Source organism: Vibrio sinensis, from assembly GCF_003605645.1.
Lineage (GTDB): Bacteria > Pseudomonadota > Gammaproteobacteria > Enterobacterales > Vibrionaceae > Vibrio > Vibrio sinensis.
This window is the reverse complement of sequence record NZ_QVMU01000025.1, coordinates 1-57,671: the sequence shown is the minus strand read 5'-3', so window position 1 is coordinate 57,671 and position 57,671 is coordinate 1. Positions and strand designations below refer to the sequence as shown.

The following is a 57,671-nucleotide window of genomic DNA, read 5'->3' as shown; positions in this document are numbered from 1 at the left end:
GTTTGGCCTACAGCAAACCAACTGGCTATATGGTTTTACGGGAATTTGGATGGCGCAGGTACTCGCATTTGCACCAATGTCTTTCATGATCCTAGACGGCGCGATGAAGTCACTCCACCCATCACTAGAAGAGGCGTCCTACACATTACGAGCCAATCGCTATCAGACATTTTTTAAGATCGTCATGCCGCTGCTTAAGCCAGCGTTAGCCAACAGTTTCTTAATTATATTTGTTCAATCACTGGCTGATTTTAGTAACCCACTCGTCCTTGGTGGTAGCTTCGATGTTCTTGCTACACAGATCTATTTCTATATCGCTGGCGCACAGCTCGACTATGCATCAGCAAGTACACTAGGCGCGGTATTACTGCTGTTTTCTTTAGCAATATTTGTTGTGCAATACTTATGGATTGGCAAACGTTCCTATGTGACGATTTCTGGCAAATCTTATCGAGGTGATGTGCAACCGCTTCCAACCTCGCTTAAACATGGAGTTTCTGCTCTGTTGTATTTCTGGATGGCATTTAACATCCTACTTTATGGCAGCATTATCTACGGTAGCTTCACCGTCAACTGGGGCGTCGATTACAGCTTAACTTTCGCTAACTATCTGCACCTGTTTGGTAACGGTATGAGTGAAGGCGCGTGGCCATCGTTGATCACGACCATGATCTATGCTGGCGTTGCTGCACCACTGACCGCTTTCTTTGGTTTACTTATCGCCTACATCGTAGTGCGTCAGCAGTTCCAAGGAAAAAAAGTTATCGAGTTTTCAACCATGCTTTGTTTCGCCGTGCCGGGAACCGTTGCTGGTGTTTCTTACATCCTTGCTTTTAACGATGCTCCGATCTACTTAACCGGAACGGCAGCTATCGTGGTTATCTCGATGGTGATGCGTAATGTACCTGTCGGTATTCGTTCTGGTGTGGCTGGGTTAGGACAACTCGACAAGGCCCTTGATGAAGCATCTCTGAGCTTACGAGCGAATTCGTTCAAAACCATTACTCACATACTCTTACCATTACTAAGACCAGCAATATTGTCGACATTGATCTACAGCTTCGTTCGTGCGATGACCACTGTGAGTGCGATTATTTTCTTGGTCACTCCCGAAACTCGAGTGGCGACCTCTTACATTCTAAATCGTGTTGAAGATGGCGAATACGGTATTGCCATTGCGTATGGTTCTATTTTGATTGTGGTCATGCTCGCGATTATTTTGATTTTTGATTTCCTCGTCGGTGAAGCGCGCGTTTCGCGTTCCAAAGCCAATAACGAAGAGTAGCAACTGGAGATAGAACTCATGGCAAATGAAAATTTTGTAGTACTTAAAAACGTTTGCAAACGCTTTGGCGACAAGACCGTCATCGGTAATTTGGATTTAGAGATTAAAAAAGGCAGTTTGGTTACGCTATTGGGCCCCTCTGGTTGTGGCAAAACAACCGTACTACGCCTTGTTGCAGGTTTAGAAAAACCGAGCGGTGGTCAAATATTTATTGATGGCGAAGACGTCACCAATACCTCAATTCAACACCGTGATATCTGTATGGTATTTCAATCGTATGCGCTCTTTCCTCATATGTCTTTGCAAGAAAATGTGGGGTATGGATTGAAGATGTTGGGCCTAGAGAAGCAAGAGATCCACCAGCGAGTTAATGAGGCATTAAAACTTGTCGATCTAGAAGGGTTTGGCGAACGTTTCGTCGATCAGATTTCAGGAGGACAACAACAAAGGGTCGCTTTAGCACGTGCTTTGGTTTTAAAACCTAAGGTTCTGCTATTTGATGAACCTTTAAGTAACCTAGATGCCAACTTACGCCGTAACATGCGCGAGACCATTCGTGAGCTTCAACAGCGTTTTAATATCACTTCCTTGTACGTTACCCACGACCAAGCAGAAGCATTTGCTGTGTCTGATACTGTGATTGTAATGAAAGATGGCGATATTATGCAGCAAGGCTCTCCGACCGATTTATATAAACACCCAACTTCAATGTTCATGGCTAATTTCATGGGCGAAGCCAATATGTTTCGAGGTCACTTCGATGGCACCACGATTGATATTCATGGCTATGGCATGCCTGCCCAAGCTGAGAATGTACAAGGTATCGCACCGGGTGAGTATGATATTGGCGTAAGACCAGAGGCGATTTTATTGGCTGATGAGGGTCACCCTTGCCAACAGTGCCAAGTCACTAGCATTGCTTATATGGGGTCAATGTTTGAAGTCATGGTGCAATGGCAAGGACATGAATTGCTATTACAACTTAACTCTGCGCAGTTTAATACCGATTGCAGCGATCATGCTTATCTAACGATTAACCCAAGTGGTGTATTTATACTGCCCAATACATTGAATTAATTCGCATTATACTCGAATGAACTTGAAGTGCCTTGGCATCGCAATTTGTTAGTATAACAATCCGCTGGTATAGCAATCTGACTGAATAGCAATCTGGCGGTATAACAAGGCTTTGGTATAAAATTAAAATGGCCACGACCTATGATAGGAAGTGGCCTTTTGTTTTATCTCAATAACGTATCTCAGCAAAGTCTCTCAATAACGTGTTTCACACTATGTACTTTCGTATTTCAACAAAGAGCTTCTAAAAATTGACCAGTATCCACGCGAATGTCAGTGCGAATATAAATACCCGTTAAACACACGTTATCACTCAAAGTGAGCTAGATTCGAAATACATAATGAATCAAAGAAAATATGGCAATCGTCCGCATTAAAACTTAAGTTAAGTTCATCGCCACGATTGACATTAAAATCGCCAGAAACATGCACACGATAGTTACTAAAGCCGCCGACCTCGCCAAATAAGTAAGTGCTGTTTCCTAAGCGCTCGACATCTTGAGTCAAAAAGTGGAGCTTCTCTTTGCCTTTGTCATCTAATGAAATATGCTCCGGTCTAAGGCCAAATGTCACTTGATCCCCGATTTTAATATTGGAAGTCATTACTTTCGCCGTCACCGTTTGTAAATCAGGCAATAGAATAGTGATGTCATTCTCACCGACTTCTACAACGCTCGCAGGTAACATATTCATTTTTGGTGAACCGATAAACCCAGCCACAAATTCATTCGCAGGATGATTATAGAGCGCCAATGGCGACCCTACCTGTTCGACTCGACCATCACGTAACACCACAATCTTATCGGCTAGCGTCATTGCTTCGACCTGATCGTGGGTTACATATACCATGGTCGTTTCCAATTCTCGATGCAGATTCGCGATCTGAAGGCGCATTTCAACACGCAGCTCTGCATCCAAATTAGACAATGGTTCATCAAACAAAAAGACTTTCGGATTACGTACGATTGCACGACCTATCGCCACCCGTTGACGTTGGCCTCCGGACATATCTTTTGGCTTACGGTCCATCAGATGATCTAGTTGCAGTGCTTTTGCTGCGGCATCGACTCGCTGTTTAATTTCAGCTTTTGGGCGACCGTTCATCTTCATGCCAAAGCCCATATTTTCTGCCACAGTGAGATGTGGATAGAGGGCATAAGATTGAAACACCATCGCAATACCACGCTCTGCGGGGTCGATATGATTGACGACTTGATTATCAATTTCTAAAACGCCATCAGTAATTTCTTCAAGGCCAGCAATCAATCTCAGCAGTGTCGATTTACCACAACCTGACGGCCCAACGAAAACAACAAACTCACCCTGTTTAATCTCTAAATCGACGCCATGAATAACCGTCGCATCACCATAACTTTTAACGATATTGGAAAGCTTAATATCAGCCATGTCTTATCCTTTTAAATTCTCTTACCTTACTGACGGTTTAATGTCGTCCAAGGCATTCATAAGTAGGGCAATAGCTCACCCTACTTCATCGATAGATACCGCTATGCCGTCATACGTAAGGCAAGTTGATAGCGATACTGGGATTTAGTCAGCTTAAACTCATCGTGAACACTTGGTGTCCATGAATCATCACCACCCACTCCCATATGCTCTCCATCAATGCGAACAAATAACTTGCCACTATCCACTAATTCATTGGTATGTTTAGCGGCTTTCATTACGCTGGTCTCAAAACGACTCACTGATAACTGATAGTCACCCATAATGCTTAGCGCACCAATTTGGCTCTGTTTTACATCGGTTCTCAGTCCACAATCTGTTGGGAAAATATAAGGCGTATGCATTTCATCTATTGATGTTTGATAACAACCAATATGCGCGGCTAACTTGCGATCTGGGTAGTTTTCAAATGGCCCTCTTCCATACCAATTCACGCTTTCAATCGATGGGGATAACGCCAACTCCAATCCGACACGAGGCAATGGTGGTAATCCTTTAGCGGCATTAACCGTGACATCGAGTTTCACTTCTCCATCACCGTAGACTTGATAAATCCATAGCGTTTCAAACACCAATTGACCGTTATAAGTATGCTGATAACTCGATTCAACCTGATAACAATGCTGACGTGCAAAGTGTTCAAAGTGAACACACTCAACACTCAATTGAGAAAGACCCGCCTCATCCCAGCGAGATTGCCACGCATTCGGATCAATCGTATTCGCTTCACTGGTGCCAATATCATTATCTAATGGTGCTCGGTAGAAGTTATCTTTTGGCGCTTGTCGTAGTTGCTCTGTTTCCTCTATTTTCCATGAGGTCAAATAGCCACTGGTAGCATCAAAATAAATCGATTGCAGCCCTGCAGTTAAACGAACTTGATCACCCTCTAGTGTGACATTAGGAAAGCCTGAACTATTATAGGAATCAGCGGCCAACCCAAGTTGGCTCGGCAACGTCAGTTGCTCAATAGAAATTACATGCCCAACTTCTGACCAAGCGTTACTTTGGGTTTTAACTATTTCAATATTTAGATGATAGTCAGCGCCAATCTTGGTTCGTGGTAATGTGTCAGCAATGGAAATATCAAGATAGCTTTCAGGAACAATCGACAAAGGAAGCGTTCCCTGCTCAAGAGTGACGCCATTTTCTGTAATAGACCATCGAAGTTCTTCATCGTTCGGTGAAATAAAGAGGTATTCACTCTCAACTCGAATCACGATCGGTGCAGCAGAGCGCAATGTGATTTGATGGAATTGTTGTGCCTTTTTCGCTTCTAACAAAGTGGGATGTATCGTTCTGTCAGGAAAAACTAAACCGTTAATACAAAATTGGCGATCATTAATTACATCACCAAAGTCACCACCATAAGCCCAGTATTTAACGCCGTTCTCATCTGTTTTTGTGATGCCTTGATCAACCCAGTCCCAAATAAATCCGCCTTGAAGACGCGGGTACTCTCTAAATGCTTGCCAGTATTTATTAAAGTTACCTAAGCTGTTGCCCATGGCATGGGCATACTCACACAAAATCAGTGGGCGATCTTCACCAGGTAAACTCAACCATCGCTTAATCCCTATCTTAGGGGTAACTTCAGGCGCAGGGGCAAATCGCTGGTCGCGGTCAACACGAGCATACATAGGCACGATAATATCAGTCGCTTTGGTATCCGCACCACCACCCTCATATTGAACCGGTCTAGACGGGTCGCGCTGTTTAGTCCATTGATACATGGCGTGATGGGAATAACCAATTCCTGACTCATTGCCAAGCGACCAGATAATCACTGATGGATGATTTTTATCACGTTCAACCAGGCGAGTCATACGACGCATATACGCATTAAGCCAAGTCGTATCATCCGAAAGTCGAGACATTGGGAATTGACCATGACTTTCAATATTCGCCTCATCAACTAAGTACAAGCCATACTGGTCACACAATTCATACCACAACGGGTCATTCGGATAATGGGCGGTACGCACAGCGTTAAAGTTGTACTGTTTAAGCAACTTGATATCTTCAATCATCCCCTCCCTAGTCATGGTATGACCCATTTCAGGATGATGTTCGTGTCGGTTAACTCCGCGGAACAAAACCGCTTTGCCGTTAACTTTTAATTGTCCATCGGTGATAGCAACGCAACGAAAACCAACGTTATACGCTTCACAATCAACCAACTGACCGTCTTCATCAATCAAAGACACCACCAAACGGTACAAGTTAGGTGATTCTGCGCTCCACTTCTTAGGGTTTTCAATCAGAACTTGATGCTCTGAAACATCGTCTTTAGGCCCTTTTTCATCGATGAAACGCATCCCACACTTGGCAGGCTGCTTACCAAATACACTGTGACCTTGGTCGTCAAACAATTCAATCGCTATGGTAAATGGCGATTGTTTCACGCTAAGTGTTGTGACAACGTTTAACGTGGCATCGCGATAGCAAGCATCTAAATCGGTTTTAATCTCGACATCTGCAATCGCAACTAAAGGTTTAGAACGTAAGGTGACACCACGGAAAATACCGCTCAGCCACCACATATCTTGATCTTCTAAATACGAACCATCTGACCAGCGAAGTACCATCACAACCAGATGGTTTTCCCCACTTTTCAACGTGTCTGAGAGGTCAAATTCCGCAGGAAGACGACTATCTTGCGAATAACCAATCCAAGTGCCGTTACACCAAAGGTGGAACGCAGAATTGACGCCATCAAATGTAATTGTATTACGTCGTTGTAAATCAGACTCTTTGATATCAAAACATAAACGATATACGCCGGTTGGGTTATCTTGTGGCACATAAGGTGGTGTATCAGCAAATGGGTATTTCACATTAGTGTAAATCGGCTTATCAAAGCCTTGCAGCTGCCAGTTACTCGGAACCGAAATTGAATCCCAAGCACCATCATCGAATGTACTTTGAGTAAAACACTCTTCAACCAACTCTGGGCGAGCCAAGAGTTTAAATTTCCAATCACCATTAAGTGAACGAACGTGCTCTGATGGCTGATTTTGTTGAGCAGCCAACTCACTATGGAAAGCATTCAAAGGCGCATGTGCGTCAACAATATTGTGATGGGTAATATGTTGATTTTCCCATTCGCGAGCAGACAGTATTTGATTAAATGTTCTCATTTCATACATCTCATTATTTCACTGCGCCAGTCATACCGGCGACAAATTGCTTTTGCATCAAGAAAAATACGGCAAGCGTTGGGATGGTTGCCAATACCGTACCCACCATTACGATGCCAAAATCAGGTAAGTAAGCTGATGCCAAGGAAGAAAGCACTAAGTTGATTGTTTTCAGTTCGGTTGAGTGCAACACAATCAGAGGCCACAAAAAGGCATTCCATGAAGTCATAAAGACAATAATAAATGCGGCCGCATATGTGGTTTTCATCACCGGCATATAGAGGTAAAGGTAAATTTTCCAATCTTTGACTCCCTCAATCCTTGCTGCATCAATCAACTCTGACGGAAACGCTTTGGTACACTGGCGAAAATAAAAGACAATAAACACCGATGCGATGGTTGGAAGCATCACAGCAAGATGCGTATCGAGTAAGCCCGCTTTAGCCATTAAGGTAAACAGTGGGATCATTAATGCAGCAAACGGGATCATCATGGTTAATAACATTGCGCTATAGACTCTGTCCCGAGTTTTGCTCTTGTAAACTTCAAAGCCATAGCCAGCCATAGAAGAGACAAGTAAGGTAAACAGCGTACTAATAATGGCTATTTTTGAGGTGTTATAGAAAATCAGCCATAAATCCACTTGCTCATTCAAATTGATCAAATTTGTTAGCAGTTGATCACCGAATGTATATCTACCGATATTAATGTCCGTCGTTGTATTCGTACTGGAAACAATCATCCAATAAAATGGGAACAACGACACCAATGCTGAGATAGAAAGAAAAACATACATCAGCATACGCATGAATCTATTTTTATTACTCATTATTTATCCCTCGCCACTCTAAATTGCAGCATGGCAAATATGGCAGCAAAAAATACAATCACATAAGAGACCGTTGCGGCATAACCAAAATTAGGCACAAATTTAAACGACAAATCATAGATGTACATTGATAGAGTCAGTGTCTCAATACCCGGTCCACCAGCCGTAATATTCATCACTTCATCAAACAATTGCAGCGTACCAATCGTCGACATCACTGACGTAAACAAAATGATTGGCTTCAATAACGGCACGGTTATAAAAAAGAATTGTTTTATCGGACTGACACCATCAATTCTTGCAGCTTCGTAAATCGATTTATCGATATTTTGCATCGCAGAAAGGAAAAAAATCATGTTGTAACCCGTCCATCGCCATGTGATAGCGATGATAATGGTCACTTTAGCCCAGAAAGGATCCGACAACCATGGGATAGGATCGGAGATGATACCGACCCAGATTAAGAATGAATTCATGATGCCATCATAGGAAAACATACTTTTAAATAGGATCGAATAGGCAACAAGCGACGTCACACAAGGGAGAAATATCGCCAATCTAAAAAAACCGACAAATTTTAGATTAGGTGAATTTAAACAAGAAGATAGTGCTAAAGATAGCAGCACCATCATTGGCACTTGGACAATCAAAAAGATGAAGGTATTGGATAACGCTTTAATAAAAACAGGATCATTAAAAAGGCGAATGACGTTATCGAAACCAACAAAGTTTACGATCACGCCACGCCCTGAATGCATAGACATCCAAAGAGAGTTAATGATCGGGTAGATCATAAATAGAGAAACTAAAACAACGGCCGGTAATACAAAAAACCAACCATTCTTATTGTAGAGTCTCTGAAAGCTATTTTTATTCGCTTTTTTATCTAACGTAATTTTACTAACAATTTCACTCATACATCACACCAAATAGAATATACCTGTCCCACTGGAAGTTGCGGTAACTGACACTCACAACCTCATCACATCGTTCATCTATGCTCAGAGGCCTTGTTCGATTATCGTCTGACTACATCTTCAAGTTGTTTTGTATAGATAAAGTACCTTTACCGAAAAATCCGGCAAAGGTACTGGAATGGTTATTGGATTTACTATTGGATTTGATATTTAAGTTGCTGCTCTACGCGTTCAAGCGCTTCTTCAATTGGCAACCCTTGCATGATGGATGGCATTTGCCCTGAAAGTGCAGCGTCAACTTCATAAGTGTACATTCCGTAATCAACTGATGGAATTTCAGCCACCCACTTGTTAAAGTCAGAATATATTTTTTGTCCTTTGAAGAACGCTTCTTCCGTTTGATAAGCGTCTGTATTACCCGCTGGTAGATAAGCCGCTACCGCCCCCTGCTTTTTAAGAATGGCGTTATAAAACTCTTTGTCATTAGCAAAAGTGGTGTTGAGGAAATCAATCGCTGTCGATTTCTCTTTAGATGCGTTAAGCACAAACCAACTTGAGCCTCCAAGGTTTGAGACATTTTCCGCCCCATCAAGATTCAATCTCGGTGTTGGAGCAAGAGCCCATTTACCTTCCTGCCCCTTACCCGCTTTTACCGATGGAGTAATCCAGACGCCACTAGTAACGGTTGCTACATCACCGTTGTTGATAGCACCTACCCACTCAGACCAACCTAGCGCAGGGCGAACGACGCCAGCCAAGTTCAAATCTCGGAAAACTCGAACACTTTCTTTTACGACTTCATTATTCTTGATGTTAAATGAACCATCTTCGTTGAAGTACCAAGTACCGCCACTGTGCACCATTAAGCGAATTAAGCGAAAATCATTCGATGGATTGGTCGCCAACAAAGAAACGCCAGTTTTCTCTTTAACTTGCTTACCTATTTCAATAAAGCGATCCCAAGTAATATTGTTCAGATCATCGTGTCCAAAACCCGCTTGAGCAAGAATATCCGTTCGGTAAAACAACCCTGTGACACCTGTATCAAATGGTAAACCGTAGATTTCCTCTCCGACAGTCACAATTCGGCGCTTATACGGTGCAAATTGAGAGTAATCAATTTTATCCGTCATCGCTGCAAACGAACCAGGGTATGATTGTAGGTATTTTTGCGCGTTATAATCTTCTATTAGAACGACATCTGGCAGCGCCGATGTAACACCAGAAGCAAGCATGGTATGCAGCTTTTGTTCTACATCGTTTTTAGAAAATTCGACAATCTCGATATTTACATCAGGGTTCTTCGCTTCATAGATATCAGCCGCTTGCTGCATGATTGCTACGTTGAAGTTTGGATCCCACGCCCATACCGTAATGTCTTTCGCTAAGGCAGACTGACTAAAACAGGCAAGGCCCACTAATGATGCTACAAGTCCTTTAACCATTGGTTTCTTCATAATTCAGATTCTCTTCCTATACGGGAACATGCCCCGTTACACCATTCCTATCAAACCACCAAGCGTGGAAACGTTTACATAAAGAGATTAACATTTCGCCTTAACTATTAATGAGAACGGCGTTCGCATTCGGTAATGTATTGATAAAAAAGAGGAAAAGTGGGCGATAGATCACTGATGCGAATAAGCAACTTAAGGAATAAGCAACTTGGAGAGTACTGAGACGTGAAATACAGCGAGAAAGAGAAAGAGAAAGAGAAAGAGAAATGAATAAAATAGCCACTTGGCTAAATAGCAAGCAACTTCCAGCGAGAAAAGTACACTTCTTACTTAGTCGAAAAGAGCACTAGTAATTGCAACTTATAAAATCATGCGTATAATGCGCCCCCCTGACGCGAGAGCGCTATATTGGTACAGATTAGCTCCATGAACACGACATATCTTAAATTGGGCGATTTTTACTGGAAAAAAGAATCTCGCACTCTATTTCAACAAGATTTAAGCAAAGAAGATGCTTATAATGAAGTCGGAATTCTGACAAATAAGCAATACACATTATTATGTTGTTTACTTGACGCTCATCCTATGACATTAAATAGAGATGAGATTATTGAAAAAGTCTGGCAAACCAAACATATTTCCGCGGAAAGCTTACCTCAATTAATTATTCGAACTCGACAAGTTTTCAATGACAAAAACAAACACATCATCGTCAATGAACCAGGGATCGGATATAAACTCAATTTTAGCGTTACAGAACCCATTTTGGAACACGTAACTAATGAGCTAGATACTTCAATCAATGATAGTGTGAACAATGCTAAAGACCGAAATGATGACGAAATAAAAAGTAGAAGAAACAAATTTGATTCAATTAAAAAACATATAACAAAAAAGAACGCATTATTGTTTTTAAATTTATCACTCACTCTTTTTATAGTATTGCAAATAGGTATTCTATTGTCCGCTGTATACTACAAGAATGTTTATAAAAATATTGGTGTATCTGAACCTTATCCATACACTAAAAAAATAAATGGCCAAACCATCCTAAAAATCGGAAATTATGACTGTATTTTCATCAAAGAACATCAACTACTTAACTGCAAATAGTGGCCTACTATCAATCAGTTTATTCAGCCTTAATGCTATCTTATTCTTCGCTGTTAACAGCCAAAAAACAGAATGGATGGGAACAATTGAAACGCCACAGAATCACTGGTCAATATTCAATACACAATTCTTAAATACAATAAATTCAAGTGCGACTTATTATGAACCAGGGGGAAATAGTGCTAATGAATTGAATGCATTCTTTCCACTGACGTTTAGAAATATTACTGATAATACATATCTATTATATAACGATAGAGCTAACATTGATTTGTCCGACAATGAAGAAAACATTAATATTTATCGTCGTCGTAGTTATGCATTAGATGAAACATGTCGTTTAACCTTTAGAGGTCGAACCAATATGAATTTATATCAAGCGACTATGATATGTTTGTTGTAAATCATTTACCCCGTTGTGCTAAAGCCCTACAGGGTAATGATTGAAATAAAGTCTATTTTGATAACTTCTGAATGACATCCAGTGTGACGCTCAGATTTTTATCTGCATATCAATCTCGTTTGAATGCGTACCTTACCAACACAATCGCAACGCTGAGCATTCCTCCTAGCAATGTAGCTAGAATGCAAATTAACGCTCGTTTTGGCCCCGCTTTTTCTTCAGGGATAACCGCTGGATCGATCGTTTTAAAAGCGAATTCATTTTTGACTTCGGCAAGCATCAAACCTTTGGTTTGTTCTTGAATGAGTTGGTAAAATACGTTTTTCATATCAACAACATTGGTTCGCTCTAATTGGTCTTCAAGATATGCGATATTTTTACGCGTATCGTGTAATGACTCTTGTTTCATCCATTGGTTCAAATCTTGAATCAAAAGCTCAACCCATTGCTTTGCAATAATTGGTGAGAAATGGGTAATTTTCAACGTCACCATTCCCGTTTCTTTGGCCTCAGATACCGATATTGCTTTAGAGAACACTTTATATGCCTCCCAGGCTGTCGGTTTCAATGATTCCTCTGTCTCTGGGTCCACCAACCATACTTGCTCGCCTGCATCATAAAGTTCGTCGTTATAAGTAATTTGGCCGCTCTTTGCGTTCCAAGATTCTACCGCCATTAAATCAGGTAGCAGCCCATGCTTATCTACAAACGCATTTACAAATTGTCGAGACTTCAATACTGCCAACGAAAGATCTTTTGTATTCGTTCCTCCACCACCTAAATTGATACCAGCAAGGGAAGCCAAGCCGCCGAATTGCCCCGCCATTGAAGCAAGGCCGCCCCCTTTTTCTTCCCCAATCGCAACCAAGGTTGCAGAGGCTTGGTATGTGTTCGGCTGTGAGAGTGCAAATGCAACACCACCAATAGCAAATAGCGTCGTTACTAATACAATTAACCACTTACCTCGCCATAATTCAGCAAATAGTTCTCGAAGATCTATTTCATCATCATTTGAAGAGAAATTTTGTAATTGCGTATATTCAATACTTGCTTGAGATAAATTTTGTTGATTCATAGTCAATTCAATAGAGCTTCTTACGAAGCTCATACTTTGTGAATGGAAAGTTCTAGTTTTTAACTGCGCTCCAAGCGACACCGATTTGGTACAAGATCTGTGTTGCTGAGGTCAAGGTACTTAAACCATCAAGGTAATCGACATCAATAGGTACGATAATCGTATCACCTGGTTCAAGCTCACCTGAACTACGGCTAAACCAAAATGAGTTATTTGGCATCATCACTGAACCATCGGCTCTAACAACATAAATTCTGCCTGTATCCGCCTGCTTTTTAGTACCACCAGCGACTTCAAGATAATCGTCAATTGAAAAGTCCGGTGTATAGGTATGATTAGAAGCAAATTGAACCTCACCCATAATACTGACAACAGGCTGCATATTAGGGATATAAAGCTTATCCCCGTTTTCTAGCATGATATTAGCGGTTGGATCGCCGTTTATCGCTTTCGGCAAATCAATCACTAGGCGTCCCATCGCTTCCATCTTAGCCAATTCGTCCGCTACAACCATCGCATCTTGTGGCGTTGTCGTATAGGTTGCACTGGTGTTTTGACGACGAAGTGCCAAGTTACCAATTTCCTGTTTTAACTGGAGGTTGAGCAGTTTCAGACGCTCTTGCTCTTGTCTTTTCAAACTTTCACGGCTAAAAACTGCGCCATTAGGGTAAGCAAATCGAGTCATACCGCCCGCACGTTCAAGCAGATCAACAATGGTGTCACCACGCTTAAAGGTATAAGTACCCGGGAAAACCACTTCCCCTTGTAGTTCAACGGTTAAGTCTCGTTGCCACTCTGGCTGCATCTTTATCATGATGCTGTCTTGCGCTTGCAGAATTAGTGGCTGTTGGCCAGCGCCAACTTCTCTTGGTGAAAAGACCAACTGGTCAATAGTGAATTTATCACCTTGCTTATATTCACGAGTCAATTCCGCTTCAAATAGATAAGCTTGCTCTGAATAACCACCAGCGGCCTCAATTACACGATTAAAATCTGCATTAATTGCTAATGGGTAAACGCCTGGATATTTAACTGCACCCGAAACTGAGATTAATGGCGCGGCATTGTTTAACGTTGCCTGAGCTTTCAAACGCTCTACTATAGGTTTTAACAAATTATCTCTGCTGGCGTGTCGAACAAAATCAGCTTGAGCCACTTCTTCAATGTTTCCACCGGCCACCTTTGCAGACTGATCAACTGTTACGAGCGCACCCGTTTCTTGATCTAACCTTTCTACGACTCTATCACCGGTATTTTTAGCTTTTGCCGTACTATTGGTTTTCTTCCGATACCAATAATCAAGGTTTAACCCGTTATCAAAAACGAATATCTGATCACTTTCTAGAAGCTTAATATCATATTTCGATCTTGGTTGAGTCAGTAACTTACCCAAATCAATTTGAATGACTTCAATTTGTTTATTCAGTCCTTTTTCTCGAACAACCAATGAATAAGAAAGATCTGCTGTTTCCAATAGGGTTTCTTTTGATACCACGTCACTCAACCACGGGTTACCTTTCAACTGATAAGCACCTTGTCGAGCAACTGCACCTCTCAACGCAAAAGCGCCACTCAATGTCGCTCCGGCTTGCTGTAGCGATATTTCATCACCATTATGCAAAGCAAAACTTCGATTAGCAGAATGCGAAAGATCTAACGTGTATTGCTTTGGTCCCTTATTAGTATAACGAGTGACATTTACCGCCGACAGGTAAGCGTTGGGCTTTGCTCCTCCTGCCATTGAGATAAGGTTATCAACCGTTGTACCTTGAATAAGTTCATAATAAGCAGGCTTAAGCACCTGCCCAGTAATTTTCACGGATGCTTTCTTGACTGGGACAAATAAGGTATCTCCCGCCATAAGGCGAACATCACCGCTCGAATCACCATGTATAAGCATATCGTAGGCGTCAAAGTGCGCGACAATACGCCCCTCGCGCTTTAATTGGATGTTACGTAGCGATCCTGTTTCATTAATACCACCGGCAGCGGTCAGCACTTGGGAAATGGTTGTTAATGCATTAACGTTATAAGCACCTGGCTGTACAACTTCCCCAACAAGGAAGATCTGCATCGCGCGCATTGAACTTAAAGATACGAGCGCTTCAACGCCAATCGCTTTTCTTTTAACAAATGAAGTAATACTGTCTTTTAGTTCGCCTAAGGTCTGTCCTGCAACATACTCAGAGCCATACTCTGGCAGTACCACTTTACCCTCGCGATCTACTTTCAGTTTTAGATCTTGATAAGTATTACCAAAAAGTTGAATTCGAATAACATCTCCGGCACCAATCTCATAGTTCAATGGTACTGGCATATCTTGAATAGCGGCATGACTAAGTGGTTGGCCCGAAAAAACATCATAACCAAAATGTTTCAAATGGCTCCCTGATTGCTTAGCCACCTGTTTGGTCTGATTCGACGATGATATTACCGTTGATCGTTGAATACTTGGTGCTACCTCGACGACAGCCTCAGCACCTTTTCCCTGTAGCGTCGATATATCAACGCCCATCTGCTTAGCCAACATTTGTTGCTGACTTGGAGATAACGACTTAAATTGTGCTATTTGTGCCGGCGATGGTTGCATAGCATGCACAACCCCGCTGAACAAGAATACAATTAAATAAACACCCAACTTACGCATATTAGTATTTCTATTATAATTTATTAATTTTAAGGGAAATCTAAGCATGATTCGGGTTAAAACCTAAATTCATATCTAGACCAAGCATTTGTATTATGACCTTGGCTTGAAAACTGGCGCTCAATATCAACCGTCAACTTTCCTGCTAACCAAGGGATTGTGTAAGACATCATGTACGTTTCATCACGATCGTTATGTGTCTGCTCATTAACATAACTAACCGTAAACTGGTGGTCGTTTGAAAGCTGAACATAACTATTTACCGACGTACTCTGTGTAAAGCAGCGAGATGTTTCATCGATTGCACTTGTACAACGTGACTCCGATGGCGCAGAGATCGCTTCTAAAGAAAGGCGTATAGAGTTCGAACTAAATGATTTAAGACCACTCCAACCATATAAATAAGCACCCAATTCTTGTGCATCGTATGTTGAAACGACTTCGGCATAAAATGCATGACTAACGCCAAAAGCGCTCGGCATACTTACACGCAGATCGACACCGAATTGTTCATCATCGCTAGTTAAGCTGCTTTCGTTCGTTGAAAACCAATGATGGGCTACGACACCATATTCAAACCAAGCTAGAGGTTTGTTTGAGATACGAAGAGAAGCTCGAGAATCGAAAGGGTCATCGTCTAAATAAGAAAATAAGCTCATCACACTCCAATTACCGATATAGCTCGATTCCCCCATCCAACTCAAATTTAAGTCGATATCATTGCCTTTGGTGTTCAAAATTAACGTATTGTTCCAACCTTGGCCCCACCAACGTGGAAGCGAACTAACATCGGCTAGAAAGTCACCATGATTAAAAGCTATATAGCTATTTTTAAACGACACGTCACCATCAGGTTGGTTATATTGACTGTCCAATCGAAAGGCATAATCGTTGCGTAGCAATTCATAGCTTGACCCAAATAAGAACTCTTCTTGCTGGTAACTACCAAAACGGGTTGGTGTCGATACGGCGGAACCACCAGAGATGTAAACCCTTTTGTTACCACGACTTAATTTTGCAGACTGGCGTTGATATTTAAAATGAGCCATTTCGTATGAGAGGGCTGTCCCAGAATTAACTTGATGGACAGATGACCAACGTAAAGGATAACTATTCGTTAATCCCTCGAGTGCCCCATCATCCGACAACGCAACTAAACTCGAACGTAAGTAAACATCATCATTTTCTATCCAAGGGGAACTGGTAGCAGTAAAACTAACCAATGCAAGAGCTAACCAATAAAACAAAACGACAGACCTGAAAAATAGTTTCTTAATGCCGTCTCAACTTATGATTATGACGACTTAAATTAATCTGGCGGTATGTTATCTTTCCGGACTTTATAAATACCAGTTACAATCATTTTAAATCAATTGTAATTACCTTATTGAACCGATTTCGCACTAACATATAAGGTGGCGTAGTTTTACTACGTCATTTTTTAATATAGTTTTTAAGGATTCAACAATGAAAAAAACTGCTTTGGCTATGATCATTGCATTGACGGCGTCAACGTCAGTATTTGCTGCTGCAGAAGCGACTGGCGCTGCAGCTAGCGCGTCTACTGGCGGTGCAGCGGGTGCAGCAACTGCAACTGCAGCAGCAACTGGCGTTGCAACGACTGCAGCAGTTGCTGTTGGTGTTGCAGCGGTTGCAGCTGTTGCTGTTGTAGCGACATCTGACAATGATGGTACTAGCCCAGACGGCACAACTAACTAAGTACCATAAATAGATAAAACAAAGCGCTCCAATGCTTATAAGGAGCGCTTTTATATTTTTATAACTAGGATGTAATTGATGCGCAATTGCACAAAACTGAGCGTTATGTTATTCGCTCTATTACTTATCAGTGGATGCAGTCAGAAATTTAACGATTTAAATGCGACGTTGAAAGAAGCCGCTTTCGGTTTTGATGACGTCGAGATGACCAAAGAGCAAGTAAGTAACTTGCCGTACGCAAGTATACAAGCACGAATCAACCAAGGGCCTTTGATTTTCATGGTATTGGCATTTGCCGAGTTAAACCCAGCGACTGGTCACATGCAGCTCAAATGGGTCTCTTCCGATCACGCTATGATTGTGACTGAAAACGGACGAATCGTAAAAACCATCAATCTTCCTTCTGCAAATTTAGCATCGGTCACTTTAGCTCAAACAATGGCTAATTCAGGTTCATTCCAAGCTCTTTACGATTGGACCCCAGACTATTCCTACAGCCAACCTGTCATCATTACATCAAAGGAAATTGGCAAGGAAGACCTTTCATCATTAATTTGGCAACAAAAGACGACTCTCGTTCAAGAAAATCTCGCTTTTTCCAAAACGAACTCGAATTACACCAATCAATATTGGCAAAATTCTGATGATCACACTCTAAAAAGCTCACAATGGCTGATCCCAAATAAACTCCATATTGAATATGAAGTATTGAAGCCTTACCATAAATAGCGACCTCTTTATGAAAAATCTGACTAAATATTTCATACTTATTTGGGCTGTAACGATGATCCCAAATCTATATGCGGAAGAAAATAAGGTTAGGGTTGAATTGCCAATCCAAAATCAAACTTTCGTTTACAAACAAAACATCCGTCTTGATCAATTGATTTCAACCGTTTGGACAAACTCTCCATCAAATGCCCCTCTCATTTTGCCATTGGGTTTCCAATTGTTTGATAAGAACAAAAATGCAGAGGCTCTCGAGCTTAAGCAAAAAGTAATAGAGCGCTTACAATACGTACAAAAATCTGATGATACGTTGGCTCAATCAGCTCAATTACTTCAGCAACAAATTCAGCATTGGGACGTCGGTTATCGACTAAATATCTCATTAGACTATGATTTAGTAAGACTTTTCACCAAAAACAATCCAGTTATGGATGGCGACTTTGAGCTTATAACTCCCATTCGAAAAGAAAGCGTGTTTATCGAGGGATTACTCTTTAAACCCCACTCCGCACCTTTATCATCGACCAAGCCCCTTCATGATTACCTGTCTGATGCGTACCTTCTTTCTAGTGCACATCAAAGCTACGTATGGGTCATTTATCCAGATGGCAAGTATAAACGTGTTGGCTACGCCGCTTGGAACGAAGAGTCGATTAACTTAACGCCAAATACATCGATTTTTATTGGCATGGACTCTGATACTCCCGCTTGGAGTGAGCTTGAAGAAGATATCGTAAAACTAATCACAATGAGAAAAGCGCAGTAATGAATATTAATCGTATTACTCTAATGTTTGCTTGCTTGGGCTTGGTCTCAACAAATTATGCGTTAGCTGAAGTGGACGCTACTTGGAAAGTATCCCAATCAGATTTTGGCGGTACTGGCTTAATGCAAACACCAACTGCACGTATGGCTGAAGAGGGTGAGTTTAACGTTGGGATGACGGTCAATGAAGATTATCATCACTACATGGTTTCTCTGCAATTAATGAGTTGGCTAGAAACAACTATTCGCTATACCCGTGTACCCGACGTGCTATTTAATTCAGATGCTAATTATAGCGGTGATAACATCTACACAGATAAAGGCATTGATTTTAAAATTCGACTGCTCGAAGAGAGTTATTGGGTACCTGAGACTTCGATTGGCGTACGCGATTTTGGTGGGACTGGACTTTTTGATGCCGAATATCTTGCTGCAACCAAACGATTTGGCGCATTCGATTTTACTCTCGGACTTGGCTGGGGTTATTTAGGTCAAAGCGGTAATATCAGCAATCCATTTTGCGAGATCAGTGACAAGTACTGCCAGAGACCGAATGATTACAACGGCTCTGGTGGTAGTGTTGACTATCAACGATGGTTTAAAGGTCCGGCTTCACTCTTTGGAGGCGTTGAGTACCAAACTCCATACGAACCACTACGAATCAAAATTGAATACGATGGCAACGATTATTCAGATGACTTCCCAGTTCAACATAGCAATAAGAAAATGCCACAACATACACCTTGGAACGTTGGGGTAAACTATCGTGTGAGCGATTGGGGTGATATCAAATTAAGTTATCAACGTGGTGACACATTGACTGCTGGTTTTAATATTTATACTAACTTCAATGATCTACGATCCATTTGGCGTGATGAACCTATTGCTAAAACGACACAGTTACGCCCATCTGAGGTCAATTGGGATCAAGTATCAAACGCGATAGAATCCAACGCTGGGTATGTCGCCAACGATATTCATGTCACTTCAAATAGCATCACGGTAACTGGTGAGCAGACCAAATATCGCAATCGTAATGAAGCGTTAGAACGAACTGCCGCTATCTTAAACAATAGTGCGGATGAAAACATTTCGACATTCCGAGTTATTGAAGAAACGAACGGAATAAGCCTAACTGAGACGCTAATTGACAGAGAGAAATACATCGAAGCAAGCCAAAACTTACGTGTCGGTGTAAGCGTTAACGATGCCTTTACGACAAAGCAACCTACATCTTATGTTGAATACAAAGTCGCCTCCTCTCGTGAACGTTGGGATTACGGTATTAACCCCGTACTAACACAAAGTATCGGTGCTCCTGAAGCTTTCTATCTCTTTGCGCTTGGGATCAACACCGATGCGAATCTATGGCTCACGGATAACATCGAACTAGGCGGATCCATTTATTTTAATATTGTCGACAACTACGACAAATTTAACTACGTTGAAAATTCTCCACACGTTCGCAACTACTCGACACCTAGAGTTCGTACAATGTTCCGAGCTTATGTGCATGATAACCCTGCACGACTCAACCACCTTCAGTTAACTTGGTTTGAGCAACCTACGAGTAATTTATATACACAGGTATATGCAGGTTATTTAGAGATGATGTTTGCTGGCGTAGGTAGCGAAGTGCTCTATCGACCGCTTAACTCAAATTGGGCCGTTGGAGTGGATGCTAATATTGTCAGTCAACGAGACCCTGACTCATGGTTTGGTGTTTATCAAGATGACTACTTTTTCTATGATGAGCAAACATGCAACAAAGCAACGCCAGAGTGTCAAGGTTACGTACTAAGCAAAGGGACAACCGGTCACTTAACTGGCTATTACATGCCACAATGGCAGTGGTTTGAAGATACCCTGTTCAAAGTGAGTGCAGGTAAATTCCTCGGTGGCGATGTTGGAGCTCGCGTAGATTTCTCAAAACAATTCGATTCGGGTGTCATCGTGGGGGCTTACGCCACTATTACTGATCTAACCGCTGAAGAATATGGTGAGGGTAGCTACAACAAAGGCTTTTACGTCTCTATACCTATGGATATTATGACGATTAAACCAAGTACAAGCAGAGCAAACATCTCTTGGGAGCCTATCACTCGAGATGGTGGACAAATGTTAAGAAAACAATATCAATTGTTTGATATGACAGATGCCCGCAAACAATGGTACCAAAGACCAATTAGCAATTAGCAATTAACCTCCATTAGTTAGCACAATAACCACCGCACTAATAAGCGGTGGTTGAGAATTACCAATGACTCAAAAGACCTAACTTCATTAGGTCTTTTGCTTTTCAGCCTCTCCCATCCTCCGTTAACTATCCGCCAGAAAAATTACATTATTTACTCATCCCAATTACATTTATTGTAATTCATCATATTATCAATAGTTTAAAGATGACCTATATCTACCTGTTATTGAACTTTAGCATTGACTATCAAAGCCGAATCCTCGATATTACACAAAAATAATTCTGTTATCGCTTGTCGAAAAACAAACTAATATAACTACAATGTCAGAACTCGCTACGATGAATACTCATTTAGATACTATCGCGCTAGGCGATTACCAATGGAAAATAAATACTAGAACTCTTTATTACAAGGGAATAAAAAACGGCTCGAAAAAAGATACGATTTCTCTAACCCAAAAACAGTTCGATCTACTTTCTTGTTTACTTGAGGCGAGTCCCTCAACGATTGACAAAGAAGGTATCATCGAAAAAGTATGGGGTACTAAACATATTTCATCAGAAAGCTTACCTCAGTTAATCAATCGAACTAGGCAGGTACTTGGTGATGATGACAAGACTATCGTAGCTAATAAGCCCGGGATTGGTTATCTGTTAAATTTCTCTCTCGATATTCCTTTAGAAGCAGATAACTTAAATCCAGTAAATGACATAAGTAATGTCAATGATGTAATTCCCATTCAACCAATCGTCACGTTGAACAAAAAACTAAAAACTCAATCAAATCTTAATCGCGCATGGTCGGTTTTACTACTGAGCTTATTGATTCTCACCTGTATCAACGCATTTCATGCGGGTTCTTCGATTTACTATAAGTACTCATTTAAATCCGTTATGCAGTCGACCCCATACCCACTTTTTTCTCAGTCACAAGACGGGAATGTGGTCCATGTACAAATTGGGAAAAACGAATGCTCTTTTACTAAAGGAACCAACACCTTAGATTGTTCTTAACTTAGTTAAATGACATCTAGATATCGTTCATTTAGCAACCAATACGATAACCATTTAAGTTAACTCCCGATTGGCCATTTTCTCCAATCATGCATCACTGGGTACAATATTATGTTCGCAAAAAAATACGGCGAAGCTCTGTTTAAATATAAATTGCATATTGCCGCCTCACTCATTCTATTAAACACAATCCTTATCGGGTTAGCCTACTCTCAAACGACTGAGTGGTATGGCGTAATCGAAACAAAAAACTCTCACCAAATCAGTTTCTCCACACAATATAAAAACCAATTAAAAACCAGTAAAACGTTTACGAATACCGTTGATGATGATGTTAGGCATGAAAATGAAAGTGATTTTTATGTCTACAATTTACAAAAAACGGGAAATAATAGCTTTCTTGCTCTTAACCCAGAAATGAAAGTCAAAGTTCTTGATCAAAATGTCTATGCATTAGATGAACGTTGCAGTCTAATTTTTCGAGGCTCTTCCAAAATGACCATCTCTAATGTCGGGTTTGAGTGCTTAAACTAATATTTTATAAAACCTCAGTATAAGTTCATCTCTAAGTCAGCCTAAAGAGACTCGGATCAGAACAGGAACGAGGACGTTTTACATGTGGAGTTGTTGGTTAAACGACAATTCCATATGTTTAGCACAGCTAAATCGATTTGTTATTAAGGAGGGATAATGGCAAACATATATTTGTTTGACTGGGGCAATACTCTCATGGTCGATTTCCCTGTTCAAAACGGGAAAATGTGCGAATGGCGCGACGTCCAAGCCGTCGATGGTGCATCAGAGTTGTTAGCTAAATTAGTTAAACACAGTGATATTTATATCGCAACAAACGCTGCTGATTCATCGAGCAATGAAATCAAAGCCGCGTTCGATCGAGTTGACTTAGCGCAGTACATCGATGGGTATTTTTGTAAGGCTAACTTAGGCATAGGTAAAGGAACGCCGGAATTTTTTCATCGAATCCTAAAAGAGTTAAATGTCTGCGCGAGTTCTGTGACCATGATTGGCGATTCGTTCGACGATGATATTGCCCCTGCTCTCTCCGTTGGTATTCAAGCAATTTGGCTCAATACAAATTCAATCAACCTCCCCCTCAGTGACAGCATTGTTCAGGTGAAACGCTTAAAAGATATTTGTTTTTACGTAGAGTTATCTCATGCCAAATTATAACGAATCAACCATGCTATTTGCTCGGTGATGCTTTTGTTTAAGATAAAATTGTAAGCCCACTTCTGTTAATTGAACTGACTCACCGTTGAACTCAACATATGCATGCTCATGACAAAACATTAGCAACCATTTAATGTCATGACAGAAAATGCTAGATCGTAGCTTTCGAAACTCAGTTAGCTTTATCAAGCCACTAGGCACATACATAAGTTCATGTAACACTATAAAGATATCACTGTTAATCGATAACTGCTTTTTCAAGAAAAAATTTAGAACCATGCTCAATCTCGTATAGACAAATAGAATGGAAAAAAGAGACTACTTAGTAGTCTCTTACCTCAGGAGCAGTCGATAAGGGGGAACTGCTTATTTAGAGTTTTCCGTCACTACGGCACATCAGAATCTTCTGTTTAACGACTTGGGCCATCGCTTCTTTTGGTGCTTTGTTATAAACCCGAGGATCATTAACTAAAGGTTGTTCTTTCATGACCTGTTTTAACGCATCGGAATATGCAATCTTTAATTCTGTTGCCACATTAACTTTTGCGATACCTAGGTCAATACAACGTTGTACATCCGCACTAGGCACACCCGATGCACCATGAAGTACTAGTGGTATATCTACCAAAGATGCAATTTTTTCTAAACGTTCAAAGTCCAACTTAGGTTCTTCTTTGTACATCCCATGAGCCGTGCCAATCGCGATAGCAAGCGAATCGATTCCGGTTTGCTCAACTAATATCTTCGCATCTTCTGGATTTGTATATGGATCATTAATTGATTCCACAACCAAATCATCCTCCTGTCCAACAAGTTGACCTATCTCTGCCTCTACCGAACAGCCGTAAGCATGACAAAGTTGGACCGCTTCACGAGTCAAAGCAATATTCTCAGATAACGGCAGTGCACTACCATCTATCATCGCAGATCGAATGCCAAGGCGTACTTTCGTACGAATATCATTTAAATCATGATGATGATCGAGATGGACAACAACTTGCATGTCCCTTTCACGAGCAGCTGCATCAACCATATTAAGTAATTCTCGAGAACCTCCATAACCATATGTTCCAGGCGTTCCTGCTAGGATAACCGGAGACTCTAATAATCTTGCTGTATCAAGTATGACTTGAACTGTTTCCAAGTTATGAAAATTAAATGCAGGAATAGCATATTTTTCGCGTCGTGCTTTTATCAACCAATAATTACTGTTAATAATATTATTCATCAGCTTGCCCCCAGCTTAATAGTATTTTACCCGTCATTACTTGTTTCGGAATATTTTCAACTCTTGCGATGTAATCTTCAGGTAGGTAAATACCGTCAAGTAGTAGACTCGTGTCGACTTTACTCTCTGAAAATAAATTGCAAGCAATATCCCATTCTTCGCCCGGGTAAGGAAACGAGTAGTTCATCCAACTACCAACTAGGGATAATTCTTTGCGTAAGATTTTTTCGTATTCTTTATACGCAATAGCAAAATCTTTATGTATGGTTCCCACCAGATATACATCAGCTTTGGGCCCTGCTAAGTCCAAACTCAGTTTCAGTGTTTCAGGTACCCCTGCGAGTTCGATGATAAGTTGATTGGGAGTTAACTCAGATTCAATCTTGTAGGCAGCAAGCTGTTCTTCATCTAGTGAGTTAACCGTACGATCAGCACCTAAAGATCGAGCTGAAACCAATTTTTTATCACAAATATCTATCGTTGTAACAGATGCCGCTCCCATAGCTTTAGCCGCTTGCTGTGTAAGTAACCCAATAGTACCAGCACCAATAATCACCACATGCTTATTCTGACAGCCTCCGCTCATAATGAGAGGGTGAAGACCAACGGTAATCGGTTCAAAAAAGGCCCCCTCAACAAGCGAAACGGTTTCAGGGAGCTTAAAACAACATTTTTGAGGAATAGAGACAAATTGGGCATTGCCGCCTTGGCGGCGAGATCCAACAAAAGAGTAATTTTTACAAAGTGAGTACAACCCTTTATTACATACATCGCACTCTTGACAAGGTACTAATGGAGCACAGCAAACTCTATCACCTACAGAGAATTTACTCGCATCCTTTCCAACTGCGATAATTTTACCAGAAAACTCATGGCCTAGAGTAATTGGATAGAAATGAGCACCATTTTTAAAAATTCTTGGTACATCAGAACCACACAAACCTGAAAAATAAACTTCTATAAGAACTTCATCAGTGTTGAACTCTGGCATATCATATGATTTTAACTGCAGTTTCCCATTTTCTAAAATTTCGACATGATTATTCATATTCATAGTTTCACTCACGACGACACACGTATAAAGATATACGGTTTATTAAAATCCCTGAAAATGACTGRCTAGAATAAGCCAGTCATTTTTAATTAAACTTCTACCGCTGTTTTTTCTTCAAATATAATTTTTTGTTGTTTTTTTGCGCGTGCCCAAGTCATTACAACTGCAATTCCATACACACCACCAATAACCAGCAAGCCACCTAAATTTTCTAATCGAAACATTTCAATTAGAATATAAGTTATAGGTGCACCACCTTGATCCATTGAACCAATCAAATTATTACCTGTTACATGCCCAGTTGTTTGGCCAAGCTTAGTCAGAAATGGAATTGTTTGTGTCGCAATCCATAAGGTACTTGCCATTACGATAGAACCAGAAATAATGGTTCTAAACAAATTGCCGTTATGTACGGCAACCCCCATTGCAACAAAGAAACCAATCGTTGCTAAATCGCCAAAAGGCAAAATAGAGTTACCAGGAAGAAGCACAGCAATAAAAATTGATAACGGGATAAATAGTAAACTTGCTGATACAACGTTTGTTTGACCAAGTAGTAATGCTGGGTCTAACCCAATTAAGTAGTCTTCTCCTCCAAATTTACTTTGAAGACGAGTTCTTGCATGTTTAGCAATCGGATTTAGACCATCCATGATTGGCTTAATTACGCGTGGCATCAATAACATCACCGCAGCTGTTTTAACTGCTAATTGCAAGATGTTTTGTAAGTCATATCCGGCTAATAAGCCAATTGCCAATCCCATGATGAATCCAACGACAACAGGTTCACCTAATGCGCCAAATTTCTTTTGAATGCCATCCGTTGAAAAATGAATATTGCGAACACCCGGAATTTTTTCGATTATAGCATCCACCATTACTGCGATAGGGCCACAATATGCAGAGGTTCCGTGAGGTACCGCAATACCATCTAAACCAAAATACTTCCTCGTGTCATTAGCAAACCAGTCCCCCAATTTATACGCAAAAGCCGCATGAATAACTACCCCAAGAATTCCGAGCATATAGTTATCTGTTGCCATATGTACCATTGCTCCGGTGAAAGTCATATGCCAAATATTCCAGATGTCTACGTTAACGACACGAGTCATCTTAGTAACCAACATCAAAATGTTAACAGCAATTGCTATCGGGATAGCTATCAAAGCCATTTCACTTGCCCACGCAATAGGTGCTGTACCCGGCCACCCTAAATCAACAACACTTAATTCAATACCGAAATTCTTTGTCATTTCTTGCGCTGCTGGCCCTATAGAATCCAGCATTAAACCAATGACTAAACCTATACCTACAAACCCAATACCGATATGTAGGCCTGATTTGAACGCGTTACCCAATTTCATTCCAAAAGCCAAAGAAAATATCATAATGACAATTGGCAACATTACCGTTGGCCCTAGATCGAGCACATATCTAATTATATCATTCAACATTGCAGTAAATTCCTTTTGTTAATACATACTGAATTGAATTAAAGATTAAATTTTCTACATAATTACAGCGAGCATTTTATCTTTTAATTCGTCAGTTCCGACCCCTGAAATAAATGGCATTCCATGGAATAACGGTATTTCTCCAAATGTTCTATCAACCCTAGCTGTTGTACAAATAAATGAAACGTCATCACTAATATAGGTTTCAATTTCGTTAACACGACATTGAATTATTTCAACTTCAACGTTATGTTCTTCACATAAGTCTTTAATTTCTTCTGCTGCCATGGTCGATGTTGCTACAGCACCACCACATGCTACTATTACTTTAATCATATTATTTCCTCAGCTATGTATAAAATTTTTGAATTGAATATTTCAATCATAGATTCAATCGTTGTTGAATTTTTTAAATCGTTAAAAAAAACTTCATCTTGTAGCGAGCTAAATAAACTCCTTAATAGTTTCATTTGTTCTGCTGGGTTTGTAACCACTAATGCCATAATAATGGCTGCTTTAACTTCACCATCATCGTCAGCACGCTCAAATACAATTGGTTTCACGGGGCGGATCAGATAGACACAAGGTTTAATTGCATGAGCTGCATCACAGTGAGGGATAGCTACAGCACCGAACCCCAAGTCAATACCAGTAGGATACATAGCCTCTCTTTCGCGAATCGCCATATCATAGCTCGGCTTAACGTACGCATTTTCAATCAAGAACTCACTGATATGATTCAATGCATCTTCACTTGTTGCCAATTCAACGTTCATGTTTACCAGAAGTTGAGTATTCATTTCGTTCCAACCATTTCGTTTAGTTTCGTTTACACATTAGGCCAAACTTACGAATCCGTAAAGAGATCAAAATCACAATTACGAAATATGGAAAGCAAACGAAATAATACGAAGACAAACGAAATTACCGATGTTATATTTTATCTTACAGTTAATTGATTTTTCACCGAAGTACTTAAAGGTAAATCGTTTAAAGAGGTCTATGAGATGAAAGATATTGTAAAGCAGCATAAGAGCAATAGCAGTATTGGCGTATATTCAGTATGTTCTGCCCACCCTTTTGTTATTGAAGCTACTTTTGCTTATGAGTTAGAAAATGAAACACAAGTAATCATTGAAGCTACATCTAACCAGGTTAACCAATTTGGTGGTTATACAGGAATGACACCAATAGATTTCGTAAATTATGTCTACGAGATTGCTGACAAGACTCGTTTTCCGAAAGATAGAATCATTCTAGGAGGAGATCATCTTGGACCGAATTGTTGGCAGAATGAAACAGCAGGAGAGGCAATGGAAAAATCTCGAGAACTTATTAAACAATATGTGGAAGCGGGCTTCACTAAAATTCATCTTGATGCTTCTATGTCTTGCGCAGATGATACTATGCCGCTAGATCCATCTATCGTTGCTCATCGAGCTGCCGAACTATGTACTATTGCAGAAAAATATGTCAGTAACGAAAATCGCGATAAAATTACATACATCATTGGTACTGAAGTTCCTGTCCCTGGGGGGGAAGCTTGCGAAATTGATGCTGTCCATGTGACTAAGTTAAAAGATGTTAGAGCAACCGTCGATACTCACATTACTGCCTTTGAGGCTTTCGGTATAGGCGATGCTATTAATAAAGTGATTGGTGTTGTGGTCCAGCCCGGAGTAGAATTTGACCACAGTAATGTTATCCGCTATGACAAACTAAAAGCTGACGAAATTTCGCAGTATATCGAAAGTACTGCATGGGTTTACGAAGCACACTCAACCGATTACCAAACAGCAACACACCTAAAAGAACTGGTTCAAACACATTTTTCAATTTTGAAAGTCGGCCCCGCCCTTACATTTGCGTTACGAGAAGCATTGTTTTCATTAGCAGAAATTGAAAACCGTTTGGTAAAAACGGAACAGAATAGTCAATTTAAGCAAGTTGTTGATTCCGTATTATTGGATAAGCCAAAATATTGGAAGTCATATTATGGAGAGAAGCACTCTGACATCATTAATAATCTTCATTTTAGTTTCTCAGACAGAATTCGGTATTATTGGACAGATGACCGAATTCAAGCCTCTCAACAACGCTTGATCAATAACTTAAATGACATCGATATTCCTTTAACGATATTGAGTCAATTCATGCCAAATCAATATATCAAAGTAAGCTCTGGGATTATCACTTCGAGCCCAAAAATGTTGATCATAGACAAAATACAAGAAATTATTGCACAATATTCTCTCGCTTGTAAGTAGACAAGGGTAATTAACGAAATATTAACTATCTGTATTTCGTTAATTTATTTTATCTGGACAGAAAATTATGAATATAAGATCAAGACGGGATAAAATTATCCAATTACTTTCTGAGCAAGGCTCTGTTGAAGTAAAAGACCTCGCGAGCCGACTAGCAACCTCTCTAGTGACTGTGAGAAGTGACCTATCAAGCTTAGAAAAAGAAGGCAAGTTACAGCGATTTTTCGGAGGGGCAAAACTCCCTGATACCACACACACTTTGAAAGATAAAAACCAGAAATTTGATTTCGAACTTGATGTAAGTCAACGATATAAAATCAATGATACTGCCAAAACGAGAATTGCACGAAAAGCTGCTGAAATGGTTCCTAGCAATGCTACAGTGATTATTGATAGTGGCAGTACAACACACCTCCTCGCTCGTGAACTGGCTAAGAAAGGAAACTTAACAGTAATTACCAACAACCTCGCTGCTGCAAGTTCATTAGTCTGTGTCAATTCCATAACGCTAGCTCTCAGCGGTGGTATTTATCGCTCTGTCTCGCAATCAATTCATGGGCAAAAAGCGGAGCAGTTTTTTGATGGGATTTACGCAGATATTGCTTTCATAGGTGCTGATGGTTTAGACCCTGAAAGAGGCATCACTACATTTAATGAGGGATACAATGTTACACAAGTAATGGCTCAATGTGCAAAATTAATTTTCATTCTAGCTGACTCATCTAAGCTTTCTCGTTCAGGATTCAATGAGGTTTTAGCACCCGAACAGCTTCAGACTATTATAACTGACTCCGAGATACCTCAGAGCGTAATAGACCGTTTTGAAGAAAAAGGAATAAGCGTAATTGTTGTATAATGAGGTATTAAAATCACATTGAATCTTTGAGAATGTATTAATTTGTTCTTATGAAACATAGTTACTATCTGCAATGAAAATAGAATATACTACACTCCAAACTCTAACAGTATATGACCAGCAACAGTAAGAAGCAGAATCCAAAATTATCCAGTTCCGATACCTAGAGAAATTGAGAACACTCCCCGTCAATGCATTATTTTGGAAGATGCGATTGCCGGGGCAACATCACAAAAAATTATAGTGATTGCAGTAATAGAGATAGTTGATCTGATTACATGACCTAAGCAATTAATACCTCTACACCACTTGCTTCAAAACGTACTTTTTCTTCCGGGGATATACCATCATCAATAATTAAGGTGTCAATTTGTGAGGTATCAAGTACTTTGTTAAAGCCGATACGACCTAGTTTAGTGGAATCAACAACTGCAACAACGCGTTTAACACATTTTGCCATCACATCTGTTATCGCATAACCTTCATTAAAAGTTGTAATCCCTTTTTCAACATCTAGACCGTCTGCGCCCACAAATAATACATCAGCTTGGACCCCATCTAAGCATTGCTCTGCTCGAAAACCGTGAAGCGATTTAGTTTTATTTCGATAAGTACCACCAATAACCACCAACGTTGTTTCTTCTGAGTCCATCAAAGCAACGCATGCCGCAAGGTTATTAGTTATTACCGTATTACCTCTAATTAGTGCAAGTTTTTCGGCAACCAAATGTGTAGTACTTCCACTATCCAAAATAATGGTATCTGATGGTAAAATCAAAGAGACTGCTTTCGTCGCGATTCTCTGTTTCGCTTCGGCATTGATTTCATAACGTCTCTCAATTTGAACTTCCACATCAGAATTTGAGAAAGTAAGGCTCTGAATTCTCTGTGCTCCTCCAAAAAATCGTTTCAACTTACCATCTTCTTCTAATGCTCTTAGATCAGCACGGAGCGTCACCTCTGATGTTTTGAGATTCACCGCTAATTCTTTTACCAACACTTGGCCATTTTCATGGAGTGATTTAAGTATATTTTCTCTACGTTCTAGCTGATTCATAAATATGCGTTCCACTAGTTACAATTGCTTTCGAATATTTTCACACTTGATGATATAACGAAGTTAACTCTTTTGTATATATCTATACACCAATGCCTGCAATTGAACGGTCAAATCGAACCGACATAGAGTTCAAACAAAACAAAATTTACATTCCATCTTCTACTCAGCTCCATATTCAAAATCGATAAAAAATATGCCTTAACTAGTTCAAATACACAATCAAACTCTTACCTTGACTCGATTATATAAGGTGTTTATATTGTCGCCGCCTAACGGGCACACCCTAAAATGCACACTCGCTATCCTGCCATCATTGGTGCATTTCTATTGGTGTATTAGAACTTCCATGCAAACCACTACACGTCCTTTTACACGCTTTACTCGTGAATCGGGTGCATTAATGCATCTTTCGGTTCCTATTATTTTAACTCAAATAGCAACTCAAGCTATGGGCTTTGTTGATACAACAATGGCCGGTCAAGTTAGTCCTGCCGATCTCGCTGCAATTGCACTAGGTGCCAGTCTTTGGATACCCGTATTGCTGCTGCTTCGTGGCGTTATTATGGCGCTAACACCTGTGGTGGCATTTCACCGCGGCGCACAAGATTTTGAGAGTATATCCGTTGAGTTCTTCCAAATGGTGTGGCTGGCGTTAATCTCCAGCGTGTTACTGATTATTTATCTCGTCAGTGCTAAGCCAATATTGGAATGGATCGGGGTGGCCTCAGAAATTATCCCGATTGCGAGCGATTATGCGTTTGCTTTAGCTTTTGGTGTACCCGGAATCGCCCTTTTCTACACCTTAAATGGTTTTTGCGAGGGTATGAACAATACCAAAGTCGCAATGATCATTTCGGTGATTGGTTTACTTGTAAATATTCCCGTTAACTACGTCCTAATTTACGGTAAATTCGGATTTCCAGAACTAGGCGCAGTGGGTTGTGGTTGGGCGACCAGCTTGGTTTATTGGATGATGTCAGGGTTGCTTTATTCCTATATCAAAGGACATCACCACTATAAGACCATTATTCGTTTTTCCGATGCCAAACCACGCGCAAAAGAGATGGTTCACTTACTCAAGCTAGGTTTGCCTATCGGTATGAACATTGCGGTATGCGGCAGTATCTTTGCAGTGATCGCGCTTTTGATTGGTCGTATTGGCGCGGAAAATGTCGCAGCCGCACAGATTGCGCTGAATATTTCTAGCATGACTTATGTGATACCAATGAGCATCTCATTTGGCATTACCATTCGCGTTGGACATGCGCTTGGCGCAAAAGATGAATTAGGTGCGATAGAACGCAGTAAAATAGGTATTCTTATCGCAGCGCTGATTTCACTTGTTTCAGTTGCGATATTCCTCTTATTCCCTGAATGGATTATCCGACTTTACACGACAGACCCAGCAATCAGTGCAACGGCTGCAACGCTACTGGCACTGACGGCGATGTATCAGTTCAGCGATGCGCTGCAAACGTCTGCCAATGGTGCACTACGTGGTTATAAAGACACCAAAATTCCGATGTTCCTTGCTATTGCTTCTTATTGGGGATTAGCACTTCCATTGGGTGTGGTGTTGGGATTAACCGATCACCTTGTTCCAGCTATGGGTGAAAAAGGCTTTTGGGTCGGAATTCTAACTGGCTTAACCGTCGCCGCATTGCTGATGTTGATGAGATTGCGTTACGTGGTCAAGCGTCGTACATCGTTCGTCCTGAATAGCGTAACGGAAAATTAATCAACAAACTGACATCATATCAATCACTTGGTGATCGATTAATTAAAAAAGAATGCGTGTTACGGCCACCAGCCATAACGCGCTTTTTTTATGAACTCAGAAACTTTTTGTTTGCACAGAAGCTTTTTGTTCATGCTGATAAACTAGCATAACTAGGTTCTACACTTTCCTCGAAGACAAAAGACGACTCCTTGAGGAAAAGTGGTACAATGCTATAAAGACCTCAGCCACGCTTTATCTTTGAATACGATTAGTTGAATTAACCTTAACCAAGTTAATGGGTTGCAATAATCAGTTCTAAGCCCCATTTGGGCTTCATATCAAAGAATTGGCTAAAATAGATGAATTTAAGGTAATAAAAACAGATGGTTAACAACTCAATACAATGGTTTCCTGGGCACATGCATAAAGCGCAAAAAGAGATTGCAGAAGCAATTCCTCAGATTGACGTGATTATTGAAGTACTCGATGCCCGAATTCCGTTTAGTAGTGAAAACCCAATGATTTCTGAGCTACGTGGCGATAAACCCGTAGTAAAAGTGCTTAATAAGCGCGATCTTGCTGATCCAGAAATGACTCAACTGTGGATCGACCACCTAGAAAAAGAAAACAACGTAAAAGCAATGGCGATCACGACTTCTCAACCACAAGAAGTCCATAAGATTCTCGAGCTTTGCCGTAAACTTGCACCACACCGTGAAGAGATCGGTAAGAATATTCGTACCATGATTATGGGTATTCCAAACGTTGGTAAATCAACAATCATCAACACACTTGCTGGCCGTACTATCGCAGTCACCGGTAACCAACCAGCAGTTACCCGTCGTCAACAACGTATTAATCTACAAAATGGTATTGTGCTATCTGATACTCCGGGAATTTTGTGGCCAAAAGTAGAAAACCCACACAGTGGTTTCCGTTTAGCGGCAACTGGTGCTGTAAAAGACACAGCGATGGAATATGATGAAGTAGCATTTTATACCGTTGAATACTTAGCTAATGCTTACCCTGAAAAGCTAAAAGAACGCTACCAGATCGAAGATTTACCAGAATCAGATCTCGAGATTATGGAAGAGATTGGTCGTCGCCGTGGTGCTTTGCGCGCTGGTGGACGTGTTGACTTACATAAAGCATCTGAAATTTTACTGCATGAACTTCGAAACGGCACCCTAGGTCAATTAACGCTAGAAAAGCCAGAGATGATTACGAAAGAATTGATCGAAGTTGAGATCGAAACTGCACGTAAGATCGAAGAAAAAATCAAGAAAAAAGAAGAACGTCGTAAACGCTACCTACGTAATAAACGTTAACAACTAGCGATAAATTAGTATGATACCCAGCCACTTTAAGATTCCTGGCTTGGGTATCATTTGATATTGGGTCTTTGATTAGCGCGAAATACCAGCTAATTCGAGCAAAATAGTTTCCAGTTGATCCCATGGCAACAGCTGCGAATCAATCACTTCAAGGCGAGATTCAAACCCCTCCAAACTCATTTGATGCACTGACACCACACCATTGGCCACGTTAAATGCGTAGCAACCCTGTGTGGTATTCATCACCGCTTTAACTCGTTCAGCCGTCAATGCAGATAGTATTGAAAACAGCTGATCAAAATCAAACAAATACTCAGCGCCAAACAACCAGCCACAGCTAAAATAACCTTGACCTTTATTTTCTTTACGTAAGAAAGGTTGACCCGGTGACAGTTCAAATTGCGGCTCTAAATCAGCATGCTGATGATGATGTGCTTCGATGTGCGTAGACGCACCACCTTGTACACGTTCAATGTCTAACACTTCAAATGGCATTTCACCTTGGTTAACCAATTGGCTAAATACTTTTGCCGGTGATTGCTGTGATACCCAATCATTGAACTGCTGGACATCATGGTCGCTACACAAGTCGAGTTTATTACCCATGATGACATCAGCACTGTTTAACTGGTCGTTAAAGTTCTGGTTCGACGTATATTTTTCTATGCTTAGATTTCGAGGATCAACCAAAGCAATAGTTGCTTTTAAATCAACGTAATTTTCGTACTGCGCTGATGTTAATGTCGCTATCACTTGCTTTGGATGCCCTAACCCTGTTGGTTCAATGATAAGTCGGTCGGGTTTATGTCTTAACAAAGCATTGATACCTACTGACATTGGCACACCAGCTGTACAACACATGCAACCGCCCGGCACTTCTTTAATTAGCGCCCCTTGATCGGTCATCATGGCACCATCAATGCCTATTTCCCCAAACTCGTTGACTAAAACAGCCCAATTCTCATCGCTGGGTTTATTTTTGAGTAAATTTAAAATCGAGGTGGTTTTACCCACACCAAGAAAGCCTGTAATTATGTTGGTCGGCACTCTACGTGTCATGGAGTTGCTCCGAAATATCATTAATAGCGAGATTATACCTGACAGAATAAGCGGAAAAAATCGAATTACTAACCCGAAATAACAAAACTTCCAAACGACAAAAGGCGCACTACTTGAGCGCGCCTTAATCCCTCGTTACTCAATCGTGAGTGTGCGAATTAGGAAGTCTGTGGATGCTTCCCGATCTAATACGAGGATTACGAAATGATATATGTTGAATCCATCCAAATTGTAGGTAAGACCTTGTTTCCTCCATGCGAATTGGTTCGAATGATCTTACGATTTAACTATGGTTCAATTTTGAGAAAGTTCAAGTTTTCGACGAAAAAAATTGGAAAAAAAACGTATTATATTTTGATTGTCATGGTTGCCATATTCTTTACCTTTAAAAACAATTGCTTTCGCTCTTTTGTAAAACATCCGCGGTTTAGACTCCACCAAAAACAAACCAAAAAGTGTGGAATTCAGAGGTCTGCTCTTGCTCTTAATTGCCAAATTTGGAAATCAATATTGCATTCTTGTCGCTATAGTTAACCAATGACGAGCGTATAATTTATATATTCGATTGATTCCTCATGAAAAGGTACCCACTCTAATGTCCAGAACAGAGAAAATAATGCATTCTTTCACCGCCCGAGTTCCTAAAGATGCTATCAACCAATTTCTCTCAAAGGACAAAACCCCGATTTCAGTGATGCTGATGGCACTTGTTGTCGGTGTTTTAGCTGGCTTAATCGGTACCTATTTTGAGCATGCTGTTCATTTTGTTTCAGAGACTCGAACAGTTTGGTTAAAAAGTGAAATTGGTAGTGTGCTACCGCTTTGGCTTGCTGCATTCTTAAGCAGCGCAATTCTTGCGTTTATCGGTTATTACTTAGTTCATCGATTCGCACCTGAAGCAGCCGGTTCTGGTATTCCTGAAATCGAGGGGGCAATGGATGGTATTCGCCCTGTTCGTTGGTGGCGCGTTATCCCAGTTAAATTCTTTGGTGGTTTAGGTACTCTTGGTGCCGGTATGGTGCTCGGCCGCGAGGGCCCTACAGTACAAATGGGTGGCGCTATCGGTCGTATGATTACAGATATTTTTCGCGTCAAAAATGATGACACCCGTCATTCACTATTAGCGTCGGGTGCCGCAGCTGGTCTTGCCGCTGCTTTTAACGCCCCTCTCGCTGGTATCATGTTTGTCGTCGAGGAGATGCGTCCTCAATTTCGCTATTCTCTGATTTCTATACGCGCAGTTATCATTGCAGCGGTCGCTTCAAATATTGTATTTCGAATGATCAATGGTCAGAGCGCTGTCATTACGATGCCGCAATATCAATCGCCACCTCTTGAATCTCTATGGATGTTTTTACTATTAGGGATCTTATTTGGCGTTTTTGGTGTGATTTTCAACCGTTTGGTGACTATTGCTCAAGATTTCTTCGCTCGAGTACATCGAAATGACCGTAAGCGTTATCTATTAACTGGCTCTATGATTGGTGGTTGCTTTGGTTTGATGTTGCTTTATATGCCTGAAATTACTGGTGGTGGTATTGCACTAATTCCCAATATCACTAATGGTGGTTATGGGGCTGGCCTCTTACTATTGCTTTTCTTAGCTCGTATTGCCACAACCTTAATCTGTTTTGGCTCGGGTGCACCTGGTGGTATTTTTGCTCCAATGCTTGCCCTTGGTACCCTATTTGGTTACGCCTTTGGCCTTATCGCTCAAGGATTTTTTCCTGAAGTAGGCATTGATCCAGGTATGTTTGCAATAGCCGGTATGGGGGCACTTTTTGCTGCGACAGTAAGAGCCCCTATTACCGGTATTCTACTGGTCATTGAGATGACAAATAACTACTACCTTATTTTGCCATTAATCATTACTAGCTTAGGTGCTGTGATCTTTGCACAAATTTTTGGCGGTCAGCCAATTTATAGCCAGTTACTTCATAGAACCTTAAAAAATGAGAAACTTCGACAAGAAGACCTACCGTTGGAGGGGAAATGACCATTGCCACTCATGCATTTGAGTTGTTATGATTCGCGCCTCATATTGATTACTATTTTTAGAGTTAAAACTCTATTAGCCCGAGTAATCTGTCGTTGCAGGTATGAGGCAAGCGAATGAATCTCCATGAGCCTAAATAGAATCGGTGATTGGCGTCAATAACCGCGCCCTACATAACTTCAACTGTAAGTAGTCGGGATAACCATAAGATGGAGCGGTTCGTGAACTGGCGGCGGTTAATACAATTTCAAGGTGTTCCACCATCCCAAGCAGCACTGGCATTGGGTATTATTGGATTGGGACACGCTTGGGCACTCTACATTCCTGAAATCGGAATTGCCATCCGTCCATATTTGGCCGCTCTTGGCGCTGCACTACTGCTGCCTGTCTTAATCAAGTACTTCACGAATGTTGATACTTTTTTAAATGATATTCGCCATCCTTTAAGCGGTAGCCTTATGGCTCCAATGAGTATGGCTCTGCTCATTTTATGTGATTACCTTGCGGTTATATCACCGCTAATTGCCTACCCACTTTGGTTCGCATCACTTGGTTTACACCTAACAATGATGACGCTGTTTTTCATTTTCCAATTGAAGAACTTTAAGATGTCGCACATTGTACCGAGCTGGTTCTTATATCCGGTAGGGCTAATTAGCAGCTCATTGGCTGGAACTCAATTTGGCCATACTGTCTTTTCTGAAACCTTGGTTAATGTGTGTGTCACTATCTATTTTTTCATGTTGCCACTGGTGCTCTATCGCTTGGTCTTTTTTGGATCTTTACCACGTAGAGCAAGGCCGACTCTTGCGATCATGGCTGCACCAATCAACCTAACACTTGCGACCTATTTGGTGAACTTTTCACAACCAGATCCTATTTTGACTGGTGCATTGGCGGGAATTGCGATCACTATGACGTTATTTATTTACCTATGCTATTTCCGTCTTATGCGCCTTAAGTTTCAGCCATCAATTGCGGCTGTTACCTTTCCATCGGTTATCAGCGCCATTGCGATGCATCGACTGACCTCTTTTTTTGAACAATACCACCCACACTGGCATTGGTTACATCGATTTGGGCTTTTCGAACTTTCTATCGCGACGATTCTCGTTGCATGGGTATCTATAGGTTATTTACGCATGTATTTCCCACAGTTTTTTAATCGAAAGCAAACACCTATCGTTTAGTGCTCAATTTAATACTGCTGGCTTAGTTCGACGAAATTAGATTTCAAAGACACTATACCCAAGTAACCTCAAGGTGCTTGGTTCAGCGAAATCGTTAACGAAGTGTGCGAGCCAAGGCAACTCGCCTTTCGGGAGCGTGTCAGTGCTTCAGCTTTCTTATTCCAATAAATAGCAGCGTCAAACGACTTGGAAATAGTTCAATGACAACGCTCTGAATCCTGAATTTTGAATTTTGAAGTCACTTGGGTATATAAATGGTCACCTTGGGAATGATTAACCTTTTGGTGACCACATAGCGTGCACAAAACTTCTACTTACCCATATCCCGCTCAACTAGCAACATATCACTATTTCACTTCGATCCATTGGGAGATTTTTTCAAATAACTTATCTACATCAGCCGGCTTGATCAGATGATCGTTCATACCGCTGCCTAGGATTGCTTTAGCTTGATCAGCGCTTGAATCAGCGGTGTAGCCCAGTATCGGTACTTTTGAATTAATACCCTCATTGGCTCGCAGTGTTAACGCAACGTCGATACCCGTTTTGATTGGCATTTCGACGTCAAGGATGACCAAATCAACTCTTTCCTCATTCAATAATTCTAGAGCCTGTCCACCATTTTCAGCTTGGAGCACTTCTAAACCATGTTGCTCAAGGATCAGTGCGGTATAAACACGGAACGAATGATTGTCGTCCGCTAAGAGTACGCGTTTTTCATTATGCGATTTATTACGCTGACACGCTTTTGTACTATGTAAAGGAAGATCAAAAAACAATTCATCAATAACTTTACTGGTATCTTCAAGCAGACGTTGATTTGTCACTAAATATACGCACAATTGGATATCTGAACGCGTATCATAACTTTGCTTTTCATTGTAAACGAAAACTAGGCGGGCTTTTACTCGGCTAAGTTTCTGCTCTAAAACTCTTAAGCCATCAATAGAGCTCATAGCCGCATTATAATCGATCAAAATCAGACTGAATTCGAAGTCATGTTCATCACGGTGCGCTAGTTCATTAAGCCCTATATTGCTCAATCGAAAACCTTGATAGAACGAAGATTCTATTAAGGATCTCAATACTGATCGTTCTGCTCCAACGTAGAGGACACTTTTCGACTTCATCATATCTTGTTTGATATTAGCGACCGACTTCGAACCATATTTTGGGAAAGTCAAAGTAAACTCAGTCCAATTTCCCCACTCAGAATCACAAGTGATACTCCCCCCCAGAGCCAGCATTACCTTTTGACAGAATGGTAGCCCTAAACCGTGGCCGCCATTTCTTTTTGAAGAATAGAAATCATCAAAAATACGCTCTTTAATCTTAGGTTCGATGCCTGCACCATTATCGAGTAAAATCAATTGATTATGAGTTTCACCATTTTTTAACTGGATATGTATCGAGAAAGAATCTCCTTTTCGATAGTAAAATGCATTCTTTAATAAATTATATAAGGTGTATCTAAGTAAGGTATTGCTACCGAAAAAGTCAAAATTCTCGTCAAAATCGATATGAACATCTAATCTATCTTGTGGATGTGTATACGGAAAACTCGTCAATGCTTTTTCGACAACTGTACGCATTGAATGTCGCTTATAAGTCGCATTTGTCATGCGATTTTCATCGATTGATGTCAATAACAGATCTATCGTATCTGTCCCGCTACGAATAACATCATTGGCATCATTCAAGACTTCACGAACTAAATGGAGGTTGTGTTGACTTAGTTGGTAGCCACTCACTTCCGAGTGGCGCTGTGGTAATAATGAATCAATCGCATCTATCGATGCCTTAAGAGCGCTGAGCGGATTTCGCATTTCATGAGCAATTCCTGCGCCGAACGATTTAGCAATCGAGACTTGTCCCTCGTGTTCAACGTGGCTTCGAAAGAAAAACAGGTTGCCAAATACATAAGTAAACAAAAAGATAGATAAGTAAGGCCACACAACCTGAGTTACCCCTAACGCAAGGTCGTCATTATACGCAATGAAAAATGCGTACGTTACACCGACAGCTGATTGAAGCAACATTAAATAGGTTCGATAGCAGAGTAAAACGTGAAGAAAAATCGATGCTAAAAACGACATTACCCATGTCGTCGACCAATCGTTTTTAAACATCATAAATGCAAAGAAAAACGGTAAGCAGAAGCTCAAGGTTGCGCAATAGTAGAGAGGCATATGTCGCTGAATCCCACTTGGCAATACATGACGAAAAACAAGGCAACCAAACAATAAAGCACACAGAACTCTTAAACCTAGGTTCTCATAGGGCTGAGGAAAGATAACATGCCACACATAATAATATGTTGGGTAACCCAGTAATCCCATCCATCCCACGAGTGAAAGATTTGGTTCTGCATATTGATAAACTTTGCGTATTGCGTCCATGACTCAGCTCAATGACAAAGCCCTGCATTATGCAGGGCTTGAAGTATTTATAGTTTAATCAATTAAATAGGTTGGAGGCAATTTCAATCCACTCATTTAATGATTGAGGGCACGTTTATACCCGTTCTATTGAAGTTATTTGGATATAGGTGATTGATTTTAAGTGTATTGGTTAAAATCGAGGCATCAACATCCGATTACGGGCAAATGACCCGAATTTTACTACCATTACGGCTCGCCTCAACGTCGAGACGTAACGACATCTGCTCTTTCAGTTCACTCACATGGGAGATCAAGCCAATGGTTCGCCCGCCTTGCTGCAAATCAATTAGAGTTTGAATTGCTAAATCTAATGATTCAGGATCAAGGCTACCAAACCCCTCGTCAATAAATAGCGTATCTAAACGAATACCACCACTGTATGACTGCACCACATCAGAAACGCCTAACGCTAAAGCTAAAGCAGCCATAAATGACTCGCCGCCAGATAATGTCGCCACGTCGCGAAGTTTGCCAGAATAGCCATCTTCAACCATCAAATCTAGACCAGATCCCGCATTACCTTTTGCACGATCCTCTTTACGGCGCAATTCATAACGGCCTTTGCTCATTACTCGCAAACGTTGCGATGCCTGAATCAGTACGTCATCAAGCAGCACACCTAGTACGAAGCGGTGCAAGCTCACTTTAACGCCAGTACGTCCATTAGCAATATCACTCAAGGTTCCAATCACTTGATATTCTTGTTCTAGCTTTTCATTGCGCTTATAGAGATCGTTCAGTCTTTGCTGCACTTTAAACAAATTATCGACTTGTGATTGTAACTGGGTCAGCTCTGATAGCGCATTCTGATACCCTTGTGTTTGAGTCGTCACCGCAAGCTGTAACTCATCGGTGTTTAATACTGCTAACCCTCTCAGCTCTTCATTGAGAGCTTCCAATACACCATTCAAGCTCGATGTGCGTTCATTGAACTGATTTATCGCCTGTTCCCACTCTAAGAGCTGTTCCCGTGTTGTTTTAGCAGCAAGAAATGCTAAATCATCTTCAAATGCACTTTCAGATCGAGCTTGTTCCCACTGAATATGGCTCTTTAAGGTTCGTTGATGGGTCACTTCGCCTCGTTCATGTGCGTTGGCAACACTCGATTCCGCCATCGTATAGTTTGATTTAGCCTGATCAAGTGCACCTATAGCTTGTTGTTCTGCTTGCTGTAATTGAGCTATACGCTGCTCGAGTAACTGCTTTTCAGCTTTTACTTGGCTAATTTGTTGATACTGAGGCGGAATATTCGAAAGCAGACTATTTAATGCCCCTGACATATTTGCAGCACTTTGCTGAGCTTGAGAAAGCTGAGCTTCTAAACTGACTTGCTGAGGCTTTAATCGCTCGAACTCTTGCTGACGTGCTTGCAGCTGTTGGTGCAAGTGTTCTGGTTTAAGCGCGTTTAACTGCGTGATCTCTGTTTGTAATGTGGTGAGCTCACTCTGAAGCTCGACTAACGATCGAGTGTCATCTCCCAGTTGCGCTTGCCAGCCTAACAAGGCTTGTTCGACTTTTACCACATCGGTTTGTGCTTTTTGCCACTGAGCTTGAACGTAATCTTGCTTTGTCACACATTGCTGTTGCTGTTGTCGTGCGTGATCAACCTGTTCTTTACTGACCTCTTGACCATTAAATAGCGCCGGAGCTGGATGATCGTGACTACCGCACACTGGGCACGCTTCACCATGCTGTAGCGTTTTTGCCAATAACGCAGCTTGCGAACTATGCCAATGAAATTCTAATTCGTCAGCGTGATGCTTTGCCGTAACCACTTTGTCTTTGGCTAACTGCATATCACGCTCAGCGTCTTGTTCTATCAACTTAAATTGCTGAGCCGCTGTTTGTGTCTGATCAATTTCATGATGAATACGAATTTTTTGTTCTAGCTGGGTGACCCATTGTTGTTTAAGAGGAAGCTCTAAACAGCGTTCATTTGCCGACTGAAATTCATTGTGCTTATTTTCTATCTCCAGCGATAACGTTTGTTGTTGCTCAACCAGCCCACTAATCGCTTGTTGAATTTGCGTAACTTGCAACATCGCTGCATTAAGTTGTGTTTGATGTTCATCTCTTGCATGCAAATGCTTTTCAACTTCCACGAGCTGAAATACCGATTGTGTCATGGTCGGTATTTCTCGAGCGGCTTGTGTTGCTTGGTTAGTTAGCTTTTGCTGAGTATCTAGATTCTGCTTTGCCTGCTCACGCTTACTCTGCTGTTCAACTAACGTTTGCTGAGCTTGCTTTTCATCACTGCACGCTTGCTGCCATTCTCTGTATGGTAGATTAAGAGAATCCGCTCTTTGTCCCAATGCGCGTTGCTGTTTTAAATGCTCAATTTCTTCTTGAGTCGATAAATGTTGGTTCAATTGACCTTGTAACGCATTGCGGCGGTCAAACTTAATATTTAGTTCATTCGCCGTTTTCAGTGCTGTTTGTGCAATTTCTAGCGCATTTTGCGCACTCTTCTGAACATCACTGGCAACATTAAGTTGTGGCGCAAGAACCTGTAACTGTTCGTTAAGCGCCTCTTCTGATGCCACATTTGCTACATCCAAAGCACCTTTAATCTGATTATCAAACTCATCTTTGGATTTACGGATACCCGCAGCTTGTTCAAACAGTGCCCGCTCAATGGCAACGTAAATATGCGTCTGGAACAGCTGACCAAAAATTTGCTCACGCTCTTTTGAATTCGCAATCAACAGTTCACGAAATTTTCCTTGTGGTAACACCATCACTTGACGAAATTGTTTTACGTCTAAACCAATCAGATTCACAACTTCTTTAGCAACCGAAGTCGGTTTATTAGCCAGTAAGGCTTCTTGTTCGCCTTGAAGTTGATACAACACTGCCGAATGGTTTTTTTTAGTTGTGCCATCGCCACGCTTCTTCGGCACTTGTTGGTCCGGCGAGCGTACAACCTTGTAATGCTTATCCCCTAATGAGAACTCAAAGCTAACTTCCGTTAAACAATCTGCTTGAGCATGATCGCAGCGCATCTGATCGCCGGTTCTCTCGCTGCCCGTGGTTTCGCCGTACAATGCAAAGCAGATCGCATCAAGTATCGAGCTTTTTCCTGATCCAGTCGGACCATTAATCAAAAATAACGGCGCTGTGCCTAACTTTGTAAAATCAATCTCTTGGTAGCCAGAAAATGGCCCAAATGCTTGTACTGTCAGTTTTATAGGTTTCATGCGTCCGCCTCATCACGATGGGTCAGTTGATTTATGATGCGGCTCATCGCCTCTTCTTGTTCTGTGGTCAAAGGCTCTTGCTTTGCTTCCAAGAAAAAGTCTTTGAACATATCCAACTCCCCTCGCGCTAGACGCGCTTTACCCATTTCTTGATCCACGCCGATCAGCATCCCTGGTTTTTCAAGATGAAGCACATTGGGGTAAGCATGGCGAAGTTTTTCCATCGGGTCTAAGATAGCGTGTTTATCCAATAAACGTACCAGTACGTAATCGTGGTTATTTGGATCCACTTTTCCATTAGCAATCACATCTTCTAATAGGCCCTCCACAATTCGCATTTCATGGGGAGCTTTTAAATCAATATGGGTGGCACTGCAAAAACCTTGTTGATCCAGTTCCACCAACGTCATACCTTTCTTTTGATGCTGCTCTGAGAAGCTGTATTTCATCAAAGAACCTGAATATCGGATGTATTCTTGCCCTTTTTTCTGCGGCTGATGCAAGTGACCCAACGCCACATAATCAAAACCTGCAAAGTGTTCGTGATTAACTCGATCTGATCCTCCAATCGATAGAGGACGTTCTGAGTCAGACTCCATCGCCCCATCCACAAAGCAGTGACTGATTAATACGTTGTTTCTATTTGAATCAAAAGTTTGTTCGATTTGCTCAGCCAAATATTGGTGAGCCTCATCATGAGAGGAAACCGCAACCTGATAGTGATGGCGGACTTGTTCTGGGTCGTTATAAGGCATTCCATAAAATGCAACTTCACCGATATCACTCTGAATTATGACAGGGCTTAGCATGGCGTTAAAACTCGTCAAGATATGCAGCCCTGACGGTTTCATCTGCTCTGAACCAAATCCTAGCCGCTGGGCACCATCATGATTGCCAGAAATTAAAATAATAGGGACATGGAGTTCACCGCAAACACGGCTAACAAATTCGTTCATCAAATCAATCGCGGCTGTTGGTGGTACCGAACGATCATAAATGTCTCCAGCGATCACTAATGCGTCGATGGTATTTTCTTGAAGATAAGCAATGATCTGTTCTAAAACAGCGCGTTGATCTTCAAGTAACGAAACATTGTGAAACTGACGGCCAAGGTGCCAATCTGAGGTGTGGAGGAACTTCATTAACGCCCTACATATAATGATGAATATAGGGCGCTATCATAACATTCTCTGTTATCGCTCACTACTGGCGTAATAGCGAATACTCTGTGCTAAATCAGCTTGATGAAACGATTTTCAACGGTTACTGCTCTGCATTTACTCGTGACTGACAATGCTCAATCGCATATTGCAATAACTGCAAAGCGGATTGGTCGTTTGCTGGTAGCGCAGCATCCGACGTCGCTATCGGGGTGACGCGCTCACCCCAACGAATATGGCCAGCACCCCAAGTTAATCCTGCGCCAAATGCCGCGAGTAACACGTTATCACCCGGCTTGATAAATCCTTGCTCTAGTGCTTCACAAAGCGCGATAGGTACCGTAGCGGCTGATGTATTACCGTATTGATGAATATTCACAAATGCTTTCTCTTGGCTAATACCAGAAAGATCACATAACGTTTGGATAATGCGAATGTTAGCTTGATGCGGAATCACCACATCAATGTCATCCGTTGATAATCCGCTGCGGGATAATACATTCTGCGCGGCTGCGCCCATGCCTTTAACTGCGCGCTTAAAGATCTCTTTGCCTACAAAGTTAAAATCCCAGTACCCATTGTCCACAGCAAAGCGATCCATCGAGGTACCAAACTTAGGAACAGCCAAAATATCACGCCCAGCAGAGTCACACCCCAATTGGGCTTTTTGCAGTCCAACCGCTTTATCAGTGCGGCTCACTACAACAGCCCCTGCTCCATCGCCAAATAACACAGCTGTGTCGCGTTTTGTCCAATCAATGAAAAATGACAAACGTTCCGCACCCACCACAATCGCATTACGATAGTTACCAGCTTGAATTAGACGAGTGGCGGTTTCCAAACCATAAACAAAACCAGTGCAAGCCGCATTTAAATCAAATGCCGCCGCTGATTTAATGCCAAGGTTTTGTGATACTTTTGATGAAATATTAGGGATGAGTGAATCAGGAGAACACGTCGCTACGATGATGATATCCACTTCATCAGCCGTGATACCAGCACAAGCTAATGCATGTTGTGCGGCAACTGTTGCCATATCAGAGGTATTTACGTGGCTAATACGACGGTTTTCGATACCCGTTCGACTTTTAATCCATTCATCCGATGTTTCAATAAACGTGCTTAAATCATTATTGGAAAGGATTGCTGGTGGTAAACATTTACCCCAACCGGTTATTTCAGCGTAGTAGTGTTCCATTTCGCACCTTATTTTCTATTCCCTCAGTGTTGCGGAAGCGAACCATTCGATAGTTTTAAATCAACAGGTTGGTGTTTAACTCACGAGGGTATTGTTTGTCTTATTCTCCAAGAGTATAACTATACCCAAGTGACTTCAAGGTGCTGAATTCGAGGATGAGAGCGATAGGTTTAAAAGTGTTATCAACAACATTATGTAGACCAACAACCATGCTCAAGGAACCAAGCATCTCTAGTGACTTTATACCTAAGCTACTTTATATATCGAAGCTACTTGATGTATCGATGATGTATGACGTCATCACCAGTATAAAAATAAGAGAGAAAGTTATGACTACCTTCAATACTCGTTGTCCTTCTTGCTCAGGGCTTAACCGAGTGCCAAATGAACGCGTTTCTGAAAGCCCAACTTGTGGTAAATGCCAAGCGCCATTATTAGATGGAGCCCCCATCGAGGGCACCCCTGCTAATTTCAGCGCTATCTTGTCAAGTCAGCAACCCGTAGTGGTTGATTTCTGGGCTCCGTGGTGTAGCCCATGCGTTGGCTTTGCCCCGATATTTAATGAGGTTGCTCGTGAACGTTCTAAAAACGTACGATTTGTAAAAATAGACACAGAAGCACAACAAATTCTTGCTTCACAACATCAGATTAGAAGCATTCCAACCATCATGGTGTTCAAAGATGGCAAAAAGGTCGATGTAATAAATGGTGCATTGCCAAAAGGCCAGTTTGACCAATGGCTAAACGAAGCACTGGCAAAATAAGCCAACCTCTAAAACCATAACTAAAAGCTGTGAATTTCGCATGAAATCACAGCTTTTTTGTATATAAATACATGTCTTTTTATGATTAACAATTTTTATCGAAAAGAGTAAAAGTTTTTACTGTACGCAAGGCTTTTTTTTGCTCATAGTGCGCGCAAATAGTGACCAAAAAATCTTCTTTTCTTAAGGCGCATAATCGTGGAAAACACTCTAACTCCAGCCCCAGCTGCTCGTATCTCAGTGCCAGTGATTGCACTGACTCTTTACGCGATTTCTTCAGGCTATTTAATGAGTCTGATTCCCCTTATGTTGCCCCATTATGGCTTAGATAGTTCACTAGCTAGCTGGTTAGCGAGTGTTTTTTATGGTGGTCTATTACTTGGCGCAATTGGCGTTGAACCATTAGTAAAACATGTCGGCCACCGCAACGCGTTTATTGCTTGTTTAGTCGCATTGATCGCCACTATCGTCTCACTACCTATTTTCACGTCGGCTGCGGCTTGGTTATCGGCACGCTTTGTTGCGGGTCTAGCTGTAGCAGGTGTATTTGTCATTGTTGAATCATGGTTGCTACATGGTGATGAAAGTGCACGTGCAAAACGCCTTGGTCTTTACATGGGATCATTGTACGGTGGCACATCACTTGGACAACTTGGTATCGGCTTTTTAGGTATTACAGGCCAAGTCCCATTTATTGCAATCTTGGCTCTGCTAATCATGGCGGTGATTGTTTTAATGTTCGGTCGCACTGATCAGCCTGAAAGTGAGCACAGCGAGTCGCTATCTTTCAAGCAAATTACTAAGTTGAGTCATGCTGCGATCATTGGTTGTATTGTATCGGGTCTAACTCTAGGTGCCATTTACGGTTTAATGCCTTTGGAGTTAACTCACCGTGGTATCTCTACCAATGACCTAGGTAGTCTAATGGCATTAGTAATTCTTGGCGGAATGGCTGTACAACCTCTCGTTCCTTGGATGAGCAAATATTTTGGGCGTACATTCCTAATGGCTTTGTATTGTATGCTTGGTGTTGCTGCAATTGCTCTGACAGCAACCGTTGGTGGCATTTATGCTCTTGGTACAGGCCTATTCTTACTCGGTATGTCGGTATTCGCGCTTTACCCAGTGGCCATCAACCTAGGCTGCGACAAAATTGAAGCTAACTACATCGTTTCGGCAACTCAAGTTATGCTATTTAGCTACAGTATCGGCTCTGTATTTGGCCCAGTGCTAGCAGACTGGTTTATGCTCAATGAGCAAGGCTTAATGGGTTACCTATTCGTTATGCTACTAGCTACATGCATTTATATGCTACTTGCTAGTGTTAAAGGCAAACATCAAGCGATGGCTGGCGAATAATCGTCAGCTACAAATAGCTTATTGAAAGCCAGTCAATTCTTTTCTTGACTGGCTTTTTCGTTCATGGACATCGATAAGCCCCATCAAGCGACCTCGTAACACAGACCTCATAACTCATACTGGTATTGATGTGACTCCTCATGGTAATAATGTTTATTGCTCTAAAGCGAATAGCCAATTTTGAATGGTTATGACTCAACTACGTTCTTCAAAAAACACTTAAAAAACAGTTACAGAGGCGCTTAGTGATCCGCTTCGATGTGACGCGGTAGCAACTTATGTGCAACCATATTGGTAACCAGCACGTTTATACTGACTATGTTTACACTAAGCATGTTTTCAAAACATAAAAAAAACCAGTCACTTAATGCGACTGGCTTATCTTGGGTTCAATATCATTGACGAGTTAACTCACCAACGTCATTTAGGCAATTTACTAAAGCGAATAAAGGTCACGACTCACTATTGAGTAATCGATCTACAATACGTTTCAATTTCTCCTGCCATTACAATAATGTTTTCTGTCAAGTAGGCCACTCTTTCTTGTGACCAGCGAGGATCATTGGCCGCACATGCATATTCTAGATCTTTAGCTACCGTCGAAATCGCGTCATTACCTAAGTACAAGGCGCTTCCTTTCACTCTATGAGCAACATCTTTAAGACCAACCAATCCATCTGAATTCAATTCTGATTCCAGTTGAACAATATCGCGCTGATAATTCGCTAAAAAGGTCTCTAATATATCCTGAACAATACCAATATCATCACCACTCATTGCTAATACCGATGTATCTTCAAACGGTGTATAAGTTGGCAAAACAAGTTGTTCAAATTCTGATTCAATTTTTTCTATCGGCAAGGATTCTAACTCATCAAGTAGCCGACTTAGTACCATCGAAGCTTCATCACTGTGGCTTTCATGATTATTACTATAGTTATGTTCGCTGCTTACATTTAGTTCGCTTAGTTGTAATGACGGTTCGAATTCAGTGAGCCAAGTAATATCAGCATCAGAGATAGTCTGATTAGAGCGAGCAGAAACATTAAAATCAATACTGTCAAAGTTGGCGCTTTCAACATTTTCCTGTTCAAAACCCGCCCCACCATCAATGACTTTCTCTCCACCAATAATCCACTCAACGGTGGTATCGCAGTCATTATTGTGGCTATCCGTTTTATCACATTCTGATTCAAAGTCTTCTAACCAGCGTAAATCATCCTGAATTAATGGGTTATTTGTTAAATCTAAACCATTCTCTGTGGGTTGAGTAGATATCGCAACCACACCGTGCAACTTAGCTTCAAGTACGTCAAGTGGGCAAGGCTTGGAAATATAATCATCAAACCCCGAACTTAAACAACGTTTAGCCGCACCACTCAAAGCATCGGCTGTTATCGCTATCAAATATGGTCGACTATCTTGGCGCTCTTCAGAAATCAATTTCGCTAAAGTGAAACCATCCATCTCTGGCATATGGCAATCAGACAGTACGACATCATAATTCTGATTTTGCTGATACTTCTGATATGCAACCGCCCCGTTTTCTGCACTATCAAACTGTACGCCTAATCGGCGTAACTGCCCCCCTATTACTTTGCGGTTAACTTCATTATCTTCCGCAAATAAAACTCTAAGTGTACTTAAGTCGCTCGAAGTAAAGGATTGAGGGATATGCAGCGAGACAGATTCAATCTCATGTTCAAACTGAACTCGTTCAACGGGTAAAAGTAGATTAAACAAACTACCATGTCCAAGTACTGAACTTACTTTGATTTCACCACCCATTTCATCGATGATTTCTTTACAGATACTCAGGCCTAATCCGGTACCGCCAAATCGGCGTGTAATATCACCATCAGCCTGTACAAACGGATCAAACAACGTTTCCAGTTTATCTTTAGCTATTCCGATACCGGTATCTCGTACTTGGAAGCAGAGTAAATCGTAGCCGTTACCAAAATGTTCTTCTTTGTAATTCTCGGCAATAAGCTGGATGGTTACTTCGACATAACCTTGTTCCGTAAATTTGATCGAATTAGAGATCAAATTATTTAAGACCTGCATCAAACGCGTTGAATCACAATAGTAATTCGCAACTAAGTTGGAATCCAAGCGAGTATTTAGCGACAAACCTTTAGTTATCGCCTTATGTTTGAAGTTACCAGAGACTCCATTTAATATGGTTCCAAGATCACAAGAGATCTTTTCTAAGGTTAATTTACCCGCATCCATCTTAGAGAAATCAAGAACGTCATTGAGTAATGCCATTAAATTTCGTGCAGACCCATTCAGGGTGTACAGCAAATCTTCTTGCTCTCTATCAAGCTTGGTAAATGACATTGCTTCTGCCATCCCCAAAATCCCATTCATTGGCGTTCGGATTTCATGACTCATTCTGGCCAAAAAGCCTGATTTTGCCAGTGCGAGTTCTTCTGCTCTACACCTCGCTTCTTCAGCCTCTTGCAACGCGAGTTCCAGGGTCTGTTGTACTTTCATGCGATTTTTAAGCTGGCGTCGATAGAAAAATAAAACAATTAAACTAACGAAGACAAAACCGATAACAACAAACAAAACTTCTTGGTACATACGTTGACGTCGATGTTCTTCATACTTCTGCTCAACTTCACGACGCCACTTTTGCCCAATTTCTTGCTGAAAATTATCCCCGATAACATGAATCCCCAAATTAAGGAAATCTTTCCATTGAGATTCGCGTTTGCTTAGGGCAATACGTGGCCACAACTCTTCTTTTACGTCTTGGGCAATATTCACCTGCAAGCCAAAAAGATTATTTTTATCAACTAGATAAATACTGTTTAGTAATTTACCCACGAATGCATCGGCGCGACCATCCACCACCGCCTGAATTGCAGCTTCTGCTGTATCTAAATAGACTAAGGCACTTTGAGGAACAATATTCGCTACAATTTCATTTTCATGCAGACCACGCACCAGTGCGATACGCAAACCTGATAATTGAGAAATAGAGGTATAATCTTTAGAGCTGATCACAGCAATTGCGGTTTGATCAATATCGCGAGTAAACTCTAAATCAATTGCGCGGGATTCGGTACGAAAAACGCCTGGGAATATATCGACATCATGGCTTTTAACTGCATCTAATGCTTCTTGATATGAGCGATACGGTTCACCGACAAAAGTAATTCCGAGTCGTCTTGATATGCGATTAAGCACATCAATGGTATATCCCTCCAACTCAAATCCATCACTGATAAAATAGGGTTCTTCTCCACGTTCAATATAAGCGTATGTCATGATCGGTTTTTCAACCAATAACCATTCATTGGCTTCAGACATTCGTCGGTAATACTGACCAATAGCGAGCTCAATAGAGTTATCAAAATCTTGATTCACATCGCGCCAAATGTCTTCTATCAACACACGAGAAATCGTACGAATACCTCGATTGATATCGAACATTAAGTCTCGTTTATCGATATTTGTCATCACTCGCAGTGGAATCCCTTGAGGCTGCTTTTCTATCGCAAAGTGACTATCAAGATTAAGTTCTTTTAGACGTCGCTCTAAAGCTTCTTCGTTCCATGAATAAATATAATTCACCGATGAAGCAGCATCGAGCAATCCCTCAAGGTTACTATTGTGAAACGCTGAATTCTGAGCATAGTTATAATTATTGGGAAACAGAAGCGTAGGAATGTCGAGCGCTACTTTCAAGCCACTCACAGGTTCGCCTATTCGCTCGTAAAGTACTGCACCAAGGTAGGCAATAGGAATACTATACAAATAATTAGGTTTATTCGCGGATGTGGCCCCAATTGACATTGCATCAATCTTGCCCTCTTTCAACTGCTGAAGCAAACGTTCATAAGGGGCACGCACAACGGTGACTTCATAGCCATAGCGTTCAGCCCAAACTTCCCAGTAACGTTCCAAAAATAGTTCGAAACGATTCATACTGTCATTATCAGGGTATTGATTTTGACCGACACCACTTACCGGAATGCCAATCACAGCCGTTTTAGAACTCGCGTGCGCCACACTAGAAAATGCAACTAAAAATACACCAAAAACAACCAGAAATTTCACAACAATTTGACGCACACCGATCGCTTGCACGGACGAAAAACCCTAAAGATAATAAGGAGCTCAGTATATGGTTCCAAGAGTCGGGTTTCTGTTCTTTAGGGAACAGACTTCGATATAAAAATGGAAAATAATGGCGCCCTCTTGAGTCTCTATATTAATTGTTGGATGCACACCGAACACTCTGAATCACAACGCATGATTTTAATCATCGACGATAGTCCTATGTACCGTACTGCCGCAAAAGGTATGCTCCTTAAACTTGGCTATTCTGCGAATGCAATCGACTTTGCCCAAGATGCTCGCGAAGCGCTAATCAAGTGTTCCAACACCCAATATTCCATGGTCTTTTTTGACTATAACCTCGGCATGAAAGCCAACGGATTCCAATTAATCGATGAGCTAGACACTCGCGGTCTACTTGGGCCCGACTGTATCAAAATCATTGTGACTGGAGATTCAACACCCGAAGTTGTTCGCGGTTTTATGGAACTTCAACCCGATGGTTATTTACTTAAGCCACTAAATTACGCCACTTTACGTCAACGACTCCCTCAGTTTTCAAGTAAAAAGCGAGCCCTTAAAGAAACACTCAAGTTAATGGGTGATCATCAGTATGAAGCGGCAATCAAGAGTATTGATGAAGCTTTTTTTCGCAGTGAAGATATCATCGTCCGTTCACAAATTCTCAAAGCACAATGTTTAATAGCGACCGAACAGCTCGATGAAGCACGCCTGATTTTAAATAACTTGAAAGATTCAGGCGAAAAATCAACGGTTTTTCTTATGTTGGCTCAAATTGAGTACCAGCAGCGAAACTTTACCCAAGCACTGAAATTCGCGTCAGCGGTCAAAACGGATCCATTTAAAGCGGCTCAAGCGACCGAATGTTGTGGTGATATCTATGCCGCTCAACATCAATACAGCAAAGCGATTCAAGAGATTGAAATCGCATTGAAGATTTCGCCAAAGGTGATTTCTCGTCATCACAAGCAAATCGACTATTGTATCGCGTCGTTTGAATTAGAAAGTGCATTAGCCGCTTGCAAGGGACTCATTTCAGAGGTTAAACACTCATTCAGAGATACGCCGACGCCTTATATGCTCGCCGCCGCGCTCACTACTGATTTGGCACAATTTTCTCTGGAGGAAACCAGAGAGAGCTATCTAATGTCCATTTCAAAATCTGTCGAACATTGGCGACGAAAATTTACTCGAGATGAATACAAAGGAATTGAGTTACTACTATTTTGTCGTATTCATCACTTAAAAAATGATTTTCATAAGAGTCGTGAGTATTTCAAAGAGTATTTGATGCTTTGCCAAGAAAACTCCGAACGGGAGATTGATTTATATGAATCAATTGAATTTGCGAAAGCGGCATTCTGCACTCATGACATTGTACGCTATAAACAAGCTAACGCTCAGGTAGTTCAAAGACTAAGAAATGAGACAGATACCTTAGCTGCGTACGCTCGCTATAACTACTTTAAGCAGTTTAGAAATAAGATAGAAACGACATACAGTCACACTAAGCGGGTGAAAGAAAAAGCCAAAGCGTATTTTGATGAAAAAGAGTATCAAAAAGCGGCACAGTTAGTAAGCAAGGCCGTTGCAAACAACGTTTTTGACTCACAAATTTGTTTGATTACATTACAGGTTCTGACTCAGGCATGGCCTCATGGCTGGAATAGCACCCAAGTACTTCGTCTAGCCTTATTCTGTAAAGAACAACTACGTAACACTCGATATATTCAATCAAAGATATATGTTTCGGCTTGCAATAACTTGGCACAACAACTTCAACACTCAGATCTTCAGATCACAGAGACAATGGCGGTGAATTAATGCAGTTAAAAAACGTCCTAATCATCGAAGATGACCATTTTCATGCCACTATCTTACATAAGTTATTAAGTACACTCGTTACAGCTGGTATCCATGTTGCGAATAATGGTAAGCAAGCTGTAGAGATCCTGAAAACCATCACACCTGATATTATATTCTGCGACTTGTACATGCCGGATATGGATGGCGTAGAATTTATTCGTCACATTGCAAAAACACAACACCGCCCATTATTGGTCATCACTAGTAGCGTAACTAACGACGTACAAGCTGCTGTTATTGATATGTCTCACTCCTACGGTTTTGAGCCCATCACTCGTATTAGCAAACCAGTCAGTAAAGAAGCGTTAGCACAGGTTATCCACCAGTGGGAACAAAGCCAGCTCAAAATTCAACAAGCACCTAAAGAAAATATTGAAGTAAACCCAGATCAAGTTCGCCAAGCGCTCTTACATGATGAGTTCGAACCCTTTTTCCAAGGGCACTATTGTGCTCGTACTGGTGCATTATTAGGTGCGGAAGCTCTCGTTCGATGGCGTCATCCAGAACTAGGGTTAATCACTCCTGACAAGTTTCTCCCCATCGTAATTTCTCAAGGCTTAAGTTATGCGTTGAGCTGTAAAATGTTGCGCTATAGTATTGAAGAAGCCGTAAAATGGCACCAAGCAGGGGCACCTATTTCTGTTTCGATCAACATTTCACCATCAGACATCGAACAAGATGATTTTGCCGATAAAGTATTGCAAACTCTTGAAGAAGCGCGCTTTCCCGCGAACAAACTCACGCTAGAAGTCACGGAAGTTGAAATTACAGAAGATCTCGCACGCTCGCTTGATAATACTAGTCGTCTTCGAATGCGTGGTGTCAGTCTTTCCATTGATGATTTTGGGACTGGTTATTCCTCTATCAGCCAATTAATTAATAGTCCTTTTAGTGAACTAAAAATTGACCGCTTATTTATTGAGCGCATGTCTAACAGCCAAAAACATTTCGCGGCATTACAGTGCATTATTGGATTAGGTAAAAGCCTTAATTTAAAACTAGTCGCAGAGGGAATTGAAACCCAGCTACAAGCTAAAATGCTGGCAAAATTAGGATGTAATAGCTTGCAAGGTTACTACTTCAATAAACCCATGCCTGCGGATCAATTTCTGAAGACCTGTATGCAGGCTTTTTGTTCAAAACCGGCTAAAGCTTTTGACTGATATCATTGATTCAAAGACGGGCTAAGTTATAAAATAAGGTTAATATAAAACAACGCAGAAATACGAATTGAACAGCTTTCATCAACAAATTACCTGGCCTTGCGATCTAGCAGATCATACTAAAGAGGCTCTATTGAACTGTGCTATTCGTATTAACCCGTTGCAAGATAGCTCTAACAGCAAAAAAAAAGCGGTTAGCGTTATGTACATCAAAAAAGGTATCGCTTGCATTGCATTTGGTTGCGATAGCGCCAATACCATGAATTCAGGCATTTTTGGTGAAGGTTCTTGGCTGGGAAGTCTCATGATCCACCAACCTTTATCTATACATGCAACCATCGAAGAGCTTGAACCCGTCGAAGCGATCTGTTTTCCAAAGGATAAAATCGACATTTTAGCCAAGCAAGATCCGATGATTTACAAATGGCTTTACCACGCCACAGTAAAGACTCAACAACAATGGTTACTTGCACAAGTGACCTCTTTGCATGATAGACACACACGTGTCGTTTTCAGCCTACTTGAAATAGCACGTTTAACCAAACAGGTGCAGGGAAGCTATACCAAGGTCAATGCTTCACAAAAGCAACTAAGCACCATCACTGGTATCTCGAGACCACGGCTTAATGAAACATTAAAGATGTTGGAGCTCTGTAATGAAATCAGTATTGAACGTGGTTCGATTCACCTTATTGATATTGAGAAATTACGAATTCGTCTAAATGTGCTCAATACGACTATTGAGATAGGTTAGTTTTATTGCGACCGATTAGTCTTGCGTAGATGACGACTCGACTGATTCGTTTCAGGCACGGCTACTATTTCCCTGCGCTCATGAATTAAGTGTCGAATTGCCAATATAGGATGAGGCAACAGCATTCTTGGTCCAGAATAACGCATAATCTCTTTCATCCGAGCTTTAGGCTCAGGCTTATAACAATGAATCGGGCAACGATTGCATGTCGGCTTTTGCTGCCCATACGGACATCTGTCTAAACGCATCTCTGCATAGTCGAGTAACGCCTTGCACTCTTCACACAACGAACCTTGCTGATGATGCGCGCGGCAATAAATGCCTATCATTGCCGCTAACGTACGAAACTCAGCCTCTAATTTGCCCGTTAACAGATCACTTTGAGCATTCATCATATTTGTTCCTATCACTGGCCCGATGTGTTACATCGAAAGCATACTTTTCGATACTCGATTAACTACAGAAATGCACATGCATAACTAAAATAACTCAAGCACCGATTTTTTTAACTCTTGCCACTACAATTATCGTATAGAAGATTGATCATTTGGAGGGGCCATTATGAAGTTATTTTTGATCATCAGTTTATTATTCGCAACCTCCTTTCCTGCTTATAGCTATCCGTCAAATGACTCACCCTGGGCTCATAGAAGTGTTATTTATTTTGCACCAACGATAGATGAACATGTAAAGCAATTTCTGCTCGAGACTCTCAAGAACGACTGTGAAATGATGGACCGCGATGTCATCACCCTTGTCATCACTGAAGACGGTTATACTATACCTGCATGGGTAAAACATGAGTTTGATTTAAAAGCGATGTATCTTCTTTATGGCATTAAAGAAGGAAGTCATACTGCAATTCTAGTCGGGAAAGATGGAGCTGAAAAACTTCGTTGGTTCAAAAAAGCAAACTGGGAAAAAATCAAACAAACCATAGATAAAACCCAAAACCGTCACGATGAGACCCAAGGCAGAGCAGATCCATGTTCAACCTAACACGGTAACTTAGCATTCTTTATGTACATTTATAACGATGAAAAAGCTAGATGGGTAAAAATGCGAAAAGCCCCAACCAGGGGCTTAAAATTTGGAGCGACACATCGGGTTCGAACCGATGACCTCAACCTTGGCAAGGTTGCGCTCTACCAACTGAGCTAGTGTCGCAGACATTCAATCTTCTTAAGAAGAGAATGGAGGCGCCTCCCGGAGTCGAACCGAGGTCCACGGATTTGCAATCCGCTGCATAGCCACTCTGCCAAGGCGCCTTTTTGTGTTTCATTTTYTATTCAATTGATGGTGCCCCGGGCCGGACTTGAACCGGCACAGCGCGAACGCCGAGGGATTTTAAATCCCTTGTGTCTACCAATTCCACCACCAGGGCAACGCAATTGCGATGAAGACACCACCGTTCCTTTTGGCTTTTGCCTTGGG

The 57,671-nt window shown here is 41.2% G+C and carries 43 protein-coding genes, 3 tRNA genes and 2 pseudogenes (1 of these 48 running past the window's edge); 23 read left to right on the top strand and 25 right to left on the bottom strand.

Going from position 1 to position 57,671, the window contains the following annotated elements; genetic code table 11:
* On the top strand, window positions 1-1,285 hold the 3' portion of the coding sequence (locus tag DZ860_RS19365) for an ABC transporter permease (protein ID WP_120034429.1). 800 nt of this gene lie to the left of the window's left edge; the window shows 1,285 of its 2,085 coding nt (coding positions 801-2,085); its start codon lies beyond the left edge, outside the window; its stop codon occupies window positions 1,283-1,285.
* 18 nt (window positions 1,286-1,303) lie between these two features.
* Window positions 1,304-2,362, top strand: coding sequence for a ferric ABC transporter ATP-binding protein (gene fbpC / locus DZ860_RS19360; protein ID WP_120034427.1), 1,059 nt, complete (start codon window positions 1,304-1,306; stop codon window positions 2,360-2,362).
* A 309-nt stretch (window positions 2,363-2,671) separates the two neighbouring features.
* Here fbpC and DZ860_RS19355 read toward each other — a convergent pair whose 3' ends face one another.
* The 5 genes from DZ860_RS19355 to DZ860_RS19335 form a co-directional block, all read right to left on the bottom strand.
* Window positions 2,672-3,769, bottom strand: a complete 1,098-nt coding sequence (locus DZ860_RS19355; protein ID WP_120034425.1) for an ABC transporter ATP-binding protein — start codon at window positions 3,767-3,769, stop codon at window positions 2,672-2,674.
* 101 nt (window positions 3,770-3,870) lie between these two features.
* A complete protein-coding gene (locus DZ860_RS19350; protein ID WP_120034423.1) occupies window positions 3,871-6,969 on the bottom strand; it encodes a beta-galactosidase in 3,099 nt (1,032 codons plus the stop codon).
* Between the two features lie 13 nt (window positions 6,970-6,982).
* Complete coding sequence (locus DZ860_RS19345; RefSeq protein ID WP_120034422.1) at window positions 6,983-7,798, bottom strand: carbohydrate ABC transporter permease; 816 nt, start codon at window positions 7,796-7,798, stop codon at window positions 6,983-6,985.
* Window positions 7,798-8,715 (bottom strand): carbohydrate ABC transporter permease, encoded by a 918-nt coding sequence (locus DZ860_RS19340; RefSeq protein WP_120034420.1) that lies wholly within the window; start codon window positions 8,713-8,715, stop codon window positions 7,798-7,800. Before DZ860_RS19340 ends, DZ860_RS19345 begins: the two co-directional genes overlap by 1 nt.
* A gap of 194 nt (window positions 8,716-8,909) precedes the next feature.
* Complete coding sequence (locus DZ860_RS19335) at window positions 8,910-10,172, bottom strand: extracellular solute-binding protein (protein WP_120034418.1); 1,263 nt, start codon at window positions 10,170-10,172, stop codon at window positions 8,910-8,912.
* Window positions 10,173-10,598: 426 nt separating this feature from the next.
* Between DZ860_RS19335 and DZ860_RS19330 the strand changes: the two genes are divergently transcribed.
* Window positions 10,599-11,285 (top strand): winged helix-turn-helix domain-containing protein, encoded by a 687-nt coding sequence (locus DZ860_RS19330; protein ID WP_120034416.1) that lies wholly within the window; start codon window positions 10,599-10,601, stop codon window positions 11,283-11,285.
* Entirely contained in the window at window positions 11,239-11,688 is a 450-nt protein-coding gene (locus DZ860_RS19325) for a hypothetical protein (protein WP_120034414.1), read from the top strand. Before DZ860_RS19330 ends, DZ860_RS19325 begins: the two co-directional genes overlap by 47 nt.
* A 109-nt stretch (window positions 11,689-11,797) precedes the next feature.
* Here the strand turns inward: DZ860_RS19325 and DZ860_RS19320 are convergent, their stop codons facing one another.
* The 3 genes from DZ860_RS19320 to DZ860_RS19310 are packed head-to-tail and all read right to left on the bottom strand — an operon-like array spanning window position 11,798 to window position 16,657.
* Window positions 11,798-12,763 (bottom strand): Wzz/FepE/Etk N-terminal domain-containing protein, encoded by a 966-nt coding sequence (locus DZ860_RS19320; RefSeq protein ID WP_120034412.1) that lies wholly within the window; start codon window positions 12,761-12,763, stop codon window positions 11,798-11,800.
* 52 nt (window positions 12,764-12,815) lie between these two features.
* The gene (locus DZ860_RS19315; RefSeq protein WP_207890657.1) at window positions 12,816-15,410 is read right to left on the bottom strand and encodes an SLBB domain-containing protein; all 2,595 of its coding nucleotides are present in this window, start codon (window positions 15,408-15,410) and stop codon (window positions 12,816-12,818) included.
* A 56-nt stretch (window positions 15,411-15,466) separates the two neighbouring features.
* Window positions 15,467-16,657 carry a capsule assembly Wzi family protein gene (locus tag DZ860_RS19310; protein ID WP_120034408.1) on the bottom strand — a complete coding sequence of 397 codons (1,191 nt, stop codon included), beginning with the start codon at window positions 16,655-16,657 and terminating at the stop codon, window positions 15,467-15,469.
* Window positions 16,658-16,877: 220 nt separating this feature from the next.
* On the opposite strand from DZ860_RS19310, the gene DZ860_RS19305 reads away from it, so the two are divergent.
* The 7 genes from DZ860_RS19305 to DZ860_RS19275 all read left to right on the top strand — a co-directional run bounded on the left by DZ860_RS19305 (window position 16,878) and on the right by DZ860_RS19275 (window position 23,025).
* Window positions 16,878-17,129, top strand: coding sequence for a hypothetical protein (locus DZ860_RS19305; RefSeq protein WP_120034406.1), 252 nt, complete (start codon window positions 16,878-16,880; stop codon window positions 17,127-17,129).
* A 78-nt stretch (window positions 17,130-17,207) separates the two neighbouring features.
* A complete protein-coding gene (locus DZ860_RS19300; RefSeq protein WP_120034404.1) occupies window positions 17,208-17,858 on the top strand; it encodes a YjbF family lipoprotein in 651 nt (216 codons plus the stop codon).
* Between the two features lie 55 nt (window positions 17,859-17,913).
* Window positions 17,914-18,624, top strand: a complete 711-nt coding sequence (locus DZ860_RS19295; RefSeq protein ID WP_165862935.1) for a capsule biosynthesis GfcC family protein — start codon at window positions 17,914-17,916, stop codon at window positions 18,622-18,624.
* The gene (locus DZ860_RS19290; RefSeq protein WP_120034400.1) at window positions 18,624-20,819 is read left to right on the top strand and encodes a YjbH domain-containing protein; all 2,196 of its coding nucleotides are present in this window, start codon (window positions 18,624-18,626) and stop codon (window positions 20,817-20,819) included. The genes DZ860_RS19295 and DZ860_RS19290 overlap by 1 nt, the downstream gene beginning before the upstream one ends.
* A gap of 340 nt (window positions 20,820-21,159) precedes the next feature.
* Window positions 21,160-21,834 (top strand): winged helix-turn-helix domain-containing protein, encoded by a 675-nt coding sequence (locus DZ860_RS19285; RefSeq protein WP_165862934.1) that lies wholly within the window; start codon window positions 21,160-21,162, stop codon window positions 21,832-21,834.
* Between the two features lie 111 nt (window positions 21,835-21,945).
* On the top strand, window positions 21,946-22,368 hold the full coding sequence (locus DZ860_RS19280; RefSeq protein ID WP_120034396.1) for a hypothetical protein: 423 nt from the start codon (window positions 21,946-21,948) through the stop codon (window positions 22,366-22,368).
* Window positions 22,369-22,524: 156 nt separating this feature from the next.
* Window positions 22,525-23,025: an HAD family hydrolase gene (locus DZ860_RS19275; protein WP_120034394.1), complete on the top strand. Its 501-nt coding sequence runs from the start codon at window positions 22,525-22,527 to the stop codon at window positions 23,023-23,025.
* A gap of 370 nt (window positions 23,026-23,395) precedes the next feature.
* Here the strand turns inward: DZ860_RS19275 and gatY are convergent, their stop codons facing one another.
* The 5 genes from gatY to gatA all read right to left on the bottom strand — a co-directional run bounded on the left by gatY (window position 23,396) and on the right by gatA (window position 27,561).
* Window positions 23,396-24,253, bottom strand: coding sequence for a tagatose-bisphosphate aldolase subunit GatY (gatY, locus tag DZ860_RS19265; protein WP_120034390.1), 858 nt, complete (start codon window positions 24,251-24,253; stop codon window positions 23,396-23,398).
* The gene (locus DZ860_RS19260) at window positions 24,246-25,307 is read right to left on the bottom strand and encodes an alcohol dehydrogenase catalytic domain-containing protein (RefSeq protein WP_120034388.1); all 1,062 of its coding nucleotides are present in this window, start codon (window positions 25,305-25,307) and stop codon (window positions 24,246-24,248) included. The genes gatY and DZ860_RS19260 overlap by 8 nt, the downstream gene beginning before the upstream one ends.
* Before the next feature lie 89 nt (window positions 25,308-25,396).
* Window positions 25,397-26,761, bottom strand: a complete 1,365-nt coding sequence (locus tag DZ860_RS19255) for a PTS galactitol transporter subunit IIC (protein ID WP_120034386.1) — start codon at window positions 26,759-26,761, stop codon at window positions 25,397-25,399.
* Between the two features lie 54 nt (window positions 26,762-26,815).
* Window positions 26,816-27,097, bottom strand: a complete 282-nt coding sequence (gene gatB / locus DZ860_RS19250) for a PTS galactitol transporter subunit IIB (RefSeq protein WP_120034384.1) — start codon at window positions 27,095-27,097, stop codon at window positions 26,816-26,818.
* Window positions 27,094-27,561, bottom strand: coding sequence for a PTS galactitol transporter subunit IIA (gene gatA, locus DZ860_RS19245; protein WP_120034382.1), 468 nt, complete (start codon window positions 27,559-27,561; stop codon window positions 27,094-27,096). The genes gatB and gatA overlap by 4 nt, the downstream gene beginning before the upstream one ends.
* Window positions 27,562-27,768: 207 nt before the next feature.
* Between gatA and gatZ the strand changes: the two genes are divergently transcribed.
* Both gatZ and DZ860_RS19235 read left to right on the top strand, forming a co-directional pair.
* A complete protein-coding gene (gatZ, locus tag DZ860_RS19240; protein ID WP_120034380.1) occupies window positions 27,769-29,028 on the top strand; it encodes a tagatose-bisphosphate aldolase subunit GatZ in 1,260 nt (419 codons plus the stop codon).
* A gap of 67 nt (window positions 29,029-29,095) precedes the next feature.
* Window positions 29,096-29,884 (top strand): DeoR/GlpR family DNA-binding transcription regulator, encoded by a 789-nt coding sequence (locus DZ860_RS19235; protein ID WP_120034378.1) that lies wholly within the window; start codon window positions 29,096-29,098, stop codon window positions 29,882-29,884.
* A gap of 283 nt (window positions 29,885-30,167) precedes the next feature.
* Here DZ860_RS19235 and DZ860_RS19230 read toward each other — a convergent pair whose 3' ends face one another.
* On the bottom strand, window positions 30,168-30,941 hold the full coding sequence (locus DZ860_RS19230; protein ID WP_120034376.1) for a DeoR/GlpR family DNA-binding transcription regulator: 774 nt from the start codon (window positions 30,939-30,941) through the stop codon (window positions 30,168-30,170).
* Between the two features lie 349 nt (window positions 30,942-31,290).
* Here DZ860_RS19230 and DZ860_RS19225 point away from each other — a divergent pair, with 349 nt between their 5' ends.
* Window positions 31,291-32,682 (top strand): MATE family efflux transporter, encoded by a 1,392-nt coding sequence (locus DZ860_RS19225; RefSeq protein ID WP_120034374.1) that lies wholly within the window; start codon window positions 31,291-31,293, stop codon window positions 32,680-32,682.
* Between the two features lie 365 nt (window positions 32,683-33,047).
* The gene (gene ylqF, locus DZ860_RS19220) at window positions 33,048-33,992 is read left to right on the top strand and encodes a ribosome biogenesis GTPase YlqF (protein WP_120034372.1); all 945 of its coding nucleotides are present in this window, start codon (window positions 33,048-33,050) and stop codon (window positions 33,990-33,992) included.
* 78 nt (window positions 33,993-34,070) lie between these two features.
* Here the strand turns inward: ylqF and DZ860_RS19215 are convergent, their stop codons facing one another.
* Window positions 34,071-35,057, bottom strand: coding sequence for a CobW family GTP-binding protein (locus DZ860_RS19215; RefSeq protein ID WP_120034370.1), 987 nt, complete (start codon window positions 35,055-35,057; stop codon window positions 34,071-34,073).
* Window positions 35,058-35,652: 595 nt separating this feature from the next.
* On the opposite strand from DZ860_RS19215, the gene clcA reads away from it, so the two are divergent.
* Both clcA and DZ860_RS19205 read left to right on the top strand, forming a co-directional pair.
* Window positions 35,653-37,053 carry a H(+)/Cl(-) exchange transporter ClcA gene (gene clcA, locus DZ860_RS19210; protein WP_120034368.1) on the top strand — a complete coding sequence of 467 codons (1,401 nt, stop codon included), beginning with the start codon at window positions 35,653-35,655 and terminating at the stop codon, window positions 37,051-37,053.
* A 209-nt stretch (window positions 37,054-37,262) separates the two neighbouring features.
* Window positions 37,263-38,243 carry a TDT family transporter gene (locus DZ860_RS19205; RefSeq protein ID WP_120034366.1) on the top strand — a complete coding sequence of 327 codons (981 nt, stop codon included), beginning with the start codon at window positions 37,263-37,265 and terminating at the stop codon, window positions 38,241-38,243.
* 347 nt (window positions 38,244-38,590) lie between these two features.
* Here the strand turns inward: DZ860_RS19205 and DZ860_RS19200 are convergent, their stop codons facing one another.
* From DZ860_RS19200 to DZ860_RS19185, 5 genes and pseudogenes are all read right to left on the bottom strand, one after another.
* Window positions 38,591-40,642 carry a hybrid sensor histidine kinase/response regulator gene (locus tag DZ860_RS19200; RefSeq protein ID WP_120034365.1) on the bottom strand — a complete coding sequence of 684 codons (2,052 nt, stop codon included), beginning with the start codon at window positions 40,640-40,642 and terminating at the stop codon, window positions 38,591-38,593.
* Window positions 40,643-40,839: 197 nt separating this feature from the next.
* Window positions 40,840-41,484: pseudogene (locus tag DZ860_RS24975) on the bottom strand (SbcC/MukB-like Walker B domain-containing protein); the annotation flags it as partial.
* Between the two features lie 2,016 nt (window positions 41,485-43,500).
* Window positions 43,501-43,881, bottom strand: a pseudogene (locus tag DZ860_RS25250) (AAA family ATPase); the annotation flags it as partial.
* Window positions 43,878-45,023, bottom strand: a complete 1,146-nt coding sequence (locus DZ860_RS19190) for an exonuclease SbcCD subunit D (RefSeq protein WP_120034361.1) — start codon at window positions 45,021-45,023, stop codon at window positions 43,878-43,880. The pseudogene DZ860_RS25250 and the gene DZ860_RS19190, both read right to left, overlap by 4 nt.
* Before the next feature lie 121 nt (window positions 45,024-45,144).
* Entirely contained in the window at window positions 45,145-46,239 is a 1,095-nt protein-coding gene (locus DZ860_RS19185) for a ketoacyl-ACP synthase III (RefSeq protein ID WP_120034359.1), read from the bottom strand.
* Between the two features lie 329 nt (window positions 46,240-46,568).
* Between DZ860_RS19185 and trxC the strand changes: the two genes are divergently transcribed.
* Window positions 46,569-47,003, top strand: coding sequence for a thioredoxin TrxC (trxC, locus tag DZ860_RS19180; RefSeq protein ID WP_120034357.1), 435 nt, complete (start codon window positions 46,569-46,571; stop codon window positions 47,001-47,003).
* A gap of 198 nt (window positions 47,004-47,201) precedes the next feature.
* A complete protein-coding gene (locus tag DZ860_RS19175) occupies window positions 47,202-48,362 on the top strand; it encodes an MFS transporter (protein ID WP_120034355.1) in 1,161 nt (386 codons plus the stop codon).
* A gap of 462 nt (window positions 48,363-48,824) precedes the next feature.
* Here the strand turns inward: DZ860_RS19175 and DZ860_RS19170 are convergent, their stop codons facing one another.
* Window positions 48,825-52,463: an ATP-binding protein gene (locus tag DZ860_RS19170; protein ID WP_120034353.1), complete on the bottom strand. Its 3,639-nt coding sequence runs from the start codon at window positions 52,461-52,463 to the stop codon at window positions 48,825-48,827.
* 111 nt (window positions 52,464-52,574) lie between these two features.
* On the opposite strand from DZ860_RS19170, the gene DZ860_RS19165 reads away from it, so the two are divergent.
* The 3 genes from DZ860_RS19165 to DZ860_RS19155 all read left to right on the top strand — a co-directional run bounded on the left by DZ860_RS19165 (window position 52,575) and on the right by DZ860_RS19155 (window position 56,237).
* A complete protein-coding gene (locus tag DZ860_RS19165; protein WP_165862933.1) occupies window positions 52,575-54,278 on the top strand; it encodes a response regulator in 1,704 nt (567 codons plus the stop codon).
* Window positions 54,278-55,483, top strand: coding sequence for a two-component system response regulator (locus tag DZ860_RS19160; RefSeq protein ID WP_120034349.1), 1,206 nt, complete (start codon window positions 54,278-54,280; stop codon window positions 55,481-55,483). Before DZ860_RS19165 ends, DZ860_RS19160 begins: the two co-directional genes overlap by 1 nt.
* Window positions 55,484-55,616: 133 nt before the next feature.
* A complete protein-coding gene (locus DZ860_RS19155) occupies window positions 55,617-56,237 on the top strand; it encodes a Crp/Fnr family transcriptional regulator (protein WP_120034347.1) in 621 nt (206 codons plus the stop codon).
* Window positions 56,238-56,239: 2 nt separating this feature from the next.
* On the opposite strand, the gene DZ860_RS19150 is transcribed toward DZ860_RS19155, so the two are convergent.
* Entirely contained in the window at window positions 56,240-56,632 is a 393-nt protein-coding gene (locus DZ860_RS19150; RefSeq protein ID WP_243641890.1) for a nitrous oxide-stimulated promoter family protein, read from the bottom strand.
* Window positions 56,633-56,798: 166 nt separating this feature from the next.
* On the opposite strand from DZ860_RS19150, the gene DZ860_RS19145 reads away from it, so the two are divergent.
* On the top strand, window positions 56,799-57,236 hold the full coding sequence (locus DZ860_RS19145) for a DUF4174 domain-containing protein (protein WP_120034345.1): 438 nt from the start codon (window positions 56,799-56,801) through the stop codon (window positions 57,234-57,236).
* A gap of 92 nt (window positions 57,237-57,328) precedes the next feature.
* Here DZ860_RS19145 and DZ860_RS19140 read toward each other — a convergent pair.
* The 3 genes from DZ860_RS19140 to DZ860_RS19130 all read right to left on the bottom strand — a co-directional run bounded on the left by DZ860_RS19140 (window position 57,329) and on the right by DZ860_RS19130 (window position 57,621).
* Window positions 57,329-57,404, bottom strand: a tRNA-Gly gene (locus tag DZ860_RS19140).
* Window positions 57,405-57,431: 27 nt separating this feature from the next.
* Window positions 57,432-57,505, bottom strand: a tRNA-Cys gene (locus DZ860_RS19135).
* A 29-nt stretch (window positions 57,506-57,534) separates the two neighbouring features.
* A tRNA-Leu gene (locus DZ860_RS19130) sits at window positions 57,535-57,621 on the bottom strand.
* Window positions 57,622-57,671 lie beyond the last annotated feature (50 nt).

Bases quoted from the DNA above. Each gene is read 5' to 3' on its own strand.
- fbpC (WP_120034427.1), top strand. From the start codon at position 1,304: ATGGCAAATGAAAATTTTGTAGTACTTAAAAACGTTTGCAAACGCTTT.
- DZ860_RS19355 (WP_120034425.1), bottom strand. From the start codon at position 3,769: ATGGCTGATATTAAGCTTTCCAATATCGTTAAAAGTTATGGTGATGCG.
- DZ860_RS19350 (WP_120034423.1), bottom strand. From the start codon at position 6,969: ATGAGAACATTTAATCAAATACTGTCTGCTCGCGAATGGGAAAATCAA.
- DZ860_RS19345 (WP_120034422.1), bottom strand. From the start codon at position 7,798: ATGAGTAATAAAAATAGATTCATGCGTATGCTGATGTATGTTTTTCTT.
- DZ860_RS19340 (WP_120034420.1), bottom strand. From the start codon at position 8,715: ATGAGTGAAATTGTTAGTAAAATTACGTTAGATAAAAAAGCGAATAAA.
- DZ860_RS19335 (WP_120034418.1), bottom strand. From the start codon at position 10,172: ATGAAGAAACCAATGGTTAAAGGACTTGTAGCATCATTAGTGGGCCTT.
- DZ860_RS19330 (WP_120034416.1), top strand. From the start codon at position 10,599: ATGAACACGACATATCTTAAATTGGGCGATTTTTACTGGAAAAAAGAA.
- DZ860_RS19325 (WP_120034414.1), top strand. From the start codon at position 11,239: ATGACTGTATTTTCATCAAAGAACATCAACTACTTAACTGCAAATAGT.
- DZ860_RS19320 (WP_120034412.1), bottom strand. From the start codon at position 12,763: ATGAATCAACAAAATTTATCTCAAGCAAGTATTGAATATACGCAATTA.
- DZ860_RS19315 (WP_207890657.1), bottom strand. From the start codon at position 15,410: ATGCGTAAGTTGGGTGTTTATTTAATTGTATTCTTGTTCAGCGGGGTT.
- DZ860_RS19305 (WP_120034406.1), top strand. From the start codon at position 16,878: ATGAAAAAAACTGCTTTGGCTATGATCATTGCATTGACGGCGTCAACG.
- DZ860_RS19300 (WP_120034404.1), top strand. From the start codon at position 17,208: ATGCGCAATTGCACAAAACTGAGCGTTATGTTATTCGCTCTATTACTT.
- DZ860_RS19295 (WP_165862935.1), top strand. From the start codon at position 17,914: ATGATCCCAAATCTATATGCGGAAGAAAATAAGGTTAGGGTTGAATTG.
- DZ860_RS19290 (WP_120034400.1), top strand. From the start codon at position 18,624: ATGAATATTAATCGTATTACTCTAATGTTTGCTTGCTTGGGCTTGGTC.
- DZ860_RS19285 (WP_165862934.1), top strand. From the start codon at position 21,160: ATGAATACTCATTTAGATACTATCGCGCTAGGCGATTACCAATGGAAA.
- DZ860_RS19280 (WP_120034396.1), top strand. From the start codon at position 21,946: ATGTTCGCAAAAAAATACGGCGAAGCTCTGTTTAAATATAAATTGCAT.
- DZ860_RS19275 (WP_120034394.1), top strand. From the start codon at position 22,525: ATGGCAAACATATATTTGTTTGACTGGGGCAATACTCTCATGGTCGAT.
- gatY (WP_120034390.1), bottom strand. From the start codon at position 24,253: ATGAATAATATTATTAACAGTAATTATTGGTTGATAAAAGCACGACGC.
- DZ860_RS19260 (WP_120034388.1), bottom strand. From the start codon at position 25,307: ATGAATATGAATAATCATGTCGAAATTTTAGAAAATGGGAAACTGCAG.
- DZ860_RS19255 (WP_120034386.1), bottom strand. From the start codon at position 26,761: ATGTTGAATGATATAATTAGATATGTGCTCGATCTAGGGCCAACGGTA.
- gatB (WP_120034384.1), bottom strand. From the start codon at position 27,097: ATGATTAAAGTAATAGTAGCATGTGGTGGTGCTGTAGCAACATCGACC.
- gatA (WP_120034382.1), bottom strand. From the start codon at position 27,561: ATGAATACTCAACTTCTGGTAAACATGAACGTTGAATTGGCAACAAGT.
- gatZ (WP_120034380.1), top strand. From the start codon at position 27,769: ATGAAAGATATTGTAAAGCAGCATAAGAGCAATAGCAGTATTGGCGTA.
- DZ860_RS19235 (WP_120034378.1), top strand. From the start codon at position 29,096: ATGAATATAAGATCAAGACGGGATAAAATTATCCAATTACTTTCTGAG.
- DZ860_RS19230 (WP_120034376.1), bottom strand. From the start codon at position 30,941: ATGAATCAGCTAGAACGTAGAGAAAATATACTTAAATCACTCCATGAA.
- DZ860_RS19225 (WP_120034374.1), top strand. From the start codon at position 31,291: ATGCAAACCACTACACGTCCTTTTACACGCTTTACTCGTGAATCGGGT.
- ylqF (WP_120034372.1), top strand. From the start codon at position 33,048: ATGGTTAACAACTCAATACAATGGTTTCCTGGGCACATGCATAAAGCG.
- DZ860_RS19215 (WP_120034370.1), bottom strand. From the start codon at position 35,057: ATGACACGTAGAGTGCCGACCAACATAATTACAGGCTTTCTTGGTGTG.
- clcA (WP_120034368.1), top strand. From the start codon at position 35,653: ATGTCCAGAACAGAGAAAATAATGCATTCTTTCACCGCCCGAGTTCCT.
- DZ860_RS19205 (WP_120034366.1), top strand. From the start codon at position 37,263: ATGGAGCGGTTCGTGAACTGGCGGCGGTTAATACAATTTCAAGGTGTT.
- DZ860_RS19200 (WP_120034365.1), bottom strand. From the start codon at position 40,642: ATGGACGCAATACGCAAAGTTTATCAATATGCAGAACCAAATCTTTCA.
- DZ860_RS19190 (WP_120034361.1), bottom strand. From the start codon at position 45,023: ATGAAGTTCCTCCACACCTCAGATTGGCACCTTGGCCGTCAGTTTCAC.
- DZ860_RS19185 (WP_120034359.1), bottom strand. From the start codon at position 46,239: ATGGAACACTACTACGCTGAAATAACCGGTTGGGGTAAATGTTTACCA.
- trxC (WP_120034357.1), top strand. From the start codon at position 46,569: ATGACTACCTTCAATACTCGTTGTCCTTCTTGCTCAGGGCTTAACCGA.
- DZ860_RS19160 (WP_120034349.1), top strand. From the start codon at position 54,278: ATGCAGTTAAAAAACGTCCTAATCATCGAAGATGACCATTTTCATGCC.
- DZ860_RS19150 (WP_243641890.1), bottom strand. From the start codon at position 56,632: ATGATGAATGCTCAAAGTGATCTGTTAACGGGCAAATTAGAGGCTGAG.
- DZ860_RS19145 (WP_120034345.1), top strand. From the start codon at position 56,799: ATGAAGTTATTTTTGATCATCAGTTTATTATTCGCAACCTCCTTTCCT.